Raw genomic sequence first — 57,671 nt, 5'->3', positions numbered from 1 at the left:
AACGGCGGAAACATTCTTATGGTGCAAGTAGAGAATGAGTACGCGGCTTTTGGAAGCGACAGTGCCTATATGAAAACGATGCGCGACAATGTTAGAAAAGCGTTTGATAAAGTGCAATTATTCCGTTGTGATTGGGGTTCCAATTTTAACAATTATAAATTAGATGATGTTGCGGTAAGTTTGAATTTTGGGGCTGGAGCCGATATCGATAAAGAATTTAAAGTTTTTCAGGAAGTCAATCCAACTGCGCCTTTGATGTGTAGCGAATATTGGACGGGTTGGTATGATCGTTGGGGAAAACCACATGAAACACGTTCTGTAGATAGTTTTATAGGCAGCCTAAAAGACATGATGGACAGAAAAATTTCGTTCAGTCTTTATATGGCACATGGGGGAACTTCTTTTGGACAATGGGGTGGTGCAAACGACGCTCCTTTCTCACCAATGACAACTTCCTACGATTACAATGCGCCGATAGGTGAACAAGGTAATACTACTGAGAAATTTTTTGCCATTCGTAACTTGTTGAAGAATTATTTGCAGGAGGATGAAAAATTAGGAGAAATTCCTGCTGCCATTCCTGTTATTGAAATTCCGACTTTTGAATTAAAAGAGAGCGCTTCTTTATTTGCTAATTTGCCACTTGCAAAAAAATCTGAAAATATCCAGTCGATGGAAAACTTTGATCAGGGTTGGGGACGCATTCTTTACAGAACAAAACTGGTAGCTTCGACAACAAAGCAAAAGATGGTTATAGCCGATCTTCACGATTGGGCGACAGTATTTATAAATGGTAAAGCCATAGGAAGATTAGATCGCAGAAAAGGGGAAAACACGATCGAAATTCCGGCTTTACCAAAAAACTCACAACTGGATATTTTGGTTGAAGCTTTGGGGCGTGTCAATTACGGCAATACAATCCTTGACAGAAAAGGAATAACGGAAAAAGTGGAAGTGACAAATGGATCAACAACCAAAGATTTAAAAAACTGGGAGGTTTATAATTTTCCTGTTGATTATGCATTTCAAAAAAATGTTAAATACCAAACTGGAGCTATCAATGGTCCTGGGTGGCATAAAGGCACATTCAACTTGACAAAAGTTGGAGATGCGTTTTTAGACGTGAGCACTTGGGGAATAGGAATGGTATGGGTTAATGGTCATAATTTGGGGCGTTTTTGGAAAATTGGACCACAACAGACTTTATATGTACCGGGAGCTTGGCTACTACAAGGAAAAAATGAAATAATTATTTTGGACGTGGATAAACCAATAAGCACAAAAGTGACAGGATTGGCAAAACCTATTTTGGACAAAATAAATATTGATGGTTCTTTATTGAATAGAAAAGTCGGACAAAAGTTGGATTTATCTCTAGAAACTCCAGTACAGAGTGGCACATTTACTAATGACAACGGCTGGAAAAATGTTGATTTTCAAAAAGTAAGCACTGGTAGGTATTTTTGCCTAGAAGTACTGAATTCTCAAAAAGCTGATGATGCGCTTACCACGCTTTCAGAATTGGAATTGATAGGGGCAGACGGGAAAAAGATACCTGTAGCAAAATGGAAAATCGTCTATGCCGACAGCGAAGAAGTAACTTCTGGAAATTATACAGCTGAAAAGGTTTTTGATAAACAGGAATCCACTTTTTGGCAAACGCAGTCTGTTGGGGCAAAACCTGTACATCCACACCAAATTATAATTGATTTGGGAGAAGTTGAAGCAATAAAAGGACTTAGATACTTACACCGTTTTGACAACAAACCTGAAGGTATGATCAAGGATTATAAAGTATTCCTAAAATCAGTTCCATTTAAGCTATAATCTTTCTTTGATGCATATTGGATTAACCGGATTTGTTGAAAATATAGAATCACATAATTAACCATACAAACCAAATAATTTTAAAAGATGAAAAGAAAGTTTTTGCAGGGAATGTTCTGTATAATGCTTGTGTCTGTTTGTTGCAACAATATAATTGCCCAAAAAAAAGAAAAAAGTAATAAAAGAAACGTGGCTACTCAAGCAGCCAATGGGTTGGCAGATCGTAAATTTTGGCTTAGCCAAATGGATAAAATGGTAAGACCAATGGTGCGTAGCTTGGCGCATGACAGCCTGCGTATCAATATGCCGACAACGGTTTCAATTTACAGTGAAGACCCGGAAGGTCGTCGTAAAGCGCAGTATCTAGAAGTATTGGGAAGAGTACTAAGTGGCATTGCTCCATGGTTGCAATGCGAGGGTGGTGATGCTGCCGAAAAGGAGTTGCGCAAGCAATACAGAGAATGGTCTTTGCAGGGATTGCATAATGCCGTAGATCCCTCTGCCAAAGATTATATGCGTTTTGATCAAGTAAATCAGCAATTGGTGGATGCTTCTTATATCGCTTTGGCGTTTCACCGAGCTCCTTGGCTCTGGAAAAATTTGGATGTACAAAGCAAAGAAAGATTGATTACTTCTTTTCGTGCCACACGCCGCGTTAAACCGCCATTTAGTAATTGGCTGCTTTTTTCAGGTATGATTGAAGCTTTTTTCTATGAAACTGGAAACGAATGGGATTCGATGCGAGTGGATTACACCATGAGACAGTTGGATCAATGGTACCGTGGTGACGGTATATATGGCGATGGTCCTAATTTTGCGTATGATTATTACAACAGTTATGTAATCCATCCTTATTTGGCGACCATTAGCGAAATAATGAATAAAAAAAATGATGACTACAAGGCAATGGGTGAAAAAATTGCCAAACGCAACGAACGTTATGCTGTTATTCAGGAAAAATTGATAAATACAGATGGTAGTTATCCAGCCACAGGAAGATCGATTATATATCGTGGTGGCGCTTTTCATCATTTGGCAGATATGGCTTGGCGCACGAAATTACCTTCGGAGTTATCTCCTGCCAGTGTACGCTGTGCTTTAACTGCAGTGATTAAAAAAACATTGGAAAGTCCTACTACTTATACTAAAGACGGTTGGTTAACAATTGGTTTGTATGGTTTTCAGCCCCATCTTGCCGATTATTATAATAATTCAGGAAGCCCTTATATCTGCACGAACATTTTTCTGCCTTTGGGCTTGCCGGAAACGGATCCTTTCTGGGCAAATCCAGTAGAAAAATGGAGCGCACAGAAAATATGGAGTGGAGAAGATTATCATGGTGATCACAAAATAGAATAACAACAGAATGTTTAGTTAACAATAAGGATTTTATATTTTAGTTTAAAAAGCTGTCCAAAGTAATTTTGAACTGCCCCCAAAAAGCTAGACACTATTTGGGGGCAGTTTTTTTGTTTAAATAATTCAAGCTGCTCAATTTTTACTGAAGATTTACAAGCAGTATTTCTGATAAAAAAAAACGAATAGCATTTTTTTTTGCCCTGTAAAAATGATTTTTATTAAAAAAAACAAAGCGATAAATTTCATTTTTATTGATTTTTAGAGACATCAGAACAGTTTGCTCCCCTTCAAAGAACTATTACCCCCACTTGTACTTTATCGTTATAGTTAATTTTGGTACAACAAGAAACTAACCAAACCAACTTAAAGCATTAATGTTTATGAAAATGAATTACGGGTTCTTTACGGGTAATTTCATTTTATTAAAAACATGTTTTAATTATAAAGGATAAACAAATGAAAAAAATTAGAGCAGTTATTTTTTGCATACTCTTTGCACATACAACTTTTGGACAGCAGAAACCAAACGTCGTGTTTATTTATGTAGATGATTTAGGTTATGGTGATTTAAGTTGTTATGGAGCTTCTAAAATAAAAACACCCAATTTGGATATGCTTGCAAAAAGCGGGATACAATTTTCCAATGCACATTCAACTTCGGCGACCTGTACACCGTCACGTTATGCATTGCTGACAGGACGATATCCTTGGAGACAGAATGGAACAGAAATTTTACCGGGAGATGCCAAACTAATCATTCCCACTGACAAAACTACTTTGCCAAAAGTTTTCCAAAGAGCTGGGTATAAAACTGGAATTGTGGGGAAATGGCATTTAGGATTGGGTAATGAAGTGGAAAAAAACTGGAACGAGGAGATAAAACCGGGACCAAATGAAGTCGGATTTGATTATTCGTTTATTTTTCCGGCAACTGCGGATCGTGTTCCCTCGGTTTTTTTAGAAAATCACAACGTAATAGGATTGGATAGTTCAGATCCAGTGGCTGTGAATTATTCAACAAAAATTGGGAATGAACCCACCGGAAAAGAAAATCCTGAATTGTTGAAACTGAAATCTTCGCCAAACCATGGTCACGACAATACGATAGTAAACGGTATAGGTCGGATAGGTTATATGAGTGGAGGTAAAGTGGCACGTTGGACGGATGAAGAAATGCCGCTTACGTTTCTCACCAAAGCAAAAGAATTCATAAACCAAAATAAAAAAAGTCCATTCTTTTTATTTTATGCACTTACAGAACCACATGTTCCAAGAATGCCTTCGACAATGTTTAAGGGAAAAAGTGGATTGGGTCTAAGAGGAGATGCAATCCTGCAATTGGATTGGGCGGTTGGCGAAATTTTGGCACAATTGAAAACGGCAGGTATCGAAAAAAATACCATCATAATTTTCAGTAGTGACAACGGACCTGTACTCGATGATGGATATATGGATGAAGCCGTTACGAAGTTGAATGGACACACACCCAGTGGGCCATTGCGCGGGGGTAAATACAGTGCGTTTGAAGCAGGAACAAGAGTGCCTTTTATTCTTAGTTGGCCAGGTAAAGTGAGTCCATCAGTTTCTGATGCATTGATTAGCCAAATTGATTTGGTTGCTTCTTTTTCAAAATTATTGAATCAAAATATCCCAGCTGGTGATGCGATTGATAGTGAAAATAGGATAGATGTTTTACTTGGAAAAACCAAGCAAGGACGAAATATTTTGGTTGAACAAGGAGGTGCTTTAGCTGTTGTAAGAAATGAATGGAAATACATCAGCCCTTCAAAAGGTCCTGCTATTCTTGAATTGAAGGGAATAGAAACAGGAAGCTCAACAACAGCACAGTTGTATAACCTGAAAGAAGATATTGGGGAAAAAAGCAACTTGGCAGAAAAATATCCTGAAAAAGTAAAAGAAATGACACTGTTGCTTGAAAAGATAAAGCAAGGAAATAATAAATAGAAAGTATGAACTATTTATATGTTGCAATTCTATTTTGTCACAGTTTATAAATGCAGTTGAATCCATTTAAAAAAATTGATCGTAAATTTTAGTTAGTAGTTAGGTTGATGATTGAGGATTGGAATAATTAGGCAGGTTATTGGTTTTCCTGTCTAATTCCCATCCTTATTTTTAATCTTGATTGTGGCTAAATCGTTAAAGAATTTTATTAATAATTAAAAATAACAATAATGAAAGTTTGTAAGATCTCAATCCTGTTTGCAATGGCATTTACGGGCTCTATGGTAAGTGCTCAAAATCCTGTCATAAGAAATATGTATACGGCAGATCCTTCTGCAAGAGTATTCAATGATACACTGTATGTTTACCCAAGCCATGATAGGGACAATGCCAAGTGGTGGGATATGGAAGATTGGCATGTGTTCAGTACCACCGACATGAAAAAATTTGAGGATCATGGAAAAGCTTTTTCATTGACCGACATTCCATGGGCCAAAAAATTTGCCTGGGCACCTGACTGTGCTTACAGAAATGGTAAATATTATTTTTATTACCCTACCGATCAGGATAACATAGGAGTGGCAGTGGGTAATCGTCCTTATGGACCTTTTAAAGATCCTTTAGGAAAGCCGTTATTATCAAGAAAATCAGAAGGAGTTGTTGCCAACAGAGATTTTATTGACCCGAATGTATTTATAGATGATGACGGACAGGCTTATTTATTTGCCGGCCAATTGGAAGTAAATGCGGTAAAGTTGAATAAGGACATGATTTCGTATAAAGGCAAAGTAAACATCATCAAAGGAACCGATCATTTTTTTGAAGCAATTTGGGTGCATAAATACAATGGCAAATATTATATGTCGTATGCAGGTAAAAAAGACGACAAAAGCGCTGACAGTATTTTATATGCCATGGCCGATAACGTGTTGGGACCATACACTTATAAAGGAGAAATTCTGCCACCGGTAAACAGTGGTACCAATCATCATTCGATTGTTCAATATAAAGGCAAATGGTACTTGTTTTATCATACTGCCGATTTGGCCCTGCAAAATATTCCGGCCGGATCAGAAGATAGAAAGTACATACAATGGAGAAGATCCGTTTGTGTAGATGAGCTTCATTACAATAGTGATGGAACCATTCAAATGGTGCAACCAACTGTAGGGAAGTAGTAAATTTTTAAGCTAAAATGACCAAAGAATAAAACCAATTTGGATAAAGCAAAATACCAGCCAGTGGTTGAAAAAGGATGGTAATCCATGGTGAAATCAGTGTTTCCTAATGGTAAATTAGGCTTGGTGCAACCAGTAGGTGCCGATCCGCAGAAAGTAACAGAAGACATGACTGCCGTTTACGGTGTTGGCGCTTTTTTATTGGCTGGTACGGAGATGGTCAAGTTGGTAGAAAATAAATAATTAGATATTATTTAAATATAGAGGATGTTCGAAAAGTAATTTTTGAGCATCCTCTACATTTTTTAGAACAGTGTAAATTACATTTTTTAAACTTCAATTTCATGGAGGTAATAAGGAAAAAGATTATGTATAGATGAACTTCATTACAATAGTATTGTAACTGTTCAAATGGTTAAACCAGTTGAAATGGGACAATAATAAATTTTAATGATGTAACTTTTTTTCTGCAGTTCCTAAACCAAATGGGACTGCAGTTTTTTTTTATCAAATAGTTAAAAAAGCAACTACTTTCATTATTAAAAGGAATAAGTAATAGTATTGGTTATGAAGAGTTTTTTATAAAATGGACATTGTCCTAAAAAACGATGTAAGTAATAAATTGCTAAAAATATAAAAATGATTACCGTTTTTTTTAATTGGTTAAAGTGATTTTTTATTAATAATATGATTATTATTTTTGGTTTTGTTTATTTTTTTAACAAATTGACCAAATTACTCCCCTTTAAAGAGCTGTTACTCCCTCTTTGTACTACATCGATATCGTTAATTTTGATAAATATATGATGATATTTATGCGAATTTAAGGTGAGATTAAAAAATATAGTTTCAAATCTTGGTTCGAATTATTTGCTAAACCCTATTTACTAACCAAATACCACATTACCAAATGAAACTCAAAATTACTTTTATGCTGCTGATCTTGATCAGCTTCATTCCGAAAGCTTTTGCCACAGATTTTTACACTGCATCGGCTACAGCAACACTGGCTGGCAACACCGGTGCGGTTAACGTCAATTGGACGACCAATCCAGATGGATTGACTGGATTGACCACAGTGGCTATCGCCGCAACCGACAATCTTATTATTCTGAATGGCGGTACGGCTACCATTACTGCCAGTATGATCATTGGAGCTTTGACCATCAATCAAGGAGGGGCAATTATTCACAATAATAACGCCACTGCAACTTCCTTTACGATAAACGGCCTTCTTACTTGGAATGGAAACATAAGAACGTTACAAGCGGTATCCGGAAGCAATTTTTTTAACGCAAACGGAGATGTTATGGGATATACTGCTGTGCATGACAGTGCGAGTACTAGAGGTGTATATATGGGGGGCGATGGATTAAGAACCATTAGTCTAACTCAGGTTGCAGGTGTAACCAATACGGGTTCTGCAGGTATTCAGCTTTCCAAAAGCCATATATTGGTTGGAAATTGTACATGGTACAGCCCGCTTATTTTTGGTGGCGGACCAACCCCTGCCACCGTATTGGATCTTAACGGATATAATTTGCAGGTTTCCAGTATTCAGGCAGGGAATTCTACTCGTTTATTAAAATGCAATCCTAATTCCAACCTTTCTCTTTCTGGAGGACAACAAGCCACTACGCTTTTCTTGGATCCTTCGGCGTCAACACTTAATAAACTTACGATCGATCCTTCCATGACTCCTACGAGTTCAGGGGCTGCCATAAATATAACCGGAAATCTTGCAGTAAACACCTTGTATTTTGGTATTGCTTCTGGCGGTACACTTACAAGATATGTAACAGTAAACGGTGATGTAGCATTAGCCAACAACGGTACCATGCGTTTTCAAACCAAAGGCACAACAGCCGGCAGTTCATACGATCAATTAAAAGCGACTGGAAATATTACAATTGGAGCTTCCGCAATTTTACAGGTCGACCTTATTAATTCATATGTCCCTCCGGTAGGATCAATATTCAATTTTGCACAATCAACAGGTACTGGTACAGCTATTACAGGAAACTTTACGACCATTAAAGACCCAAAAGACTTTGTAAGTCTTGTAAGCTATCTTTCAGGAAATACACTGCAATACAAAATAGACAGCAAAATCTGTTCTTTTACCCTGACACCAGATCTGCCATTAATACCATCTAACCCAGCAATAGATGCAGAAATAGAATTAGCATTCAAGCAATATTCGGATAGTTACTTAGCTTCCGCTCCAACCAGTACTGCTCTTAATACTGCTATAGCGAGCTATAACGCACTTGGCATAACGGTAAACGGAAACACCATCACTGCTTCGACATCAGTTACGAGCTATAATCAGGTATCATTTTTAAAAACCTTTGCCCAACAAGTGAAATTCCATCCTGAAGATACCGATACTTTTAACAAAGCCCTTAATACAGTATGGCTGGTCTCAGACCGTATATGCAAAGGAACGATGGGTTTAGACGGTACTGGATATGCCTTTGTAGATTTTGGACAAGCGGCCGTACTGATACCTGGTATTAAGGATAATACGTTAGTTAAAAGTTTATTTGAAAATGTACTTTATCAACAGCAGACTTTTAGCTATATATGGGAACCAAATCGTATTAGTAAGGCTGATGTAGGAGTTGATATGGACGTCATTGGAAACTGTGGTGGTGCTATGTTGGGCTACGCAAAGTGGATTGACAATTCTGACGAACGTTATCGTTATATGACTGGTTTTAAACGTATGATGGAAAAATACACCAACTATACAGCTGCCACTTATGACGGTTTAAAACCGGATGGCTCCAGCTTTCATCATTGGGCAGGTTATCCAAGTTATGCGGGTTATGATTTAAATATTCCTGCAAATATTACTTATTATTTAAGACAAACTTCTTTTCAGATTAGCACGGCGGGTTATCTACGCTTAAGAGATGCGCTAATGGCACAACTTATGTTTGGAAATGACAAAACCGTTAGATCCATATCGATGGGAGGAAGAAAACCATATGAATATAAGACAGTACTTAACCAATATTCTTATCGCAACATGGCAATGGCAGGAGGAAGCATATTGGGTACAGGAAGCTCAGACCCAGTAATGGCAACCCTTCATAATCGTTTATGGGGTGGTTATGGGCCATTGGGAAACAGCACCGTGGCGCCGTTCAATTCTGGTTATTTTCAGTTCAATCACAGTATGACAGGTATTTATCGCAAAGACAATTGGGTAGCCACATGCAAAGGATTTAGTAATAATATGTTTGGAACCGAAACATATACAGCTTTCAACCGCTATGGGCGTTATCAAAGTTATGGAGCCGTGGATATTATTTATGAAGGTGACAACCCTACGGAAAATGGTTATGACGAAACTACCAGAGATTGGAATTTCGTGCCGGGTACCACAGTAATCCGACTTCCTTGGGACAAACTTCAAGCCGAAAATGAAACCCAGGATGAGCTGCAGCAAAAGAGATTCGTAGGTTCTTTATCTTTTGTAAATAAAAATAATAGTTATCTAAAAGCAATTCAAGGGACTTACGGTATGTTTGCCATGGATTTTCAGCAGAAAACAGGCCAAGGATGGGGAGCCAATTATACTGGTGAGAATCATAATGCAACTTTTGTTTTCAAGAAATCTGTATTTACATTCGATAATATGCTGATTTGTTTGGGATCAAACATTGGAAACAATGATGGCACTAATACCACATTGACAACTTTATATCAACGTAAAGCGAGCACGGGAAAAGATCAGGTAACTGTTGACAGTAATCCACTATCGACGGGTACTTACGACAATACCTACGCAGACACCAACAATCACTGGATTGTTGACAACTTCAGTACAGGGTTTTATGTGATTTCAGGAAGTGGTACCATCAAGCTTACAAAAGCCGATCAGCAAACGCCACAACATGACAAGCTGTTGACCCAACAAACTATTTCGGCAAATCCAGTAGGAAATTATGCCATTGGTTATATCGATCATGGAACGGCTCCGTCAAACAAAGGCTACGAATATGTTTGTATCCCGAAAGCCACTGCCACAGATATGACTACTTTGGACAGTCAGATAACTGCAGGAAACAAACCGTATACGGTTCACCGCAAAGATGACATTGCCCACATTGTGGAATACAAACCAACAGCTGCAGCAAATTCTATTTTTGGATATGCTTTTTTTAGTGCGCTTTCAGGAATAAACAATTCGGGACAATTGACGAGTGCTGATTTCCCTTGTTTGGTGATGTCGCAATATGATTCGACACAAAAAAGCCTTAAAATAGCGGTAAACAATCCCGATTTAGGATTTAGCTATAGAGATAACATCCCATCTGTTGACAAACAAATAAACATCAAGATTAAAGGAACCAACTGGGAAATTTCTCAGCCAAACAGCAGAGCTGCTATAACAGGCACTGCAAATGGCGAAACCACGATACAATTCACGGTGGTGGATGGATTGCCTGTTGAAATTACCCTAGCCCGTGTTCTTGCACCTCAAACTATTACTTTCAATGTAATACCGACAAAAAGAAGTAATGATCCGGCATTTAATTTAACAGCAACGGCCTCATCTGGATTAGCCGTTAATTACATCAGTTCCAATACTGCCGTGGCTGCAATAAGTGGTACTACCGTAACAATTGTGGGCGAAGGCACCAGTACCATTACCGCTTCTCAGGAGGGTAATGATATTTATGGTGCGGCCACAGCTGTAGAACAAGTATTAACCGTAAATAAAATAATCGCTCCTGTGGCAGATTCTTATGTAAGAGACGGCAGTTACGCAGCTAACAATTATGGAACAGCAACAGGAATGCTAATAAAAAAAGACTTGACTTCATATTCGAGAGAAGTGTACCTGAAATTTGATCTTAACGGCGTAAATAGTTTTGACAATGCCACACTGCGTTTAAATATTAACATAGCCAATACGACTCCAAACGCTACCACTTGGCAGGTCTATTATGTGCCTACAGACACTTGGACAGAAACGGGTATTAACTGGAATAACAAACCGGCATCAACCACTTTACTGGCAACGATTAACGGTCAAAGCTCTGGATGGGCTGAATGGAATATCAGCAGCCAGGCACTGGCAGAACTTGCAGCAGATAAAACCTTGTCGCTTCGCATTGTTTCGACAGTAGTAAATTCTACTTCGGAGGTTACGTTTAATTCGAAGGAGGTTTCAGATACAACCCTTCGCCCACAACTAGCGTTAACATCGAATTCTTCGCAGACTGGAAGAATAAGCAGTAAAGTTGTTTTAATAGATAAAAGTATTGAGCCAGAGAACAAAAATACTACCGTACAAATGTATCCAAATCCTGTAAAAGATATTTTGCATATTGATTTTGCTGGATACACTGGTGATACAGAAGGATATGTGTTTGATATGCAAGGACGCATGATACTCAATAAAAAAATGAATGAAAGCGATACTACAATAGATGTATCAAAATTATCAGCAGGAACATATGTTGTTAAGATAAATGCTGGCAGTGAGGAAATTATAACTAAGAAGATAGTGAAAATGTAAAGATGTAAATAATGTAATATGTTTTTTCTACAGCTCCTCGACAAAGGGAGCTGTAGTTTTTTTAGATAGTCACAAAACATATGTTTTCATTACAAAATGGATATACTTATTTCTTTAAAGAGCTTTTCTTAATAAAAACAGCGTTAAAATTCCTGTTTTTATTGACTTTTAGAAATAAACTGAATAGAATACTACCCTTTAAAGAACTGTTTGTCCCCTTTATTCTTTATCGTTATGTTTATTTTTGAGATAATAAGAAAAAGAGAGAAATGAGGAGAATTAAAAAGTGAATCATCAGCAGAAAATATAGAATAAAAATGAAAAACCAAATTAGATCAATTTCAAGGCAAATCTCCGTTTACTTTAATAAAATTCAGCATCAAAATTCAGCTTTAAAATCTTGTTTTGTAATAGTATTGATGTTGTTACTTCAAAAAAGTACAGCACAGGAATTGATAACCAATATACCAGGGCGGCAAAAGTTAGTCTCAACGGTAAAATGGGAAATAATACCCGATTGCTATGATCGAGGATTAAATAATGGAATACCCAAAGCCAATGTCAAAGAGGCTCAAATCGGCATCCGATTTAACGTATTTGGATGAAAACTTGAAACCCAAAATTGATGTGGGAGAGTTTGAACTTTTTGTTGGGGGGAGTTGCATGGAGGGTGTAAAAGGAAAATTCAGTTTTAAATAGTTTATTTAGAAGTTTTTAAAAAAAATATAGAATAAAAAAAACAGATCAATCAAATTCTTATGAAGTTATTTCATCAAATGAAAATAGCAACTATTGGGTCTCTTTTTATGGCAAAATTTTAGCACAAACCACACTTTATGATTAATAAGAAAATTTATAAATATGTAGCTTTCCTAATCGCATATTTGGTCTTGACTATTTATTCGCAGGCATTTGCGCAGGTAGCAGATCAAAGTTTCTGTAACCCACTTAATTTGAACTATCGGTTCAGTTATGACAATTCTGCTTCTTTTCGGGAAGCCGCCGATCCAGTTATCCATCGGTATAAAAACAAATATTTTCTTTATGCGTCTAAATCAGGTGGATATTGGCATTCAGACGATATGGTCAAATGGACTTTCATGCCTTCAACTACCTTGCCAGTAGAAGATTATGCGCCTACAGTTGAAACCATTCGTGATACGGTATTTTTTATTGCTTCAAGTGAGAGACCAAAAATATATTACAATACCAATCCGCTAGAAGATAAATGGAAAATATATAATTCAGCATTTCCTATTTCAATGATTGATCCTGCTTTGTTTAAAGATGATGATGGCCGTGTGTACTTTTACTACGGCTGCTCCAATAAAGAGCCTATCAAAGGCATTGAACTAGATTCACACCATTTACTAGATACAATTGGTAAGCCAAATACGCTTATCGAACATCATGCAAAAGAATACGGTTGGGAAGAGTTTGGCGAAAAAAACCAAGAAGGCCAAGAAGGTTGGAATGAAGGGAGCTGGATGACAAAATATAAAAACAAGTATTATCTCCAGTATGCTTCGCCAGGTACGCAGTTTAAAGTATATGCTGATGGCGTATATATTTCGGATAAACCACTCGGTCCGTTTACCTATATGCCGAACAGCCCGTTTTCATACAAGCCTGGAGGGTTTGTTAATGGAGCTGGCCATGGGTGTACATTTCAAGATAAACAGGGCAACTATTGGCATGTAGCTACCATGAGCATCTCGGTAAAACACATGTTTGAACGTCGTATCGGACTGTTTCCCGCTTTTTTTGATGCTGAAGGGCAGTTACATTGCAATACTGCCTTCGGTGACTATCCTTTATCGATCCCCAATCGTAAAATGAATTATGACAAGGAAAGTATTCTTCCAAAGTGGATGTTGTTATCCTTTAATAAACCTTCTTCCGCTTCGTCGTCGCTAGAAGGTCATCGGCCAGAACAAGCTTTTGATGAAGACATACGCAGCAGTTGGAGTGCTGCAACTGGCAATAAGGGTGAATGGCTGCAATTCGATATGCAAAAAAAATGTTCTCTGTATGCTATCCAGGTAAATTTTGCCGATGAAGGTTCCAAGCTGAAAGCAAAAGATAGTTTTAAGCCTTACCAATATATCATCTCTGCATCAGATGATGGAAAACATTGGCGCACCATTGTTGATAAATCTGCTAACACAGCAGATATATCACATGACTACATCGTATTGCCTAAAGTTGCACAAGCTCGATACGTGAAAATTAGTAACCTTCAGGTACCCGATGGTTATTTCTCTATATCAGGATTTAGGATTTTCGGAAAAGGAAATAGTGCATTGCCTGCATCGGTAAAAACAGCTAATATTCAAAGAGATGCTGTAGATAGTCGACATGCAAAGTTAACTTGGAGCCCCGTAAAAGAAGCAACCGGTTATGTGGTTTATTTTGGCACTGAAAAAAATAAGCTCTATCATTCAGCAATGGTATATGATAATCATTCATTGGAATTAACTGGATTAAACAAAGATGTCCCTTATTTCTTTAGAATAGATGCGTTTAATGAAAGCGGGATAACCGAAGGAAAGCAGTTCTAGAATATTGCTAATAACATTAAGTAATTCAGTATTTATTAAAAAAAAAACAAAATTTAAAAATGAAAAAGCATTTAGCAGTATTAATTATTTTACTATGCTTAAACAACGTTAAATTGTTAGGACAAAATGACAATAGTAAAGTCATTACCAACAGAATTATAAAAGTGGATTACAATAAATCGGTAGGAGCGCTCAATACAATGTTCAAAGAATGTATTGGGGCAGGAAGAGCGAATGAGGGACTGCGGGCAGACTGGCAGCAGCAGTTGACTTTGGTCAAAAAAGAATGTGATTTTAAATACATTCGGATGCATGGATTATTGACTGATGACATGGGGGTGTATCGTGAAGATAAAAATGGAAATCCAGAATACAGTTATCAATATATTGATGCTCTTTTTGATTTTCTTTTGAGTATCAAAATGAAACCTTTTGTAGAATTGGGATTTATGCCTTCGGCCTTGGCCAGCGGAAGCAAGACCGTTTTTTGGTGGAAAGGAAATATAACGCCTCCGAAAGATTATAAAAAATGGGAAGACCTAATCCGTAGTCTGACACAACATTTTACAGAGCGTTATGGAGCTGATGAGGTAAAGACTTGGTATTTTGAAGTTTGGAATGAACCCAATTTAACGAGACTTTTTTGGACAGGAACTCAAGAGGAATATTTTAAATTATACGAATATAGCGCTCAAGCAATCAAAAGTGTAAACCCTGCTTATAAAGTGGGAGGTCCCGCAACTGCTGGAGCGGATTGGGTACCAGAAACGATTGAATTTTGCAGTAAAAAGAATGTTCCTATAGATTTTATATCAGCACATACCTATGGAGTAAAGAAAGGATTTTTAGATGAATTTGGAACTTCTGGAACAATCTTAGATCAGGAAAAATCGAGTGTAAGCGGAACTATAATTAATTCACGCAAACAAATTTCAAATTCGTCCAAACCTAATCTGGAATTGCATTACACGGAATGGAGTGCATCCTATACCCCATCAGATCCAATTCATGATAGTTATCATTCGGCAGCCTATATTCTTCAAAAATTGAAGGAAGTGGGCAATGCCGCAAATTCCATGTCTTATTGGGTTTTTACTGATATTTTTGAGGAAGCTGGTCCGCGATTTACTCCTTTTCACGGTGGATTTGGATTGTTGAACACTCAAGGAATTAAGAAGCCATCTTTTTTCTCCTATTATTTTTTGAACAAGTTGGGAGCAACAGAACTCGAGAATACAGACAAAGCATCTTGGGTAACCAAAAATAAAAAAGGAGATATGCAGCTGCTATTTTGGGATTTTACGAATACACATCCTGGGGATTCAATTAATAATCAGCAATATTACAATCAGGATTTACCATCCAAGCCAAAAGGAACGGTAAAGATTGAAGTAGCCGGACTCCAAAAAGGGAAATATAATTTGGAGATATACAAAGTGGGGTATAAAGTAAATGATGTTTATACAGACTATTTGGGGATGAATAAACCGCATGCTCTTAGTTCACAGCAAGTAAATACGTTGAAACAAAAGAACAACGGTGCACCGATTGCTACAGAAAAAATTACTATTGATGCTAAAGGAAACTATAGCAAGGATATTAGCATACATGAAAATGATGTGTTATTCTTGAATTTTGTTAGACAATAATTAAAAAATAATCTTACAGTAAAACCAACACATGAAAAAACATATATTTTTAGTAGCCAGAGCGACAATTTTCTTTACCCTGATATTTATGATGTCAAAGGTTTCGGCACAAAACATTCATAGTGATAACGGAAACGGCACCTACACTAACCCTGTTATTGCAGCAGATTATCCAGACCCAGACATAGTTTTTGTAGATAATACATATTATATGGTAACAACCACCATGTTCGTATTTCCTGGAGTAACCATTTTAAAATCACATGATCTGGTCAATTGGGAGTATTGCAGCAACGCGGTACCGCGTTTTGATTTTAGCAAATGTTATGATCTTGATGACTGCAATCGTTATTCGCGTGGATCATGGGCCACCAGTATCAAGTACCATAACGGTAAATTTTACCTGCTTTTTATTACTCTCACCGAAGGAGGCTTTATGTGTACCGCAGACAAAGCCGAAGGCCCTTGGAAGATAACCAAGCTGCCTAAGGGCTTTTATGATCCAGGTTTATTTTTTGACGAGGATGGCCACAACTATGTAGCACATGGTTTTGGAAAGATATATATAACCGAAGTTGACGAAAACCTTGCCCCAAAAGGCAAAGACAATCTGGTGTTTGAAGGCGACATACGCAAAGGACTCGAAGGAAGCCATGTTTACAAGATCAATGGATACTATTATCTCTACTGTACTTATGGTGGCAAAGATGGCATACAAGTAGCGCTGCGATCAAAGAATATTTACGGACCTTATGAGCAAAAGGTAGTGATAAGCGATTCGACCCCCGGTTTAAATTTTGGTATACACCAGGGTGCTTTGGCTCAAACCAATACCGGCGAATGGTGGACAATGCTTTTTACGGATAGTGGGCCATTCGGCAGGTTTCCTTCGCTGCAGCCCGTAACTTGGGTTGATGGCTGGCCAATGGTTGGTGTTAACGGCAAAGGTGTGGAAACCTACAAAAAACCCAATGTGGGTAAAACGTATCCGATCAAAACTTTACCTACATCCGATGAGTTCAACAGCAAAGCTCTTGGCATGCAGTGGGGCTGGAACCATAATCCCGATCCTGCAAACTGGTCGCTTACCCAAAGGTCGGGTTATTTAAGGCTCATCACAGGGAAGGTAACCACGGATCTTACTATGGCACGCAATACGCTTACACAAAGACCCTTTGCTAAGTACACACAAAGCATTCCAACCATAGGTGTTACCAAACTAGACGTTAGCCACATGAAGGATGGTGATAACGCTGGGATTGCGGTATTTCAAAACCCTTATGGATACATCGCCGTAAGGCAAACCAAAGGCGCTAAATATATTGTGATGGTAAATAATGGCAAAACTGTTGATTCTGTAGCTATCAATAAGTCAAAGGTATACCTGCGGATGGTTGCGTCCAACGCTACCAAAAAGGCAGTTTTTGAGTATGGTTTTAATAACAAAACGTTCATAGCTTTAGGTAATGAACTGATAATGGATTTTAATAATAAGGTATTTACAGGTAATAAATTCTGTCTGTTCAACTACGCGACAAAGGAGACTGGAGGATATGTAGATTTTGATTGGTTTAGGATGCAATAAGAAAATTGTTGGTGAAGTATACGGTTAACCTTCAAATTTGGATAACAACAAAAATAATAAAGAGGTTCAATTACTTCGCCCAAAATTAGTGTAGTGGTTAAAGAAAGCCAATGATGGGTTTGAGTTGAACGATTAATGTAACTCGTTGGGTGTAATTCTGTATAAATAAAAAATGAACCACATAGACATATAGATTTAATGACGAAACACTAAAGAATGAATAGAAATAGCACTATTTTTCACATAGATGAAGTATGAGAGAAGTAAAACGTCTATCTAACTCTTTTAAACACTAATAAAATTCTATGTTTCTATGTGTTAAAAATAATTACACCCAACGGGTTAATGTATAAATTTTATATGACTGTCCGTGACTAATACCAACGCCGTTAAAACTGGCCACAGATTAAAAAGATTTGCACAGATTTCTTCAATTATGAGAATATAATCTGTGTGAATCTGCAGAATCTGCGTGACAAAAAATAGATTTGGTACACTATACGGGCAGTCATAAAATTTTAAATTCCCCCCTTTAAATTTATATTTCTATGAAAATACCCAAAACAAATTTGATTTTAATATTGCTGTGCATTTTCAATTTAGCCACAATAAAGCCCTGTTTTTCTCAATCAGTTGGGCAAAACAATAGAAAATTAGTATGGTCTGATGAATTTAATAAAAACGGCCTGCCTGACAAAACGAAATGGTCTTACGATGTAGGAAGCTTGTATAATGGTTGGGGCAATAATGAATTGGAATATTATACCGAAAGGCAAAAAGAAAACGCTAGGGTAGAAAACGGGAACCTGATTATTGAAGCCCGCAAAGAAAAAATGCATTCATTTGAATATACTTCTGCGCGTTTGGTTTCAAGAGGAAAAGGGGACTGGATATATGGCCGCATCGAAGTAAGGGCCAAACTTCCTGCAGGGCGCGGGATATGGCCGGCTATTTGGATGATGCCAACCCAATCAAAATATGGAGGCTGGCCCAAAAGTGTGAGATTGACATAATGGAGAATGTGGGTTTTACTCCTGATTATGTTTATGCTACAGTGCATACCGAAGCTCATAATCACAAAGCACACACTTCTAAATCACAAGGTTTTTTTGGCAAAGATTTTTCGACGCAATTTCATGTATATGCTATTGAATGGACACCTGACAGAATTGTTTTTTTTGTTGATGGAAAACAATACCATCAATATATAAATGAAAAAGCAGGAGCTGCCCAATGGCCTTTTGATATTCCATTTCATTTATTGTTGAACGTTGCCGTTGGTGGATCATGGGGCGGAAAACAGGGGATAGACGACAGTGTTTTTCCTCAGAAAATGCTGGTAGATTACGTTCGGGTTTATCAATAAAATAGAATGATTTAGATTTTTTTTTGTGAATAAAGTGTTTTGTAAATCTATGGCTAAATAACGATTCGACTGATTGTAAAGCAGATAAAACGAAAAAAAATAAAAACTTATCCTGAGGCTATAGCATTATTATTTGGAGCAGAAAGACTAGGGTTTTAACTATGATTACTCCTAGCTGCTGTAAATCAAACTATCAATTCTAATTGGGTTTGGGAATATAAAAATTTGAAAAATATAAAAAATTAAGAAATGAAAAGAGTAACAGTTTTGTGCTTTGTTTTTATAAGCGGTTCTATTATGATGCTAGGTGCTTGTACAGCATTGAAGCATAAAGAAGTAAAATCAACAACTGCAACGGTTTCAAAGACTGAGCATAAAATCAATAAGATGCCGGATAAAAGTAAAGTTTGGGTTTTTCTTCTTGCAGGTCAGTCCAATATGGCAGGAAGAGGCGTTGTTGAGCCACAGGATACAATAACAACCTCACATGTGCTGACTATTAATAAAAAAAACGAAATCATCCTTGCAAAAAATCCATTACACTTTTACTCGCCAGAAATTGATGGTACTGGTTGCGGTCTTACTTTTGGTAAAGAGCTAATTAAGCATATTCCTAAAAACGTATATGTTTTGCTGCTGCCAACGGCGGTAGGAGGAAGTTCAATAAAACAATGGGTTAATGACTCCGTTTTTAGAAAAGTCAAATTGCTGACTAATTTCAAAGCAAAAGTGGATCTTGGGAAAAAGTACGGTGTGGTCAAAGGCATTTTATGGCATCAGGGAGAATCGGATGCAAATCCTGAAGGTATCCTGCATCGTAAAGAGTATATGTCTCGTCTTTTTACTGAATTTAGAAATGCCGTAGGCAATAATGAACTCCCTATTCTGATGGGAGAATTAGGCAGTTATTCTAAAGACAAAGATTTGTGGAACCAAATGAATGAACAAATCAGACAATATGCCGCCTCTGATAAATATAGCTCGGTCTTCAGTACGGCTGACTTAGTTCAAAAAGGAGATTATCTTCATTTTGACTCTGCAAGCCAGCGGGAAATGGGGAAAAGATTCGCAGAAGATTTTATCAAAAAATTTAAGAATGCCGCTGTTGCACCAACAAAACATAGATAATAGAAATCCCAGTCAAATGTCTTAAGAAAATGCTTTTTTAGAGGTACAGCATACCTCTCTTTTTTTAAATAGTAACCACGGATTATACGGATTAAACTGATTAGCGCGGATTATATTTTTTTATCTGTGTAAAATCCGTTCCATCCGTATAATCTGTGGCTTTTCTTCTAGTGTGAATCACCCTTTTTTGCCACTAAATTTTCTTGTTCAATGCTTCTTTTAAATCTGATTCAGCTTCGTCACGAAGTCTAATGCGGATTCTGGGTAAAAAAAACGATTAACATTTTTTTGCCTCTTAAGTTGGTTTTTTAATGAAAAAAAGTGTGACAATTTCTGTTTTGTTAGCTTTTTGAACAAACAGAACTTATTACTCCCCTTCAAAGAACTATTACCCCCACTTCCTGTTTTATCGTTTTAGTTAATTTTGAAACAATAAGGAAATTGATCAAATCAATTTTTAAACTATGTATTTATTAAACTTAACTAACTAAATATGAAATTGAAAACTACTTTTCTATTGCTGGTCTTTCTCAGCTTCATCCCCAAAGTTGTTGCCACAGATTTTTACACTGCATCGGCAACCGCAACATTGGCAGGTAACACTGGTGCCGTTAACGCCAACTGGACCACCAATCCAGACGGACTTACCGGTTTGACTACAGTGGCTATTGCCGCAACTGATAACCTTATTATTTTATCTGGAGGTTTAGTCACCATTAACGTACCAGGTTCAACTATGTCTGTTAATAATTTAACCCTTAATTCAGGAGCAAAGATTATCCATGCTAATTCTGGTACTGCTAATACATTTAACATCAATGGTACTTTTGCATGGAATGGAATCGTAAAAGCGCTTCAATCATCACCCGCTTCTAATTTTTTCAAAGCAAATGGAAATATTACAGGAAACACAGCGGTTTATGACAATACAAGCACGAGAGGTGTTTACATTGGTGTAACAGGAAAAACCATTGCCCTAACTCAGTCCCTTTCACAGATTTGTGTAGCAGACGGGCTTACCTCAACCTCTATGCTTGATGCAAACAATGCTCTTGGCTTGCTCATGAACGGAAACACCACATTAGGAGGAGATTGTACACTTTATACTCCACTGGTATTCAATAATCCAGCTATACTAGACCTTAATGGTAAAAACCTAAAAACAACTGCTATTAAACTAGGAAATTTAGCAACTAAAGTAATAAAAGGCCATGCCTCCTCTAATCTTACAATTGCTGGAACTACAACTGGAACTAATCAGGCTACCATAATTACTTTTAGTGCCGTAGCAGGAGAAGCTGTACTTAATCAACTTAATATAGATAGTTCATTAGACATTACTGCAACAGGAAATATTTCTATTACTGGAAATCCTACGGTAAATTCATTGAAATTTGGTTCTGTCACCACTGGTGATAACAGAACACGAATACTAAATGTAACGGGCAGTTTTACAGTCAATAACAACATAAATGTACGTGCAAAAGGAATTACAGCAGGTACTCTTTATGATCAATTGTCAGTGACGGGAAACATTACAATTGGTGCTTCAACAACATTACAGGTGGATATCATTAATTCGTATAATCCGCTGCCGGGAGCGATTTTTAATTTTGCGCAATCTACAGCAGGAACCATCACAGGTACCTTTGGAACAGTACAGCCTACGACAGGTTATACAGGTACCGTTAGCTATCCTTCTGCAAATACTGTACAGTGTCAGTTATCTCCAGCACAAACACTGCCAGACCCAGTATATCAGTTGGATTGGACTGAAGATTTTTCAGGAAGTCAGCTTAATTTGACCGACTGGTCACATAGACTTCAAGGGGTTTGGCGCTCTGCAACCAACGATCCAACCACTGTAACTGTGGCAAATAGCAACATGATTCTTCAGCCATATACTGATGTAGTAAATGGAGTAACAACACATCATGCCGGAGAGATTGCAACAAAGAGGCAATTTTTGTATGGCCGTTTTGAAGCAAGAATTGCGATGGTCAATGCGCCGGCATCATGGTCGGCATTTTGGCTCCAAAGTAATACAAATGGGAATCCTATTGGCAACCCTAAACAGGCTGGTATGGAAATGGATATAGTAGAATCTTTACCAAATGATGGAAAAGTACATACAAACCTTCATTGGGATGGATATGCCACAGATCATAAGTCAACTGGTATCGTAACCGGAGACTTAGGAGCTAACAGTGGTAATTATCATATTTATACGATGGACTGGACTCCAGATTACTATAAATTTTATGTGGATGGAAATTTGACTTGGACCTATACAGCTAATATTTCTCAAACACCAGAATTTATGATCCTAAGTACTGAAATAGAGGATGGTTCATGGGCGGGTAATATTCCTCTGGGTGGTTATGGAGCCCAAGGTCAAGGTAGTACAAAAATGCAGGTAGATTATGTAAAATATTATTCTTTGCCAAATAACCCGCCAACAGTTGCTATTACTTCGCCTGCTAACAACACCAATTTTAATGCTAATTCAAATATCACATTTACGACCAATGCAGCTGATCCGGACGGTCAGGAGATAACTAAAGTTGAATTTTTTCGAGATGCTATAAAACTGGGAGAATCTTCAATAGCGCCTTACAGTTTTACATGGGCTAATGCAATTGGGGGGAACCATATTATAACGGCAAAAGCTACAGATAGCCGAGGAGTTTCTACCACTTCCTCTCCTGTGGTTGTTAATGTTGAGGGAACATCTATTACTTCTCCTGCAAATAATTCAAGCTTTATTACTCCTACGAACATTACTATCACCGCTGGTGCTGTAAATGCAAACGGAACAACTAAAGTAGAATTTTTTCAAGGCAGCACTAAATTAGGAGAGGATCTTACAGCACCTTATAGCTATGATTGGACTAATATGCCTATAGGTAACTACGCCTTAACAGTAAAATCTACAGATAATAATAGTCTTGTTACTACTTCAGATATTGTGAATGTTACTGTAAACAGAGGGATTACTTCTTGGACTACCAGCAGAACTGATGCTACAATATCAGGTACTACTGCCACCAATTGGGATGATGGAACAGGCAATGTAACTTCATTTACTATTAATCCAAGCGATAGCTTTACTGTTTTAAACGGAGGTATAGCCAACATTAATACTACTGCTACTACTATTGGCGGAGCTTTAACCATTAATTCAGGAGGAACAGTCAATACTAATAGCACTACAACCATTAGCGGAGCTTTAGCGGTTACAGGAGCACTCAACGTCTATGCCACTACCAGTGCTAACGGTGCTATAACCATTGATCCAACAGGATCGATTAATCATATTGCTACAACAGCATGCAATTTTAATGGCAACGGAGATATTATATGGAACGGAACTATAAAAGCAATGAAACCAACAACAGGAAGTAGTTTTTTTAATTTAAATGGGAATATTACCGGAACCTCCGCTTATCTTGATACCGCTAATAATACAGGTGTTTATTTAGCAGGTAATGCCGGAAAAACCATCAATTTGGTTATGAAAGCTCCAACATCGCCTTTTGCCTATGGACAATTTAGTGGTTTTCAAATCGCTAAGGATCGAGTGTTAGCAGGGAATTGTAAAATTTACTGCCCAATTAATTACAACCAGAATTGTACATTGGATCTTGCTACTTATAATTTACAAGTGCCTAGCATTCAAGGAGGAGTTGCAACAACTAGAGTTGTAAAAGGTTCTGCGGCTGCCAGCCTTACACTTTCTGGAGCAGGAAACAGTGTCATATTTTTGGACCCTACATTAACAGCACTGAATGCTCTTAATATCGATGATTCTTTCAATCCGGGGACTACGTCAACCATTACCATAACTGGTAACCTTGCCGTGAACACATTGAATTTTGGAACTCCTACTAGTACAAATACAAGGTCGTTAGTAGTAAATGGTAATTTTGCATTAGCCAACAATGGTACTATTCACGTGCAAGCGAAAGGAACAACAGCAGGTATTCAGTACAATCAGCTAAAAGTACAGTCTGGAGCCGCCTTGACGCCACCTACCGGACCAGGAAATTTTTCATTAGGTAGCAATACAACACTACAGGTTGACGCTATTAATTCATATGTTCCTGTGCCTGGTGACGCATATAATTTGATACCTTATGCTGGTACTTTTGGAGCAAATAACTTTGCAACAATTATAAATCCATCTGGATACAATGGTGCTGTGACTTCTTATACCAATCCATTAACATATACAATAAATAATGCTAGCTTATCAGTAGGCGATTTTGAAGGGGATAAAGTTGCCAATAAAGATATTATCTTCTTTCCTAATCCAGTAAAAGACATTTTGAACATTAAAATAAATGAATTTCAACCTGGAACCACGCTTAGATTGTATAATGTAAATGGTTTGTTAGTGAAAAGTAAAAAGATAGACAAAAATACCCAAACTATTTCTTTGGCAGAATTGGCCACAGGATTGTATTTTGCACACGTCGAAAATGGCGGTCAAGTCATTGTTAAAAAAATAGTGAAACAATAAAATAAATACTGCCAAATAACAATTAGTTTGCCATAATTGTTGGATAAGATTTGAAAGGGGGTTTGTGCCCCTTTCTTTTCTTTTTAATTAGTTTGTTAAGAAACTATAAAATTTTAAAAAAGTTTGTAAGAATTAAGAATTATCATATTGAAGATGAAAAAAAAATATAACGGCATTAAAGGTTTATATTCGATAATAGCTGTGATCTTCCTTTTAGGAAATATTCAGACAGCTTATCCTCGGGCAAAGACTACGGAAATATATAAAACCATTACAGACAGAATTGTTGAGGATTTAACAAAACAGCCCTCTAGTGACAAGACAATATCCAAAACTCTGGCTAATATACAGCCTAATGGAAGTTGGCCAGATATCGATTATACCAGTAAAACAATTACCATTTGGGCTCCTCTCGAACATTTAGAAAAACTAAAAATACTGGTTAGAAGTTACATTACAAAAAATAGCAGTTTTTATTCGGATGAAAAGGTTTTTGCTAATATCAGCAATGCATTTCAATATTGGTACGATCAAGATCCAAAAAGTTCCAATTGGTGGTTTAATGAAATTGCATCACCTCGAGCGTTAGGGGAACTGCTGATAATGATGAACTATGGCGACAAAAAACTCGATAAAGAATTACAGCAAAAACTGATTGAAAGGATGAAACGGGGTATTGTTGAAAAACAGACCGGAGCCAACAAAACAGATGTTGCACTTCATTATTTTTACCGAGCTCTAATAACAGAAGATGATGCATTGCTGTCTTCATCCACAAAAGAACTGTTTAGTCCAGTTTGTTTGGTAAGTAATGGAGAAGGCATACAGTATGATAACTCCTATATGCAGCACGGGCCGCAATTGTATATTATGGGCTATGGTACAGTATTTATTAATGGTGTGCTAAAAGTTGCCAACTATGTGAAAAATACACCTTATGCCTTAAATTCAGAAAAACTGGAACTCTTTTCCAAATTTTTTAAGGATACCTATCTTAAAACATTGCGTGGAAAATATGCAGATTTTAACATTTTTGGTCGCGGCATAAGCAGACCCAATGTGTTAAGCATAAAAGGGATGAGTGCTAGTTTATTAAAAGCAAAAGAGATTGACCCTAAAAATGCCACAGATTGGGATGACGCCATTGCACGAATTGATGGCAACGAAAAACCGTCTTATAAGGTTGCGCCATTACACACCCAATATTTCAAGGCAGATTATACGTTACATATGAGAGCTGGTTATTCCTTTAATGTCCGTATGGTGAGTAACCGTACCAAGCGAAGCGAATTCGGCAATAAGGAAAATCTATTTGGCAGATATTTATCTGATGGTGCCACAAATATTCAAATTGATGGCCCTGAATATTTTAATATTATGCCAATTTGGGAATGGGATAAAATACCTGGAGTTACCAGCAGGGATTATGCTACAGATAGGCCAATGGATATAGGATGGGGAGAACAAGGAAGCAATAACTTCGCTGGAGGGGTGAGTGACGGAATATATGGCGCAAGTGCCTACGCTCTTGATTACGATAATCTTCAGGCCAAGAAAGCTTGGTTCTTTTTTGATGATGAAATTATGTGTTTGGGAACCGGCATTAAAAGTAACGAACAGGAGAACATTACCACAACCATTAATCAGTGCTGGTTAAAGGGCGATACAGAAAGTTCATTAGATAATAATCCAATAGTAAAAGATAAAACAATAACACATAATGGAAAATCAAGTACTTGGTTTTTACATAACAATGTTGGTTATTATTTTCCGAAAGGCGGTGATATAATGCTGACTACAAACGTACAAAAAGGAAATTGGCAACATATTAATGATGTTGCTTCCAAAGATGAAATTGTTGGGAATGTATTCAAACTGTGGCTTAGTCATGGAGTAAAACCACAAAATGCAGATTATGCTTATATAGTTCTTCCAGGTGTAAAAAGCACAAAAGAAATGAAAAAGTTTGATGCAAAGAAATTGGAAATCATTGCCAATAATTCAAATATACAAGCAGTTTACCATGAGCCACTGAAAATGATACAGGCCGTCTTTTATCAAGCAGGATCCATAAAAGCAGGATCTTTTGAAATCACAGTAGATAAAGCCTGCATATTGATGATAAAAAATAGTAATGGAGAACCTGTAGTTTCAATCGCAGATCCTTTGTATAAAGAAAAAACAGCAACAGTGACCCTTACGAATACAGACACTAAAAAAACAACCATTTTTACGGTTGATTTTCCTCAAAATGAGTTAGCTGGAGCGACAGTTGAGGCCAAAGAAACAAAAGAATAAAATCTGTGGCAATCAGTTTAATCCGTATAATCAGTGGCCATTTTTTTGTCTGTATCTGACTTAATGAAGAAGCATAAAATAAAAACTCAAATCATAAAATACCTAATGCAGTAAAATAAAATGAAGAAAAATATCTTAATAGTATTACTATCGCTCAACAGCAGTTTCTTTTTTCTGGCTTCTGCACAGCAGTATTCCCAATTGTGGGGAAAAAAAGGAGAAAGTTGGAATAAAGAACTAATGCCCGATTTTACTCAGGCTGGATATAAAAAAGGAAAAAAAGAAATTCCTCATTTCGATTCCGAGATAAGCGTAAAAGATTTTGGTGCAGTAGGGGATGGAGTTACCGACAATACAATCGCATTTAGAAAAGCCATAGCAAAATGTAGAAAAAACCAAGCCGTTTTTATACCTGCCGGGATTTATTTATTGAAAGACACACTTCATATTTCAAAAAACAAGATGTGTATTCGTGGTGAAAATAAACAGCAAACTGTGTTATATTTTGAAAAAGGTTTAGAGGAACTGTATCCAGATTATAACAAACAGTATCCCAATCAAACAAATTGGTCATGGAAGGGGGGAATGATTTTGTTTTCGGGCGACATCTCAGATATAGGAATAGAAAATATTACAATCAAATTTCCAGATAATCCATGGGCAGGTCATGATTTTCACGAAAGAGGTTACAATGGAATAGCTTTTGAAAATAAAGCTCATGACGGATGGGTTAAGGATGTTACCATTACTGGTGCAGATGTTGGAATTTATATTGGGAATGCGCATCACATCACAGTTGAAAATTGGGTTCTTGATTTTGGGGAAAATCGTTTAGGAGGAAAGCTAAACGGTCATCATGGCGTGAATATTTGCGGACCTTATAATTTGTTACAAAACTTTGAGATAAAAGGCAAATTCATTCACGATTTGTCCATTGAAACCGCATCCAGCCACCACAATGTATTTCGTAACGGAAAAGGTACCGATTTGTGTATTGATCATCACAATCATGATCAACGTAATAATTTGTTTACCAATTTGAACGTAGGAAAAGGAACTCGTTTATATGTGTCTGGCGGAAAAACATCACCATGGGGATTAAGTTTTAATGAAACTTACTGGAATATCACTGCAGATGTCCCTATGCAATATTGCAATCAATTTGATGAAGAGAGGAAACATTCAACAAATAATATTTGTGTAGGCATAAAAACGAATCTTCCTTCGGTGTTGCCAGATCAGTTTGGGAACCGATTTGAAACAATTGATCCAGCTGTTCTTTATCCTCAAGATTTATATCTAGCGCAGATGAAGAAAAATGGCAAAAGTGCCAAATAAACATACAAACTAGTATATCTAAAATAACTGAACCAATTTAATTACATCATGAAACAATCATTACTACTAATTTTATTTTTATCAGGTTTTGGAAAAGGATTTTCTCAAAAAACAAATTCTTATCCTTATCAAAATGAAAAATTACCAGTAGAGGCAAGAGTAAAAGACTTGCTTGGCAGAATGTCATTAAATGAAAAAATTCTTCAAATGCTACACATTCATGATATAAAAGATGTGGATGTTTTTAAAGGGAATAGTTATGGATGTGTTGTAAACACAGGCTTGACTGCAGAGGAAGCAAGAGATGTTTATGGTAAATCCCAAAAATACTTAAAAGAAAATACCCGTTGGGGCATTCCGGTTTTGACCTGTACCGAAGCTTTGCACGGTGTTTACCAAGGCAATTGTACCATTTATCCTCAAGCAATTGCTCAAGGAAGTACTTTCAATCCTGATTTGGTGAACCGTATGGTACAATTTGTTGCAAAAGATTTGAAAGCAATGAATATCAAACAGGTGCTGTCGCCAGATTTGGACATAGCACGAGAATTACGTTGGGGCAGGGTAGAGGAAACCTTTGGAGAAGATCCTTTTTTGAATGGTTTAATGGGGGTAACCTATGTAAAGAATATGCAGGCGAACAATATTGTCTGCACACCAAAGCATTTTCTGGCACACGGAACACCAATGGGCGGACTCAATTTGGCTTCGGTAAGTGGAGGAGAAAGAGAGCTTAGGTCTATTTATATGCAGCCTTTTGAAAAAGTGATAAAAGAAGCCCAACCACTTTCAATAATGAATAGTTATAATTCGTATGATGGTCTTCCTGTAGCGGCTTCCAGTTATTATCTAACCGATTTGTTGCGTAAAGAATTAGGTTTCAAAGGATATGTATATTCTGATTGGAGTTCGATAGAATTCCTGAATACTTTTCATAAAATAGCTTCCAGCAAAGCCGAAGCGGCAAAAATGGCTGTGGAAGCGGGTATAGATCTTGAGGCTGAAAGTAATTGTTTTTCAGAATTGGAGCAATTGGTTCAGGAAAAAAAATTAGATGTAAAATATATTGATCAGGCGGTAAGCAGAATACTTTACGTAAAATTTGTCAGCGGATTGTTTGATAAACCAGTGAATGAAAACATCGATATAAAGGCAGTGATTCATTCCAAAGAAAGTGTTGATTTGGCCAAAGAAATTGCCGATGAAAGTATAGTGTTGTTGAAGAACAATAATTCAATTCTTCCGCTTTCATCAGCCAAATACAAATCAATCGCTTTAATTGGTCCAAATGCAGACCAGTTTCAACCGGGTGATTATTCATGGAGCCGAAGAACCACAAATGGAATTACGCCATTGCAAGGATTAAACAAAGCTGTTGGCAATAACATCACTATAAATTATGCTAAAGGTTGTGATGCTTGGAGCCAAAATAAAGAAGGTTTTCAAGAAGCTATTTCGGCCATCAAAAAAAGTGATATTGCCGTTCTTGTCGTAGGTACAGAAAGCGGCACTTTTACAGACAACAAAAACGTAACCGCCGGAGAAGGATATGATCTTTCCGATATTAAACTTCCAGGAGTTCAAGAGGATTTAATAAAAGAGATTAAAGCAATAGGCAAACCAATAATTGTTGTACTCGTTAGCGGAAAACCACTTGCTATGCCATGGGTAAAAGACAATGCCGATGCTGTTTTGGTGCAATGGTATGGCGGTGAACAACAAGGAAATTCCTTGGCCGATGTGTTGTTTGGAAAAGTAAATCCTTCTGGGAAATTAAATGTTTCTTTCCCACAATCCGTTGGACATTTGCCTTGCTATTATAATTACTTGCCGTCGGATAAAGGATATTATAAAAAACCGGGAAGCATTGATAAACCAGGACGTGATTATGTATATGGCAATCCTGATGCTTTATGGAGTTTTGGTCACGGACTTAGTTATACCACTTTTGATTATCTGGATGCCACAGTCAGTAAAGAGAATGTCAAAGAAAATGATGTCATCACTATTGATGTTAAAATTAAAAATACGGGAAATGTAGATGGAAAAGAGGTGGTGCAGCTCTATGTTAGAGATTTAGCAAGTTCAGTAGCCACACCAATTAAACAGTTAAAAGGTTTTAATAAGGTGTTAGTAAAAGCTGGAGAAACAAAAACAGTTCGTTTGACTTTGCCTATCAGTGAATTGTTTTTATACAATCAACAAATGAAGCGAGTAGTTGAGCCGGGTGAATTTGAACTGCAGATAGGAACATCATCTGAAGATATTAAAATTGTGAAAAAGATTACTGTTATATAAAAACAAGGTTGAATAAAATAAAAGATTATGAATGCCTTTTCTAAAACGACATTGTAATCAAAGGGTAGAGTTATTCAATTATTGGGTTGTATGCTATCTTGATAAAAAAATGTAAGAATAAAATAATTAATAAAATCGTAAAACATGCTAAGATTCTTTTTACTAATACTTCTTTTGTGTAGTACATTATCGTTTGCACAGGAAGTAAACATCATTCCTCAACCGGTACAAGTTACCAGAAACACCGGAACTTTTGTGATTAATCCAAAAACAAGCTTGGTTGTTGCCAGTGATGAGGATAAACCAGTCGCCGCTTTCTTAAACAACTATTTATCGGATTACTATGGTTTTAAATTGCCAATAGTTAAAAAGGCCAATAAAAACAGTATTGAGTTGAAAAGCGTTAATAACATTACCGGACTTAAAGCGGAAGGCTATAGTTTAAAATCAACTGCAAAAGGGGTTGAGATTAATGGAAATTCACCTATTGGGACTTTCTATGGAATGCAAACGTTGATTCAATTGTTGCCTGTTAAAAAAAGTAATAAGCTAAAAATTGCTTCGGTAGATGTGAATGATGAACCTCGTTTTGCTTACAGAGGAGCAATGTTAGATGTGGGGCGACACTTTTTCCCGATTTCATTTGTTAAAAAATTCATCGATTATTTGGCTTTGCATAAAATGAATTATTTTCATTGGCATTTGACCGAAGATCAGGGTTGGAGAATCGAAATTAAAAAGTATCCTAAACTGACCGAGATAGGTTCTAAGAGAAATGGATCGATTATAGGTAAATTTCCAGGTACTGCAAACGACAATACACCAGAAGGAGGCTTTTATACACAAGAGGAAATAAAAGATATCGTCAAGTATGCTTCGGATCGATTTATTACAGTAATTCCAGAAATTGAAATGCCTGGTCATGGTAGCGCCGCCATTGCAGCATATCCGCAGTTAAGTTGTTTTCCGGATGAAAAAACAAAAGTTGCTAATAATATGTTTTCAGACAAGAGCAAGCAAGAAATGGCAAATGGAAAAATCAAAATCGTACAGGAAACTTGGAGCATTCATACTGATGTATATGCGCCAACAGAATACACATTCAAATTCTTGGAAGACGTTCTCGACGAGGTGCTAACCTTATTTCCATCAAAATACATTCACATAGGTGGGGATGAATGTCCAAAAGATGCTTGGAAGAGAAGCGAGTTTTGTCAACAGATGATAAAAGAAAAAGGATTGAAGGATGAGCATGAACTTCAAAGTTATTTTATTCAAAGAATTGAAAAATACATTAACGGCAAAGGAAGGACATTAATAGGCTGGGATGAAATTCTGGAAGGTGGTCTTGCTCCAAACGCAATTGTAATGAGTTGGAGAGGAGAAGGTGGCGGTATAGCGGCTGCAAAAGAAAAGCATCAGGTTATTATGACCCCGGGAAGTCACGTTTATTTAGACCATTCACAAACCCAAAATGACAAGGAACTAACCATTGGGGGATTCACGAACTTAGAAAAAATTTACAGCTATGAGCCAATACCAAAGGAATTGAATGAGGATGAGGCTAAGTATGTGATGGGAGCCCAAGGGAATGTTTGGACAGAATATATGCAAACTCCTGTCAAAGTGGAATATCAGATATTTCCACGTTTGAGTGCTTTAAGCGAAGTTTTGTGGTCTCCAAAAGCTAATAAAGATTGGTCAGTATTTCAAACAAAAATTGAGACGCAGAAAAAAAGATATACTATGTGGGGAGCTAACTATTTTGTAGAATCTCAAATTGTTTTAAAAAAAACATTGAATAATTAAAATTGGTAATGTCTTTTTAGAAAGGCATTGCAATGAAAAGATAGGTTTCAATTAATAACAAAAAACAAATAAATTTATAAAATGATGAAAAAAAAGGGGGTATAAAAAAACATACAAAAAAGTGAAGGGCTATGATGTATGTATTATTGATAATGGAAACTATCAATTGGCTATGATTACTTTAAAGGGTTGGAAATCCATCAAAGCTATTGATGTCAAAGACATAAACCCTGTGAGTAAAAATAATACTGTTATTAACGTTGATGATTTCGTTATTCCAAATCAATCTCAAGACAGTTTTTATGCTACTTTGATGCTTTGGAAAAAATAAGGGAAAAAGTGGACGGATAAAGAATTGTTTCTGGTCAAAAAAATAAATCATTTGACTGCTAATAAAGTAGAGGTTTTGTTTACTGATGGAAAACAGAAAACGGTTCAATTTGATTAATGTATAATGCCAAAAGAAATATCGCCACTTATAAAAAATAGAATTAAAATGAAATTTAGAAAATATTTTGTTGTGTTTTTAATGCTTTTCTGTGCTTTGGCTTTTGCACAAAAAAGCAAAAAAGTAGTTTTTGTGATTGCCGATGGTATTCCGTTGGATATCATTCAATCCCATTCAATGCTAAATTTGAATAACTTTTCAAAAAATGGAGGCATTGTTTCTGCCTATGTGGGTGGCGAAAAAAATGGTTATTCAGAAACGCCAACTATTTCTGCTGTTGGATACAATAGTTTGTTGACAGGAACTTGGGTAAACAAACACAACGTTTGGGGTAACGACATTAAAGAGCCAAATTATAATTATTGGAATATTTTTCGATATTTGAAAACACAATATCCAGAGAAAAAAACAGCTATTTTTTCTACTTGGAAAGATAACAGAACCAAATTAATTGGAAGCGATGCAAAAGCGGCGGGAAATTTGAATCCCGATTTTGTTTTTGATGGTTACGAAAAGGATATCATAAAATTTCCTCATGACAAAAACGGCGATTTTTATAATAAAATAGACAATTATGTTGTTGAAAATGCCTGTAAAACCATTGCTGCTTCGGCTCCCGATTTGTCTTGGATTTATCTTGAATATACAGATGAAATGGGACATAGGCATGGTGACAGTCCTGAGTTTTTAAATGCTTTGGATCAGCTCGATTCACAAATCGGAAAATTATACAAAACAATCCAAAAGAGAGAGAAAGAAAACAACGAAGAATGGATGGTAATAATCACGACGGATCATGGTCGGGACACTTTTGGTTTTAAGCATGGAGGTCAAACCAATCGGGAACGCAACACCTGGATGGCCACAAACTATGCCGGAATAAACGATTATTATAAAAAACAGCAACCCGGAATAGTTGATATTACGCCTACTATTTTACGCTTTTTGAATATTTCACCAAGTCAAAATCAACAATTCGAACTTGATGGAGTTCCAATGATCGGGGAATTATCGGCCATAAATCTTTCACTAAAAATAAAAGAAAACAAATTAATAATACAATGGACACCATTGGCTAAAATCGGAAAAGCCAAAATATGGTTGTCAACAACAAATAATTTTAAAACAGGAGGCACAGACGAATATCAATTGATAAAAGAGATGGACATAAAGGATTGGAAAACTGAAATTGATATTTCAAGCATGACATCCAAATTTTATAAAGTGGTTATCGAAATGCCTAATAACACATTGAATAGATGGATAACTATTCCATGATGAAAAAATTAGATTGCTTTTAATTTATGCTGCAATTATTTTGTAAATGGTATTAATCCTAGATAAAGTCATTAGATGGTAATGCTTGTGTATGCGATAAAATTTAATATGAAAGAAATAAGTTTAAAATAAAAATACAAATTGAAAAATATAATTGAAAAAGTCAATTCTTATGATAAAAAATGCTGACGAACCTGAGCAATATCACTTAAATAAGTCTAAAACAAATAAAGAACAAGAACGAATCTATAAAGAAAAAGCTTTCTTTATAAATAAAAGGATATTTTGGTTTGGAATAATAGCCACACTCTTTTCTGTTATAGCTTCAATAATTGCATACAATATATCGAGTGTTTTCGAATATGTAATATGGGGAACAATTCAATTTTTATTTTTTGTTGTAATAATATCAAAACATCCTAAAACAATAAAGGCTTTAAAAATGCTTTCAGCTATTTCATTAGTATATCTTGCTAGTATGATACTAGTTAATGCTATAACTTTAGAAGATAAAAAACTTGTATTTCAATTAAAAGACTTAAAATTTGTATTAATATACATAACTGTTTATTTTGGAGCAGAACAATTTATTGAAGTGAAAAAAATGCAAATTAATAAAATTTAGTACTACCAGAATAAAGTTAACGTTGGTAACAGAAAGATAATAAGAAGATTTAATTGGCAATTTTTTGAGAATCCTTATTTAAATAACAAAAGCGAGTATTAATATCTACTTTTCTTAACAAACAGAATTAATTACCCCCTCTCAAAGAACAATTTTGCCCCCCTTTAGCTCGTGCGATTATACTTATTTTTGTGATTATATAAAATAAAAATAGAAAGACATCTGGCTAATATATGGTTTAAAATTTATTTTTTGTTTACACATCATTCTAATCTGCTAGTATTAATAACTGTTAACCTCAAGTATTCTTTTAACTAATAAACCCCAACAAATTTATGAACACATTGCAATTAGCTGATTATTTAGTATTTCTGGTGTACTTTTTTATTGTAGCTGGATACGGTTACTCCGTGTATAGAAAGAAACATTTGAAATCAGTATCAGCTTCACATGATTATTTTTTAGCTGAAGGCTCTTTGACATGGTGGGCTATTGGTACCTCATTAATTGCTTCCAATATTTCATCGGAACAATTTATTGCTATGTCAGGAAATGGTTTTAAAATGGGTCTTGCAATAGCAACTTATGAATGGATGGCTGCATTAACCTTAATCATTGTAGCTGTGTTTTTTATTCCTGTTTATTTAAAGAATAAAATTTACACTATGCCCCAATTTTTGAGCCAAAGATACAATGGAAATGTAGCGATGATAATGGCCGTTTTTTGGTTGTTGCTCTATGTGATAGTCAATTTGACGTCTATTCTTTATTTGGGAGCATTGGCTATTAATGGAATATCAGGAATTCAAATTGATTTATGTATGTATGGCTTGGCATTCTTTGCTATTGTCATTGCATTAGGAGGAATGAAAGTAATTGGATATACGGATGTTGTACAGGTGGTGTTCTTAATTTTTGGAGGTTTGGTAACGACGTATTTGGCTTTAGACAAAGTAGCTGAATTAAATGGCCAACATGGTATGGTTCAGGGATTCAACTACATGCTGAATCAATCGGGAGACCATTTTCATATGATATTTAAGAAAGAAAATGCAAATTTCCCTAGTTTGCCGGGATTAACAGTTTTATTTGGAGGAATGTGGATTGTAAACCTGAATTACTGGGGTTGCAATCAATACATTACTCAAAGAGCTTTAGGTGCTGATCTCAAAACAGCGAGAAGTGGAATTTTATTTGCCGCTTTTTTAAAACTATTAATGCCAGTAATAGTGGTTTTACCAGGTATAGCTGCTTATGTTATTTATACTAAAGGTGGACTACAGACAGAAATGCTAGGTGCTGATGGAATTATAAATCCTGACAGATCCTATCCTGTATTATTAAATTTACTTCCAGTGGGATTAAAAGGATTATCCTTTGCTGCTTTAACAGCTGCGATAGTTGCTTCCTTAGCAGGAAAAGTAAACAGCATATCTACGATATTCACCTTAGACATCTTCAAGAAGAAAATTGATGTCAATGCCAGTGAAAAGAAAATGGTGCAAGTAGGTAAGATAACAGTATTTGCCGCAATGCTTATTGCCGTTTTAATTGCTCCATTATTAGGCATTGACAAAAAAGGTGGATTTGAATTCATACAGGAATACACTGGATTTGTAAGTCCTGGAATTTTTGCGATGTTTATCCTTGGATTCTTTTGGAAGAAAACTAGTTCTAACGCTGCAATGTTCGCAACTATTGGAGGTTTTGTATTATCAGTAATTTTTAAATTCCTTCCTAATTTCATGAATTTGGAGTTTCTAAGCAGTTCTGGATTTGCTACCCTGGTGGAGCAAAAAGACAAATCAAAGGCCTATGAAATTCCATTTTTAGACCGCATGGGTTTTGTATTTGTTATCTGTGTACTATTAATGATTTTTATTAGTCTATACGATTCCAAAAAAGGCCTTAGAACCAAAGGCTTGGAAATTGACACTAATATGTTTAAAGTAAGTAATGGTTTTGCCGTAGGTGCCATGATTATTGGTGGAATATTGGTAGCCTTTTATTCTATTTTTTGGTAGCCTTTGCATTTGAGTTATTGCAACACAAATACTGTTTTGTAATAGCATGTTTTTGAAAATTTGGATGAGCAGGCAAAATTTAATTATACTTTTTCTATACTTTTTGTTTTCTCATCCAGTTTTTGAAAATGATAAAATTACTTATTGCTTTTAATTTAGTTTTTAGTCATGGTTAAAAAAATTCTGATCGTAGATGATCACCTTGTTGTAAGGTCAAAGATGACACTTTTATTGGAAAAAAAAATTGATGGTGTTTTCGTCGTTGGGGTCAATAATTTTGAGGAGGCTCTTAGTGCATGTGCTACTATTATTTTCGATTTAGTGATTTTGGATATTGATTTACCTGATGAAAGAAAATGCAATATAATAGATGATTTGCGGAAGATGCAAAAAGAGGTGAAAATATTAATTTTTTCTGCGCATGAGAAAGATATTTTTGTTTTTCGATATATTCAGGCTGGGGCAGATGGATATTTGAATAAATTTAGTAAAAGCAGTACTATCATTAAAACTGTAAATACAATTTTAGAATTGGGAAAGTACACATCAAGTAATATTCTGGATGAATTTATTGCATTTTCGAAAAATGCGAGAGAAAGTAGGAGTATTTTGGAAGATTTTACCCAGCGTGAAATGGAAATTGCGAAACTTCTTGTAGAAGGCTGCGGAAACCTTGAAGTTAGAGATAAAAATGAGTACGGTAAGCAACCATAAATTAAATATTTTAAAAAAAAGCAGAAACAAACAATAGTAGAGTTGTCAGAAATATTAAAAAAAAATAGTGAATTAATTAAGTTGAATAACTAGATTAATAATTGAGGTATAAACCTATTTTCGCTTGCTTGTGAAGCAAAATAAACAGCTATTTTGAAGTAAATCTAACATTAACTCAATGATTTTTAATTTTTTTATATTTTATGTCACCCAAAAGTGTCAAAAAGTAATCAATATTTAAGAAGTATATTACTTTATATTATTTAGAGCCTTGATTTCATAATAAAAAGACACTAAAATGATTGGTAATTCCTGTAAATAAAATCTGTTTTCCCATCCAATTTTTAAAAAAGATAAAATCACTTATTGTTTTTAATTTAGTTTTTAGTCATGGATAAAAAAATTCTCATCGTAGATGATCACTTTATTGTAAGGTCAGGAATCACATTTTTATTGGAAAAAGAATTTAATGATGTTTCCGTCACTGAAGCTGATAGTTTTGAGGGAGCGCTTAGCGTATGTTCTAGGATTATTTTTGATTTAGTGATTTTGGATATTAATTTGCATGATGGTAGAAAAATCGATATGATAAATGATTTACGTGAATTGCAAAAAGAGGTGAAAATATTAATTTTCTCTGCCTATGAGGAGGATATTTATGCATTTCGTTATATCCAAGCAGGGGCAAATGGATATTTAAATAAATTTAGTGATAGTAGTACAACCATTGAAGCGATAAGAACAGTTTTAAAATTGGGTAAGTACATTACAAGTAATACTCTTGATAAATTTATTGCATTTTCTCAAGATAGGAGAGAGAGTACAAATATTATAGAAGTGCTTACACCGCGTGAATTAGAAATTGCAGAATTTCTTGTAAAAGGCTATGGAAACATTGAAGTGGCTAATGAATTGAATTTAAAAATGACAACGGTAAGCACTCATAAATTAAATATTTTTAAAAAGCTAAAAGTAAGTAATGTTATAGAACTTTTCGAAATGTTTAAAAAAGTTGAAACTTAATTAAGTTAAATAATCAAAATTTCAATTTTGGCAATTGTAAACCCAATTGTTATTTTATTTTGATAGTATTGAGTTAATTCTGAATTATTAATTGATATACAAAAATCAATTGTTTTTGAAGTAAAAAAAAGAAATGTAATTTATTTGTTATTTAAATTTAACGCTAAAATGGATACAATTTTTTTTAAATGAAAGCGTTTTTTAAAAATATAAGGAATAACAACCCCTCAAAATCTTAACCTATTATGACCACAAACATTAGAAGATCATTCCTTCTCAGCCTACTATTTGCAAATTTGCTCATTCTTGTGAGTTGTGAAAATGAAACCCAAATGGTAGCCTACAAGCCTAATTATTCAGTAAGCCTTGATGCATCCAATTTACCAACTGGGAATCGACCGATGACTATGTTTGAAGATGCCGAAAGCCCTTCAAGAATGTATGACAAAAATGACCGTTGGTTTCGAATGAACCAACTGCTCCAGGTTATTCAAAAAGGTAAAGACTCGGTTCAAATATCGCTTTATTCTCCAGTTGGACTCACAGATGTAAAAATCTATGCCAAATTGGGTAATTATGACAAGAGATTTGTACTGTTTCAGTTTTCAAAAATACCTGCATTTCACCGTTCGTTTCATAAACTTCCTTTGGTTGAAGGAAAAAATGATTACCTTCTTGAAACGGGAGGAACTGTCACAATCGATAAAATTGATGGTTTCTCTTCTGGAGCGATCGAATTTTCTGTAGAATCAACCGATCCTTTATTTGCAATGTTCAAAAAAATAAAGTCCAAAGAATTAGTTCGGTTTAGCGATTCTTATCATTTAAGTAATCCGGCAGATGACCCTAACAAGTTTTTACCGATGAACCCGGTTTTAGCCAAAGAAGCAATAGCAATGATCATAAACTATTCCTATGCATTAAGCCATCCGATGTATTATGATACCTTTATTCATTTCGATAGGTACAAACAAGAACAAGCTGCCCTAGCTGGAACTCCAGTAAATGGAGCAACAGACTGGCATGGAAATACTGCAGACTCCAATGGCGTTTATGATTATTTTACCAAAGCCCAAATTGAGCAACAGTATTTGAACTATATTGACAGCAGAGATCTTAATATGGCAATGGTTGGAGGTGGCAGCGCCTGGGGCGGAGGTGCCTTGGCTTCTCAATGGGAATCCGATTATATTACAGGACATTGGCTAGGTGAAATGTCTGTTTGGTCACACGAATATTCGCATCATTCAGGATATAGTCATGATAGCAATCTTGCCAATAGCGGAGAAGGAGGTGGACAACAAGGAATGTTAACTGATTTTTATAAATACCTGATATATTTAAAAGATCTCCCTTTTACCGATCCAGAGATTTTAAAAGGATGGACAAAAACAGGTTATCTAAAAGGAACTTACAAAAAACCAGTCTTTACAATTAATCCTAAAAATCCTTTCTTATTAAAATATAAAGGAGAAGGAAAATGGAACTAATAAAATATACCAACATGAAAAAAATAGCTTCTTTTATATTGTTGATTTGTGTTTTCACAAATTGTACCAAGGACTCTTACGAGACAGCCGAGCCAACAAATTATAACTACTACTATCCTTCGGATGAAGCATCAATTACAGCCAAACAAATTGGGGACGGAACTGGAGTACTGGATCCTAAAGGAATAGCTGTAGCAAACGACAAATTGTATATCTGTAATGGTGATGTGCTGGAGATTTTTAATGCTAAAACTTTGGCCTATATAAAAACAATTAAGGATTATACCAAAGGAAGCACTACAATTCCATTGACCAGGCTTTCATCAGTATGTATTGATAATGGTCGTATATACTTAGGGAGTATTAATTCCAGAATTTTTGTATTTGATGAAGCGACAAATGCTGGAATAAATACCATAGGAAGTGGAAATTGGTGGGATACTTTTGTACATGTTTTTGGTCTTACTGTAAAAGACGGATTGTTATTTGTAAAAGAAAAAGAAACGACAATCAAAGTTTTAGAAACATCGAAAATCACCGAGACGAGCAATTGGAATTTGGCTCCTCTTGCTAAATTAAATACATTGAAAGGTTGGGAAGAAATCTATTCAATGGATGTAGCTTCCGGAAATTTGGTTGTGGCAGGAAGAGATGCAAAAGGGTACTTATATTATAATATTGCAGACATTCGAAAGAATGCGACAAATTCACTCACCACTCCTATAACCCCTACTGTGACGCCTTTTACAGACATAAAGCCTACTGCTGTTGCATTTAGTACTGATTGGGCTGTGACTTCAGAAAATGCAGATAATTTAAATTATCTCCGTATTTACCCTAAAGAAGAATTTATCAGCAAGACCTACAATGCAAGAATAAATGCATCTGATATTATGGGGGCAAATGCCTTTGGAAGTATTGTAAGTATTGTACAACTTGATGACCGTCTTTTTTTAGCGGATAACACAAACCAAAAAATACGCATCATTAAACTTAATAAATCAACTATTGCAGAACAAAAATAGAACGGATACTATAAAGTAAACAGCTGTTTCGGAGTAAATCCATTATTTAACTTAATGATTTTTAATTTTTTATGATAATTTATGTCACCCAAAAGCATCAAAAAGTAATCAATAGTAAAGAAGTATACTACTTTAAAACACTTAGAACTTTATTTTTAGAATAAAAAAACATTAATTAATTGTTAGTTCTTGCAAATTAAATATCTTTTGCAAGTTAAGTTTACTTTTTTATGTTTTTTAATTTCTATTTCTTTGTCACTTTTTTAAAGACTTTTGTTTTGTAGTAGGTTTATAAACGAGGTTAATTTAGAAAGAAGTTGAGCTTAATTTTTAAATACAAGTTGAAATATGCCACAGATATTTTTAAAGAAATTACAGTCTTCAAACTTTTTGAAACTTTTAGTAATTGTATTTCTCTCCTGTGGATTGTTAATCTTTATTAATTTTTTCACGATTAAAACGTTATCGGCATCCAGAGGGTATGTCAATGGAGAATCTCATTATTCAAAAGCGCAAAAGGATGCGGTTCGACATCTTATAATTTACATGTATACCCAGGACAGGAAAGAATGGGAGTTATTCAACAAAGAATTAAAAGTTCCTGAAGGCGATGGTATTGCCCGTGTTGCTCTTTTGAACCATGATGCTGATATTGTTGCCAAAAATGGTTTTAAAGCAGGCCGAATTAAAGAAGAAGATTTTGATGATTTAATCTGGCTGTTTAAAAATTTCAAAAATATTCCGTTTATGGCAAGAGCCATTAAAGAGTGGGAGCAGGCAGACAATCTTATTAAAGAGTTACATCAGTTTGGAAATGATGTCTATCGAAAAGTTGAAGCTTCGAAAATTGATGCTGCTGGCAGAAAAAAAATGCTTCTTGATATTAGTATTCTAAGTGATAAATTAACCATAACAGAACGCAATTTTTCCAATACACTTGGAGATGGAACTCATACTATTAAAGTTTTATTAGTCTGTCTGAATATCGTTTTTATCCTGATTATTATAACAGCTGTCAGTTTTTACTATTCCATAATGGTTAAGAGACTCATTTCTTCGCAAAAGGAAGTGGAGGCCAAAAACGAAAATCTGCTTTTGCTTAATAAGGATCTCGATAAATTTGTTTATAGCGTTTCACATGATTTGAGATCTCCTATTACTTCCCTTAAAGGCTTAATTGGAATAGCAAAATCGGAAGACGATTCAGAACAAATTAATTATTGTTTGGACTTAATGAATCAAAGCCTTGATAAGCAAGATCAATTTATAAGCGACATTATAGATTACTCAAAAAATAAACGATCACAAATACTTCTGGGTCCAGTCAATCTGAGAAAATTATTAGATGATGCAGTCAATCAGCATAATTACATGACGAATGCGGACAAAATTATTATTACCAAAGATTTGTCGATTGATGAAATTCAGAGTGATGGTTTAAGGCTGAAAATTATCTTAAATAATTTACTTTCAAATGCTATAAAATATGTTGATGAAAGCAAAGATGAAATGAGAATAGCTGTCAGAGCTTACAATTCTGGATTATTCCATGTAATCGAAATCGAAGATAATGGGATAGGAATTCCAGAAGAATATAAAGCCAATATTTTTGATATGTTTTTTGTGATTGACAGTAATAAAGGTTCTGGTTTGGGACTTTATATCGTAAAGGAAACTTTAGACAAACTCAATGGAAGCATTTCAGTATTTTCTCAAAGTAATATAGGAACAAAATTCACAGTAAAAATACCCAATTTATATGGAAACTAAATATACTTTTCTGTTAATAGAGGACAATCGAATTGATCAGTTTATTGGAAAAAAAATGCTCGAAAACCTGAATTGTGCCTCCGAAATAAATATATCAAATAATGGTAAGGAGGGACTTGAATGGCTGTGTAGAAACCGAAAAGAAATCAATGAGCCACTCATTATTTTATTAGACATTCAGATGCCAATAATGAATGGAACCCAATTTTTGGTTGAATATGATAAATTAGAAGATGAGCTAAAAAGAAAAACGCAAATTTTCATTCTTTCTTCTTCATTGGATGACGATGAGATCGAACGCCTTAAAAATAATGTTCATGTGACAGAATTTTTAAGTAAGCCGCTTATTTGTAGTGATTTGGAAGGTGTTGTGTTAGGAGGTATAGAACTGAAAATCAAATAATTTTGGTTTATATTGGATTTATTGTTTCCTGTTTTGGTAGGGCTCTTTTTTTATGCCTTCTTTCCTGCAATAAATAGATTGACTTTAAAAGAACGAGATAATACATTAATGATTACTGCAAGAGGAAACATTATTTAGGAACTATATTGAATCGTCCTAAAATAGGTTGACAGATTAATATTAATTTCCCGATTGCATTATGTAGTCGGGATTTTTATTTTTATATACCTGTTCAGGTGTCTGTATAATTATTTCAGGACGGGTCAATTAAGTCTGTTAAGTGATAATCAAGAGAACTAATGATAGAAAATAGAATATATTAATTACCGCTATACCAGTAAAAACTTAAATTATAGCAGTAAATTTCATCAATTTTCTATTATTTATGTTATTTTTACTGTTATATCAGTAAATAATAGGGGTTTTAAATGAAAAAATTATGTCGCATCCTAAATTTGTTTATTTTTACTGCTTAAACGGTAAAATATGGATGATTTCAATTTAGGCCTTTTTATAAAAGAGCATCGTAAGCAAGCAGGATTAACACAATTAGAATTGGCTAATCTGGCAGGAGTAGGAAAGACAACAGTTTTTGATATTGAGAAAAATAAAGAAACGGTTAGTTGGAATAAACTTTTGGGCATATTGAAAGTTTTGAATATTGAAATACAATTTAAAAGTCCAATGCATAAATAGTTATGAGAAAAGCAATAATATTTGTTCATAGTAAAAGGGCAGGGGTGCTGAGTGAAATCAGCACTGGTGGCTATCAATTTACCTATGATGACAATTACGAAGGAGAACCAGTATCATTGGCTATGCCACTAAATAGCAAAAACTATTCATTTGATAAGTTTCCCTCTTTTTTTGAGGGATTATTGCCGGAGGGCATAATGCTTGAAGGACTTTTGAAAATTGGTAAAATAGATAAAAACGATTATTTCTCCCAGCTTATAGCCACTGGAAATGATTTGGTGGGAGCGGTAACGGTAAAAGAATTGAAAGATGAATAGATGCCCAATAACTTATGAATTATGTGGCACTGAAAAATACAGTGAAAAAGGACTTCGTATGATTGCTCCCAAACTTACTGCATTAAAAGATTTGCCATTTACAGCAGCCGAGCAAAGACAAGAGGCCGCCAATCGTGCAAAAAAAATATCTATTCAAGGAGTTCAGCCAAAATTAAGCGCTGCCATTTCAGTTGTAAATCAGCAATTCGACATTGTGGATCAGTTTGGTAATTATATTATCAAACCCCAAAATGATATTTTTCCTGAATTACCCGAAAATGAAGACATAACAATGAAAATGGCTAAAGTGTATGGACTGGAAGTCCCTTTTCATGGATTGGTTTATTCAAAAGATGGAAGTCTTTCTTATTTTATCAAGCGATTTGATAGATACAGTAAAGGGAAAAAATATGCCACAGAAGATTTTGCACAATTAACTGGGAATTCAAGGGATACGAAGTATGATTACACGATGGAAAAATTGATTAGAGTAATGGACGAGTATTGCACTTTTCCTGCTATAGAGAAAGCCGATTTCTTTAAACGAGTTTTATTCTGCTTCATAACAGGTAATGAAGACATGCATCTAAAGAACTTTTCGGTAATTACAAAAGCCGGTAAAACTACTTTGGCTCCAGTTTATGATTTTTTGAATTCCTCCATTTCTATTAAAAATCCGCAAGAGGAGTTGGCGCTATCGCTTAAAGGTAAAAAGAGTAATTTCAAGTCAACGGAATTTATAGATTATTTTGCAAAAGAACGGTTGGAACTTAATGATAAAACCATCAATGCCATTTTATCTGATATGAATAAAAGCCTATCTAAATGGACTGAATTTGTAGAAATCTCTTTTTTATCAGATTCTATGAAAGAAAAGTATCTGAAGTTGATGGACAATAGGATCAGAAGATTTTAATAATTATTCCTGTTTTTAACTCTCATCAGCAGGTGCAACGGTAGACAGCCTTAATTTTTTGTGGCAAAAATGGTATCAACTCCAATAGTAAAATGCCACAATACTGCCATATAAATTTGGAGCACTTTTGAAAATTTTGACAGTCAAAGCAAAAATAAAAAGCCTGCAAATTTTTGAATTTGCAGGCTTTTAAAGATTTTCGAGACATTTTGTGCGTTTTTGTCAACTTTTAAAAGTTGGCTTTAAACTATCCCAGTGGAATCGCCAGGAATCGAACCCGGGTCCAAACAAGCAATTAAAGAACTTTCTTCAGAATAAAATTTTTAAGTTCGTAGAAAAATATTTTCTAATGAATTATCAATTTTTTATTTAGTTGGAATAATGTCAATTATAACGGTACGGTTATAAAAACGTTCCTCAGGAAGTTTATTTTTAAAAGGAGAAGTACTTTCTTCTTCTCCAAAACCATGTACTTCAAAATTTACATCTTTTCTGCCTGAATCAGACAAGGCATTTTCCAATATACTTTTAACTTCATTGGCTCTGTCCAAAGATAAATTCAAATTATAAGATTCTTCACCAATGATATCGGTGTGGCCATGAATGATAACTACACCATCCTTAGGTATTTTTGGAGTAACAACCTCTCTCAAATATTTCTCATATATAGCAATTGTTTTTGATTTATTAAATTCAAAAATTATACTGTATCTAAGTCCTTCTTCAGTTTTTGACGGTGTCCAAAGCACCATGTGAGTAGTAGTTACTTTTTCTTCAATCTTACCATTTTTGGTTGTACCAATCATTTTTACTTTATAATCACCTTCAGAACGAGTACCCATAATGTTTTTACCAGGAATGCTTACTTTTTCTTGAGTATACGGTCCAAAAACTTTTACTAGCCCATCTTGATCAGTAGTTTCCAAAGACCATGAAGAATAGGTTTGGCTCGCACCATTTGCATTAATAGTAATATAACTGTCTATTGGCGCCTCCTGAACAGTAACAAGCTCTAATGGTTTTAGTGGAGCGTCAGGACCGACTTGAAATTCCATCAATAATTCAGGCGAATTACTTTCGATAGAAACCCTGCGATCCCCTTCTCGAAGTAATTCTAATTCTTTTGTCCCGCCAAGTTGTTCAGATGGAATATTAGGCTTTAACTGCCCTTTACTAGTTATTCTTGATGCGTTTATTCCGAATACAGTAACTAAATACGTTTTGATAGATTCCGACATAGCAACACCATCTTCGGATCCTTTTTCGGAAGAACCGACAAGTGTAATAGTAGTTGAAGGATTTTTTATCATTCGACTCCCAAGAATATTGATTACATTGTAATAAACTGTCATTTGTCTCTCAGAACGACCTGATGGATTTACAGTTGCTGTAACTCCTATTTGATCTTCATTGAAATCTTTTACATTCTCTTTTTGCAATAATTTGTAACGACTTGGTATTTTATTTGATCCAAGATCATAAAAAACATAATTTCTTAAAGGAAATACCTCTCTTACATTACGTTCTCCCGCAATATTTTTAGGTGCATTTACAGAAAACTGAACTGGATATTCTGTCACTTCTTGAGTTTCCACTTTACTTCCCTGTCCAAATTTAAGTGCCATACCTACTCTAAGAGTGCTTAAACCCCAAGTCTCGGTTGAACGGGGATGTTGTCCAAAATAAGGCTGAAAATTCACAAATGGTGATAAAAGAAATTGCGTTTTATGTTTTTGTGAGGATAACGGAATGTCAAAACCGGCTCCTACCTGCATAGAAATAAGTGTTTGGTCAATATTATCAAAATCACCGCTTACCTCAGACGTTGCCTCTTGGTTAGGAAAAGCAGGATTCGTTCCCAATGAATATTTAAATGATTTATCCAAATTGAATGCCAAACGAGGACCTCCGTAGATATAAAAATTAGACTTAAAAGGCGCAATACGAATACTTGGCTCTACAGTAATATAACTTAACTTTGTAGATAAATCTGCGGGACAATTGCAAGGACTAGTTTTCTGATCAAAAGAACCTTTTCTGCTGTCATAACCTGCCTGAAACATAAATCCGAACCTTGTATTCGGTTTATAGAATTCAATAAGTGGAGCCAAATAAAGTCCGGCACCTTCTCCATTATGAAAAGTAACTGGAGGCGTCAAACTCGAATTAAGCTGATGTGTTGAACCACGGTAAAAACTATAATTGGTTGCAGCTGCAACACCAAAATACCAAGAAGGTTTTGTGTAATTAACTTCTTGTGCCTGAAGCACAGTTTGGCCGCTTAAGCAGAACAAAGTCAATAGAAAAAGGCTGTTTAAGAGCACTTTTTCTGAAATCCACGTTATGTATAATTCTATTTTAAAATTAATGTTAGTTTTCATTTATGTTTATTTAGTTATTTTTTTTATTGAAAAAAGAATCCCGTCTTAAAACGGGATTTATATTTAGCAATCTTTTATTTATGGTACATTAATGGTTGTATTGACCATGGTGACAGAGGCAATCAAAGATATTGCCCTTCCGTTGAGTACTGTTTGACTTGCATTCCCTGCAGTAGAAAAAGTTACACCCGAGTTAGCAATAATAGTTCCAACCATCGTTCCGCCCCCAGCACTGTTGATCGTAGCCGAACTTCCCACATACCAAAAAACGTTTTTAGCTAATGCGCCGTTTGTCAATATTACACTTTTGGCACCTGTTGGTCCTGCAATTCCAACCGTAAGTCCTGAAGCAGTTTGAAAAATCCAAGTAGCATTTGGGTCACCTTTTGCATCAAGTGTCAGATTACCATTGCTGATTTTGAAAGTACCACTTGCTGATTTATAAACTCCGGGAGCTAATGTCAATCCTCCTAATTCTCCAGCATTCGGATCTGAACCACCTGGTTTTGATGCTGGCGAAATACTTAAATATGCCGCATTTGCATCAAGTAATCCTTGTTGAGCTTTTGCAAATGATGTAGCATTTCCAGGTGCAGGAGGAGCAGAAAATATACCACCTGTCACATTTCCAACATTAAGGGGCGTCTCTGTATAGATTACAAGGCCATCATGAAATCCTGTGATCAGGGTTGAAGCTGCAGTCGTCGCGATACTTCCATTGTTTATTACTGTATTTAACCCTTGGTTTGTTATCCCCGCGTTTCCACCAAAAGCACCAAACATAGCTGCAGTACCAAGATCTATTGTTATTATTGCAGGAGCTGTTAGTATCGTTGTAAATTTCCAAACATAGTCACTCGCCAATGGAGTTCCAGCTGTGTTTTTTGCGACACTTGTAATTGTTGCTGTGTAAACCGTTCCTATTATAAGTGAGTTTGTTGGATTAAACGAGGCTGTTTTACCAGAATAAGAAACTGTCCCTGGAACTGTTGTTGTTCCCTGTTTTAAGGTAAATGTGGTTGCATTGATTGTAGCACCATCCATTAGGGTACTAAAATCAGCGGTAACAGTTTGATTCAATGCGACATTAATAGCATTATTAATCGGATCTGTTACAGTTATTGTTGGTACAATATCTGTCGTAAAATTCCATATATAATCTGCTGCCATTGCAGTATCCAGTGAGTTTTTTGCACCAGTTGTTATAGTTACAGTATAGATTTTATTAGCCAATAAAGGACTTGTCGGAACAAAAGATACTGTTGAACCTGTATAAGAAATGGTTCCTGCTACAAGATTGACTCCTTGATTTACTTTAAAAGTTGCACTGTTTAGTGTAGTTGGATTCATAGGCATGTTGAATGTTGCCGAAATTGTTTTATTAAACGGTACGGCTATAGCATTATTTATAGGGTCTGCAGTAATGATTACAGGTCTCAACAGTGCACCAGTTGAAAATACCCATACATACTCGCTCTGCAAAAAATTACCCATTAAGTCTTTGGCTTTTGTGGTAATCCTAGCTGTATAAGTGGTATTCTCCGCAAGCAAAGCTGTCGGTTTAAATGATGCCGTTCTTCCAGTGTAAGTAACTGTTCCCGTAATAGGGGCGGTTCCTGTCACAATAAACGAAGTTGAAGTAATAGAACTTGGATCCATTTCCTCGTTGAATGTGGCAGTAATGATTTGTCCCAAGGGAACATTTAATGTATTACTCAAAGGAGTTGTAGACTCCACTATGGGACACACACCAACAACTTCTTCAAAATCATCATTCTCGCATCCGGTGATAAATGCAATACACAGTATCGCAAAGGTTAATAGTAAAATTTTAGCTTTCATTTTATTTTTTTTTAAGAATTAGATTATTTTATGTGGCAAAGGTGGTGTTGAATGACACTTAAACATTATACAATTCTGATTGAAAGTTGTATCATTACACTATTAGGTTTTTTAAAGAGATGCGAAGCAGATACTAAAGAGACATTTTTAGAAATTCACATTATGATGTACAATGATTATCGTGACAGAGAAGACAATTTGTTAACGGCTTAATTTTGAGGTAAAGCTGATCAAATAGCATTAAAAAGGGCATAAAAAAAATGCTAAAACCGAAAGTTTCAACATTTTTTTTAAGAGTTATTCTTACTTAACAATTTACAAATCATTTTAATACATGATTTGAAGAAATTGGCATTGATTGATAAACTTTGCAGAATGAGTAGATGTTATTTCACATCCTGCATTTCAAACGGATTGAGATGTTTATTATTTATCTCAATGGAATTTTGTCTTTTGAATTTTGAATCTTCACTTTTTTTGCTCAAACTTTCAACAATGGGGATATATATATTAAAGGTAACTCCCATATTTAAATTCCCATCAGCAACAATAATTCCATTATGATTTTCGACGATTTTTTTGACTATAGCTAAACCAATTCCTGTTCCTAAATAATCCTCGCTGTGATGCAGTCTTTGAAATATAACGAAAATATTTTGGTTATACTGGGCTTCAAAACCAATTCCATTGTCTTTGAAGGTAAGGTTCCAATAATCATATATTTTCGAGCTGTCTGGCAACTCAAGAAGCCTGAACTCTTCATTTTTAAGAATAGTAGATTGTATTGCAATTTGCGGTGCGATATCAGGATTAGAAAATTTTAGCGAATTGCTAATCAAATTATAGATAAGTTGTCGAAATTGGAAACTTATTATATTGACAGGAGTCAATCCATTTATTTTAAAAACAGCTTTTTTTTTCTGAATTATATCTGTAAGTTCTGATTTTACATCTTCAATAATATTGGTTAAGTCACTTATCTCATAGTGATGATCCGTAGTACTGACTCTTGAAAAGTCCATAAGATCTTCAATCAGCTGCCTCATTCTAGTTGCTGCGACATTTATGCGTTCCAAATAATTTTTCCCATCTTCAGTCATATTTTTCATTTCTTTTTCCATCATAATTGAAATGAAAATCTGAATTTTTCGAAGAGGTTCCTGAAGATCATGGCTTGAGATAAAATTGAATGCAAGCAATTCCTTATTTGCATTAATTAATTGAATAGCCCTTTTTTCTTTTTCGGCATTTTGAAATTCCAATTCCTGATTAGCAATCAGTAATGCCTGAGTCTGTATTTTTAGTTTCTGAAGAAGATTTTCTTTCTCAATTAGTTCCTCAGCTTCTTTCAGAGCACGAGTTATCTTTTGTAGTAATGATGAAAAGTTGTTTTTAGAAACATAATCTGTTACGCCTTCTTTTATAAGCATTACAGCATTTTCCTCTCCAATTGTACCAGAAATTATTATAAAAGGTATAGCAAGATTTCTATCTTTTACTATTTTAAAAGCAGAAACAGCGTCAAATGAAGGCAATGAATAGTCTGATAATATAATATCCGGAGAAAAGGTGTCCAGCGATTCTTCAAAAATTTTTCTTGATTCAACTATTTTTGAGACAAATGATAATCCGGATTTTGTCAAATGCCGAACTATGAGGTCCGCATCCGAAGTATTGTCTTCTAATAGCAATACTTTTAAATCTTTTTTTATGCTATATGAAATCATAGTTCTTAGATTAAATAACCATTTGCTTTATAGGGCAGGCTGGCTGAGTATCATCCAGTACATTCCCATTTCTTTTATGGCATTAAAAAAATTATTGCTATCTACAGGTTTCACTATATAGCTGTTGGCACCCAGACTGTAGCATGTTGCTATATCAGGATCTTCTTGTGAAGAGGTTAGTATAACCACAGGAATTGATTTTAGTTCAGCATCACTTTTGACTTTTTCAAGAACCTGTATACCAGACATTTTTGGCATTTTTAAATCCAATAGAAAAAGTTTTGGATATGATTTTGGATTTCTGCTTGAATAAATTCCCCTGCAGTATATAAAATCGAGCGCTTCAGCTCCATCTTTTACGTGTAAAAGCTTGTTTGTAAAACCGCTTTTGTTTAATGCGCGGATTGTCAGCATAGCATCTTCCATACTGTCTTCTGCAAATAAAATTTCAATATCGTCGTAGTTCATCTTTTTATTTTTAATGTTTAATATCCGGCAGGCTAAAGTGAAATTTTGCACCTGCATCTAATTTTGATTCTGCCCACACTGTTCCAGAGTGTCGGTTTACTATTTTTTGTACAATTGCCAGGCCGATTCCTGTTCCTGAAAATTCGTCCTGGGAATGCAGGCGTTGAAATACGCCAAACAATTTATCATAGTAAGCCATGTCGAAACCTGCTCCCCAATCTTTTATGCTATATATTATTTTGTCATTTTTGGCGACGGAACTTATCTTAATTCGGGTTTCTGGTTTATACTTTGAGTATTTAATTGCATTGGAAATTAAATTGATCCAGACTTGTTTAATGAGTGAAGAATCTCCATTTGAAGGGGCAAGTTCATCGAGTTCAAATATGGGTGTATTTTCGTCTTTTTCAATTGCTATATCATTTATTACTGATCGCACTAGTGCTGTCATATTTATATTGGTTGATGATACTTGCTTACGTCCCAATTTGCTAAAGGCCAGTAAGTCATCAATCAATACTCCCATTTTATTTGAATTTTTTATAATGGAGTGAAGTATATTTTTCCCATCGTTGTCGATTGCATCAATATGGTCTTCAATAAGAATTTGTGTATAGCCATTGATGGCACGTATCGGCGCTCGAAGATCATGTGAAACGGAATAAGAAAATGATTCTAATTCTTCTTGTGCTTTCTTGAGCTCATCGTTTGCCAGCGTTAGCTCTTTGGATCGTTTTTCCTGATAAGCAAGTTCCCGATTAGTAACAATCAATTCGGCGGCACGTTTCTCTTTCTCAACTTTTCTTTTTTCTTTGAGGATATTTTCGGCTGCCAGTTTTTTATTTGCAATAATCAATTCAGCTGCACGTTTTTCTTTTTCTTTACTCTGTATTGCAAGTTCTTTATTGGCAATAATTAATTCCTTCGCTCTTTGTTCCTTTTGTTCATTCTGAAATTTCAATTCTTTATTGGCAATCACCAATTCGGAAGCCCGTTTTTCCTTTTCTTGTGCCTGAACTGCCAGCTGCAAAAATTGGGTCTTTGCAAGAGTAATATCTGTGGCTATTTTTAAGATTTTATAAGGGTGGCCTAAAATGTCCAAAATTGGATTGTAACTACCTAAAAGCCATATTAATTCCCCTTTCTTACTAACCCGCATGAATTCATCTTTTTGATAAATTCCTTTTTTTAAACTGTTCCAGAATAATTGATACGCTTTAGATTCTGAATAAGCAGGATTAACTAAAAGACGATGATGTTTTCCTAACAAATCGGCTTCATTATAGCCCATGATTTCCAGAAAATTTTTATTGACGCTCAGGATATTACCGTCAAGATCAAACTCTATTGATGCGTTTGACGTATCAATAGCATTTACATGGTTGTTTAGCTGTTGTTCTTTTGCTTTTAGCTGTTCCTGAAGATTTTGAATTTCTTCGATTAGTTTTTTATTATTTTGAAAAGAGATTTTATCATTAACTGCAATATGTTCTGCTGTTTTTTGATCATTTTCTTTTCCATAAAAAGAGATTTGATCGGAAGAAAGGATTATTTCCTTATTGTCATTTTTTTCTTTGATGTTCATATAAAACGAAGTTATATTTAGAAAAATAATGGCAGTAATTTGCTGGAAAAGCACCTATATTTTAGTAATTATTAGAACGATTACCTAAATTGATTGAATAATTAGGATTTTGAACGAATATAGTGAAATTAAATGATTAAACAGTTACTTACTATTTGTTTTTGTGCAAAGATGTCGTGTGGGTTGTAGTTTGTGTTTTTAATAATAAAAATAAAACCCTAGTTTTTGCTAGGGTTTATAGAGGTTTTAAACCTTGAAGAGTGACCTCAACAGGACAAATTTCTATACATTTTATGCAGGATTCAAAAAGATTGGCCTATTATATGTAGGGGCTGTTTTTGAATGGCACGAACAATTTTGTTTGGATGTCCTGTTGGGGATTGATATAATTTCATATCTAATTTTTAATATGAGAGAGCAGGATTCGAACTTTTAGCTTGAAACTACTGTCAATGCCGCTTTTATTTATGTCTTAAACCTCCGTGCATCGATTCTGCACCAAATTCAAATTTTTACTATTTCAATACTAAATCATGCGCAAAATTTAAAATACTAACGAATTAACAGGTAGTAGTAGTATTCTTTTTTTGTATTACAAATACATTAAAAATAATGAATATTTCTGATTAAGAAATTAAAAGCTGTGGTGTATAGTCGCAAAAAAGGTTTCAACTCCACATCTTTTTGGAGTACTCTATACAATTTCAAATCAATCATATCTAAGTTCTCTAAAGAATAATTATCTGTTTTTTTTATTATTATATTTTCAAAAAGATTAATTGTCTTTAAAAATATATTTAAAAAGAATAATTATCTGATTTTTAGTCTAATTAAAAATAATTCATCTTTTATTTTCAAATTTGCAAGGTAAAAAAACTAAATATTGTTATCGAATGAAAGCAGACATACAAGAAGATTTTAGATTAAGCGAAAAGGCAGCTATTGAAAACACGCAGAATACAATCAAAAATGATTTTGCATTTACATTAGAGAGTATTTATTTCAATGAAAACTATATTCCATCCAATAGTACACGTACAACAACCAACTTTGCTAATTTGGCAAGAGGAGTGAGTCGTCAGGAAAACTTACGCAATACGATTACTATGATCAACAATCGTTTTAATACGTTGGCGAACTGGGATAATCCTAATAACGATCGCTACTCGGTTGAATTAGAAATTGTTTCTGTTTGTATAGATATTGATGGCAGTGGTAAAGCATTCCCAGCAATTGAGATATTAAAAACGCTTATTATCGATCATAAAACAGGTGAACGCATTGAAGGCATTGTTGGAAATAATTTTTCTTCTTACGTACGCGATTATGATTTTAGTATATTGCTTTCGGAGCATAACAAGGATAAAAACAACTTTAGCATTCCTGATAATTTTGGGGAATTACACGGCAATTTATTTAAGTATTTTGTAAATTCAGAAACGTACAAAAAAAACTTTATCAAACCACCCGTTATCTGTTTGAGTGTATCAGATAGTAAAACGTATCAGCGTACAGGGAACCATCACCCGATATTAGGTTTTGAATACGAAACCAACGATTCTTCTTTAACAGAGCAATACTTCAAAAAAATGGGTTTGCAGGTTCGTTGCTTCATGCCACATAACAGCGTTGCACCTTTGACGTTTTATTTCTTTGGAGACTTACTAACTGATTATACAAACCTTGAATTAATCAGTACCATTAGTACAATGGAAACGTTCCAAAAGATTTATAGACCTGAGATTTATAATGCCAATTCTGTCGCACCAGTTTGCTATAAGCCTAGTTTGAAAAATCAAGACCATTCTTTAACAAAAATTGTATACAACCGAGAAGAGCGGTCTCAGTTAGCAATTGAGCAAGGTAAATTTGCAGAAGAGCACTTCATTACCCCTCACAAAATTATATTAGAACAGTGGTCTGCCAATTTCGCTCTTTAATTAATACAACAACACATTAAAATTATTTTACTATGAAAAAATTATTATTACCCACCTCAATTGTTGGAAGTTTACCAAAACCTGCTTGGCTTGCACCACCTGAAAAGCTTTGGTCACCTTGGAAATTAGAAGGAGATCAATTATTTGAAGGGAAACAAGATGCTTTGCGCATTTCTTTGCACGAACAACAATTGGCAGGGGTTGATATAATTAGTGATGGTGAGCAAACACGTCAACATTTTGTAACGACTTTTATCGAGCATTTAAGCGGTGTAGATTTTGAGAATCGTAAAATTGTAAAAATTCGTGACCGTTATGATGCGAGTGTTCCTGTTGTTGTAGATGAAGTTGCACGTCGAAAATCAGTTTTTGTTGATGATGCTAAATTTTTACGTAAACAGACTAATAAGCCTATAAAATGGGCATTGCCTGGTCCGATGACAATGGTAGATACCTTATACGATGACCATTACAAAAGCCGCGAAAAATTAGCTTGGGAATTTGCAAAAGCGCTCAATGAAGAAGCAAGAGAACTTCAAGATGCTGGGGTAGATATTATCCAGTTTGATGAACCTGCATTTAATGTATTTTTTAACGAAGTAAACGATTGGGGAATGGCAGTATTGGAAAAAGCCATTGAAGGTTTAAAGTGCGAAACTGCTATACATATTTGTTATGGCTATGGAATAAAAGCTAATAATGATTGGAAAAAGACATTGGGTTCAGAGTGGCGTCAATACGAAGAAATTTTTCCGAAAATTCAAAAATCTAAGATTGATATTGTGTCATTAGAATGTCATAACTCAAATGTTCCTTATAATTTAATGGAACTTGTTCGTGGTAAAAAAGTAATGGTCGGTGCAATTGATGTGGCAACTAATACTATTGAAACACCCGAAGAAGTAGCTGCTACCTTACGTAAAGCTCTTGAGTTTGTAAATATCGAAAATTTGTACCCTTCTACAAACTGTGGTATGGCTCCGTTATCTCGAGATGTAGCCAGAGGTAAGTTAAGTGCTTTAAGCGCAGGAGCAGAAATTATACGCAAAGAATTGGCTATTTAGTTCAATGTATTAATTAGAAAATGGGGTGTTTTTTAGACTCCCTCTGTCCGTAGAGTTTACGAAGTGACTCTACGGACTAACAAATAAATCTAGAAACTCCGCCTTGGTTGCTCCTTCAAACCAGGTCATAAACAAAAATTATACTCCTTTTCGTCGAGCCATACTCTGAGCGATGATGCTGGCGGCAATCAATTGCAAGGCATGGTAGAGCATGAGTGGCAACAATAGGATGCCGGCGATGGTACTGTGCTGAAAAAGCACTTTTGACATGACGGTGCCATGTACCAATGACTTTTTAGATCCGCAAAATAAGACAGTAATGCGATCTTCATCTGAAAAACCAAGCAAGCGACTGAGTAGTCCCACACAAAGGAATACGGCAAAAAACAAAACCATCATCCCTGTGGCCAATCCGGCAAGTTCAAGTGCAGTGAAGCCTTCGAAAAGATGTTCAGAGAATGACTTACAAAACGACGTATAAATGATGGTAAGGATGACTGCCTGATCGAAATATTTGAGCTGTTTCTTATATTTTTCAGCAATAGCGCCAAAACGGGAGTTGAGGCTGATGCCAATGATGACAGGCAACAAGACTTGAAGAACCAACTTTATGACGATGTCAGTGATATCAAAATTGCCTGTTGCAGAAGCTATGAACAATCCAACCCAGAGCGGCGTAACGACTACTCCAATCAAACTGGAAATGCTCGCATTGAAAATGGCTGCGGGAATATTGCCCTTGGCGATAGAAACCATGACCACAGAAGAGGAAACGGTGGATGGTAAAGCAGCCAGGAAAAATACACCCAACCAAAGCAACTCGTAGCCGGCGTTGATGAACAAGGGACGAAATGCCAAAACGATAAGCGGAAAAAACAAAAAGGTTGTCAATTGCACCACAATATGCATTTTCCAGTTAGCAAGCCCGGATTTTAGTTTCTCAACGCTCAGTCTCAAGCCATAAAACAAGAAAATAAACGATACGCCTACATTGGCAATGTCCTCCAGCGAAACTGGTTCTTTAATCATGCCTGGCTGCGGCAAAAAATAAGCCAGCAGAATCATGGTGGCTATCATTAATAGGAAACCGTCGAAACCTACTTTATTTAATACTTCTAATAACTTCTTCAATGTGTTCTTAATTTTTTAGATTTTTATACTGCAAAAATAAGTTTTACAAGTCATTAAATCTTCGACTTAATTAAAATAAGGTTTTTGTATTGTTTTTTGTTACATTTGAAGATTATTATTCTTTCTTGTAAATTAATTCAACCTTTTTTAAGTAAAATATTCTATGGAGCAGATAGACGATATTGATCTTCAGTTACTAAATATACTTCACGATAATTCTAAATACACGGTAAAAGAACTAGCAAAGATGGTAAATCTTTCGGCATCGCCAGTTTTTGAGCGAATTAAAAGATTGGAAAATAGTGGTTATATTAAGAAATATATAGCACTCCTTGATGCAGAAAAATTAAACAGGGGATTCATTGTTTTCTGTAATATCAAACTT

General features: G+C 35.3%; 41 protein-coding genes (2 of these 41 only partly in view). 35 read left to right on the top strand and 6 right to left on the bottom strand.

From position 1 onward, the window contains the following. From ACUN3A_RS01130 to ACUN3A_RS00980, 31 genes are all read left to right on the top strand, one after another. Window positions 1-1,827: the 3' portion of a beta-galactosidase gene (locus tag ACUN3A_RS01130; protein WP_445549511.1), read on the top strand. It extends 510 nt beyond the left edge of the window; 1,827 of the gene's 2,337 nt are visible here — the last part of the coding sequence; its start codon lies off the left edge, out of view; its stop codon occupies window positions 1,825-1,827. 87 nt (window positions 1,828-1,914) lie between these two features. After that, complete coding sequence (locus tag ACUN3A_RS01125; RefSeq protein ID WP_445549510.1) at window positions 1,915-3,186, top strand: DUF2264 domain-containing protein; 1,272 nt, start codon at window positions 1,915-1,917, stop codon at window positions 3,184-3,186. 456 nt (window positions 3,187-3,642) lie between these two features. After that, a complete protein-coding gene (locus ACUN3A_RS01120) occupies window positions 3,643-5,151 on the top strand; it encodes a sulfatase family protein (RefSeq protein ID WP_445549509.1) in 1,509 nt (502 codons plus the stop codon). A gap of 230 nt (window positions 5,152-5,381) precedes the next feature. Then, the gene (locus ACUN3A_RS01115) at window positions 5,382-6,329 is read left to right on the top strand and encodes a family 43 glycosylhydrolase (RefSeq protein WP_445549508.1); all 948 of its coding nucleotides are present in this window, start codon (window positions 5,382-5,384) and stop codon (window positions 6,327-6,329) included. 87 nt (window positions 6,330-6,416) lie between these two features. Continuing rightward, a complete protein-coding gene (locus ACUN3A_RS01110; RefSeq protein WP_445549507.1) occupies window positions 6,417-6,572 on the top strand; it encodes a hypothetical protein in 156 nt (51 codons plus the stop codon). 688 nt (window positions 6,573-7,260) lie between these two features. Next, window positions 7,261-11,865, top strand: coding sequence for a CBM96 family carbohydrate-binding protein (locus ACUN3A_RS01105; protein WP_445549506.1), 4,605 nt, complete (start codon window positions 7,261-7,263; stop codon window positions 11,863-11,865). Between the two features lie 540 nt (window positions 11,866-12,405). Then, entirely contained in the window at window positions 12,406-12,564 is a 159-nt protein-coding gene (locus ACUN3A_RS01100; protein ID WP_445549505.1) for a hypothetical protein, read from the top strand. Window positions 12,565-12,701: 137 nt separating this feature from the next. After that, a complete protein-coding gene (locus ACUN3A_RS01095) occupies window positions 12,702-14,426 on the top strand; it encodes a family 43 glycosylhydrolase (RefSeq protein ID WP_445549504.1) in 1,725 nt (574 codons plus the stop codon). Window positions 14,427-14,485: 59 nt separating this feature from the next. Then, complete coding sequence (locus ACUN3A_RS01090; protein ID WP_445549503.1) at window positions 14,486-16,075, top strand: GH39 family glycosyl hydrolase; 1,590 nt, start codon at window positions 14,486-14,488, stop codon at window positions 16,073-16,075. A gap of 31 nt (window positions 16,076-16,106) precedes the next feature. Continuing rightward, on the top strand, window positions 16,107-17,660 hold the full coding sequence (locus ACUN3A_RS01085) for a glycoside hydrolase family 43 protein (RefSeq protein ID WP_445549502.1): 1,554 nt from the start codon (window positions 16,107-16,109) through the stop codon (window positions 17,658-17,660). A 548-nt stretch (window positions 17,661-18,208) separates the two neighbouring features. Then, on the top strand, window positions 18,209-18,673 hold the full coding sequence (locus ACUN3A_RS01080) for a glycoside hydrolase family 16 protein (RefSeq protein WP_445549501.1): 465 nt from the start codon (window positions 18,209-18,211) through the stop codon (window positions 18,671-18,673). Then, window positions 18,673-19,026 carry a glycoside hydrolase family 16 protein gene (locus tag ACUN3A_RS01075; protein WP_445549500.1) on the top strand — a complete coding sequence of 118 codons (354 nt, stop codon included), beginning with the start codon at window positions 18,673-18,675 and terminating at the stop codon, window positions 19,024-19,026. Before ACUN3A_RS01080 ends, ACUN3A_RS01075 begins: the two co-directional genes overlap by 1 nt. A 249-nt stretch (window positions 19,027-19,275) precedes the next feature. Then, window positions 19,276-20,154: a sialate O-acetylesterase gene (locus ACUN3A_RS01070; RefSeq protein ID WP_445549499.1), complete on the top strand. Its 879-nt coding sequence runs from the start codon at window positions 19,276-19,278 to the stop codon at window positions 20,152-20,154. Between the two features lie 493 nt (window positions 20,155-20,647). Then, window positions 20,648-24,676, top strand: coding sequence for an Ig-like domain-containing protein (locus ACUN3A_RS01065; protein ID WP_445549498.1), 4,029 nt, complete (start codon window positions 20,648-20,650; stop codon window positions 24,674-24,676). 153 nt (window positions 24,677-24,829) lie between these two features. Further along, window positions 24,830-26,974 carry a chondroitinase-AC gene (gene cslA / locus ACUN3A_RS01060; protein WP_445549497.1) on the top strand — a complete coding sequence of 715 codons (2,145 nt, stop codon included), beginning with the start codon at window positions 24,830-24,832 and terminating at the stop codon, window positions 26,972-26,974. A gap of 120 nt (window positions 26,975-27,094) precedes the next feature. Continuing rightward, on the top strand, window positions 27,095-28,312 hold the full coding sequence (locus tag ACUN3A_RS01055; RefSeq protein WP_445549496.1) for a glycosyl hydrolase family 28-related protein: 1,218 nt from the start codon (window positions 27,095-27,097) through the stop codon (window positions 28,310-28,312). A 48-nt stretch (window positions 28,313-28,360) separates the two neighbouring features. Continuing rightward, window positions 28,361-30,610, top strand: coding sequence for a glycoside hydrolase family 3 N-terminal domain-containing protein (locus ACUN3A_RS01050; protein ID WP_445549495.1), 2,250 nt, complete (start codon window positions 28,361-28,363; stop codon window positions 30,608-30,610). A gap of 144 nt (window positions 30,611-30,754) precedes the next feature. Next, a complete protein-coding gene (locus ACUN3A_RS01045) occupies window positions 30,755-32,419 on the top strand; it encodes a beta-N-acetylhexosaminidase (protein WP_445549494.1) in 1,665 nt (554 codons plus the stop codon). Between the two features lie 121 nt (window positions 32,420-32,540). Further along, window positions 32,541-32,750: a hypothetical protein gene (locus ACUN3A_RS01040; RefSeq protein ID WP_445549493.1), complete on the top strand. Its 210-nt coding sequence runs from the start codon at window positions 32,541-32,543 to the stop codon at window positions 32,748-32,750. Window positions 32,751-32,915: 165 nt separating this feature from the next. Continuing rightward, window positions 32,916-34,145: an alkaline phosphatase family protein gene (locus ACUN3A_RS01035; RefSeq protein WP_445549492.1), complete on the top strand. Its 1,230-nt coding sequence runs from the start codon at window positions 32,916-32,918 to the stop codon at window positions 34,143-34,145. Between the two features lie 172 nt (window positions 34,146-34,317). After that, complete coding sequence (locus ACUN3A_RS01030) at window positions 34,318-34,770, top strand: hypothetical protein (RefSeq protein ID WP_445549491.1); 453 nt, start codon at window positions 34,318-34,320, stop codon at window positions 34,768-34,770. Window positions 34,771-35,105: 335 nt separating this feature from the next. Continuing rightward, window positions 35,106-36,794 (top strand): sodium/sugar symporter, encoded by a 1,689-nt coding sequence (locus ACUN3A_RS01025; protein ID WP_445549490.1) that lies wholly within the window; start codon window positions 35,106-35,108, stop codon window positions 36,792-36,794. 168 nt (window positions 36,795-36,962) lie between these two features. Beyond that, window positions 36,963-37,508, top strand: coding sequence for a response regulator (locus ACUN3A_RS01020; RefSeq protein WP_445549489.1), 546 nt, complete (start codon window positions 36,963-36,965; stop codon window positions 37,506-37,508). A gap of 390 nt (window positions 37,509-37,898) precedes the next feature. Continuing rightward, the gene (locus tag ACUN3A_RS01015; RefSeq protein WP_445549488.1) at window positions 37,899-38,531 is read left to right on the top strand and encodes a response regulator; all 633 of its coding nucleotides are present in this window, start codon (window positions 37,899-37,901) and stop codon (window positions 38,529-38,531) included. Between the two features lie 245 nt (window positions 38,532-38,776). Continuing rightward, window positions 38,777-40,021, top strand: coding sequence for a hypothetical protein (locus ACUN3A_RS01010; protein WP_445549487.1), 1,245 nt, complete (start codon window positions 38,777-38,779; stop codon window positions 40,019-40,021). Window positions 40,022-40,035: 14 nt separating this feature from the next. Then, window positions 40,036-41,046, top strand: a complete 1,011-nt coding sequence (locus ACUN3A_RS01005) for a hypothetical protein (protein ID WP_445549486.1) — start codon at window positions 40,036-40,038, stop codon at window positions 41,044-41,046. A 348-nt stretch (window positions 41,047-41,394) separates the two neighbouring features. Next, window positions 41,395-42,816 (top strand): sensor histidine kinase, encoded by a 1,422-nt coding sequence (locus tag ACUN3A_RS01000; protein ID WP_445549485.1) that lies wholly within the window; start codon window positions 41,395-41,397, stop codon window positions 42,814-42,816. Next, window positions 42,806-43,219, top strand: a complete 414-nt coding sequence (locus ACUN3A_RS00995) for a response regulator (RefSeq protein WP_445549484.1) — start codon at window positions 42,806-42,808, stop codon at window positions 43,217-43,219. Before ACUN3A_RS01000 ends, ACUN3A_RS00995 begins: the two co-directional genes overlap by 11 nt. A 486-nt stretch (window positions 43,220-43,705) precedes the next feature. Further along, a complete protein-coding gene (locus ACUN3A_RS00990) occupies window positions 43,706-43,915 on the top strand; it encodes a helix-turn-helix domain-containing protein (protein ID WP_445549483.1) in 210 nt (69 codons plus the stop codon). A 2-nt stretch (window positions 43,916-43,917) separates the two neighbouring features. Further along, window positions 43,918-44,232 carry a HipA N-terminal domain-containing protein gene (locus ACUN3A_RS00985; protein WP_445549482.1) on the top strand — a complete coding sequence of 105 codons (315 nt, stop codon included), beginning with the start codon at window positions 43,918-43,920 and terminating at the stop codon, window positions 44,230-44,232. Beyond that, on the top strand, window positions 44,225-45,148 hold the full coding sequence (locus tag ACUN3A_RS00980) for a HipA domain-containing protein (protein WP_445549481.1): 924 nt from the start codon (window positions 44,225-44,227) through the stop codon (window positions 45,146-45,148). Before ACUN3A_RS00985 ends, ACUN3A_RS00980 begins: the two co-directional genes overlap by 8 nt. A gap of 365 nt (window positions 45,149-45,513) precedes the next feature. Here ACUN3A_RS00980 and ACUN3A_RS00975 read toward each other — a convergent pair whose 3' ends face one another. Continuing rightward, the gene (locus ACUN3A_RS00975) at window positions 45,514-47,529 is read right to left on the bottom strand and encodes an OmpA family protein (RefSeq protein ID WP_445549480.1); all 2,016 of its coding nucleotides are present in this window, start codon (window positions 47,527-47,529) and stop codon (window positions 45,514-45,516) included. A gap of 78 nt (window positions 47,530-47,607) precedes the next feature. After that, a complete protein-coding gene (locus tag ACUN3A_RS00970; RefSeq protein WP_445549479.1) occupies window positions 47,608-49,371 on the bottom strand; it encodes an Ig-like domain-containing protein in 1,764 nt (587 codons plus the stop codon). A gap of 51 nt (window positions 49,372-49,422) precedes the next feature. On the opposite strand from ACUN3A_RS00970, the gene ACUN3A_RS00965 reads away from it, so the two are divergent. After that, on the top strand, window positions 49,423-49,584 hold the full coding sequence (locus ACUN3A_RS00965) for a hypothetical protein (RefSeq protein ID WP_445549478.1): 162 nt from the start codon (window positions 49,423-49,425) through the stop codon (window positions 49,582-49,584). A 173-nt stretch (window positions 49,585-49,757) separates the two neighbouring features. On the opposite strand, the gene ACUN3A_RS00960 is transcribed toward ACUN3A_RS00965, so the two are convergent. The 3 genes from ACUN3A_RS00960 to ACUN3A_RS00950 are packed head-to-tail and all read right to left on the bottom strand — an operon-like array spanning window position 49,758 to window position 53,151. Beyond that, entirely contained in the window at window positions 49,758-51,098 is a 1,341-nt protein-coding gene (locus ACUN3A_RS00960) for an ATP-binding protein (RefSeq protein ID WP_445549477.1), read from the bottom strand. Window positions 51,099-51,125: 27 nt separating this feature from the next. Next, window positions 51,126-51,566, bottom strand: coding sequence for a response regulator (locus ACUN3A_RS00955; RefSeq protein WP_445549476.1), 441 nt, complete (start codon window positions 51,564-51,566; stop codon window positions 51,126-51,128). Window positions 51,567-51,576: 10 nt separating this feature from the next. Next, a complete protein-coding gene (locus tag ACUN3A_RS00950; protein WP_445549475.1) occupies window positions 51,577-53,151 on the bottom strand; it encodes a PAS domain-containing sensor histidine kinase in 1,575 nt (524 codons plus the stop codon). 893 nt (window positions 53,152-54,044) lie between these two features. Between ACUN3A_RS00950 and ACUN3A_RS00945 the strand changes: the two genes are divergently transcribed. Both ACUN3A_RS00945 and ACUN3A_RS00940 read left to right on the top strand, forming a co-directional pair. Further along, a complete protein-coding gene (locus ACUN3A_RS00945) occupies window positions 54,045-55,091 on the top strand; it encodes a DUF1852 domain-containing protein (protein WP_445549474.1) in 1,047 nt (348 codons plus the stop codon). Between the two features lie 32 nt (window positions 55,092-55,123). Next, the gene (locus ACUN3A_RS00940; protein WP_445549473.1) at window positions 55,124-56,155 is read left to right on the top strand and encodes a methionine synthase; all 1,032 of its coding nucleotides are present in this window, start codon (window positions 55,124-55,126) and stop codon (window positions 56,153-56,155) included. Between the two features lie 138 nt (window positions 56,156-56,293). On the opposite strand, the gene ACUN3A_RS00935 is transcribed toward ACUN3A_RS00940, so the two are convergent. Next, entirely contained in the window at window positions 56,294-57,286 is a 993-nt protein-coding gene (locus ACUN3A_RS00935; protein ID WP_445549472.1) for a bile acid:sodium symporter family protein, read from the bottom strand. Window positions 57,287-57,449: 163 nt separating this feature from the next. Between ACUN3A_RS00935 and ACUN3A_RS00930 the strand changes: the two genes are divergently transcribed. Then, window positions 57,450-57,671 carry the beginning of an Lrp/AsnC family transcriptional regulator gene (locus ACUN3A_RS00930; RefSeq protein ID WP_445549471.1) on the top strand. 231 nt of this gene lie beyond the right edge of the window, so the window shows 222 of its 453 coding nt (coding positions 1-222); it begins with the start codon at window positions 57,450-57,452; its stop codon lies off the right edge, out of view.

The organism is Flavobacterium sp. WC2509, assembly GCF_052683105.1.
Note: the sequence above shows the minus strand (reverse complement) of the source record. Positions and strands in the feature narration are given on the sequence as shown.

What these genes read in the sequence shown, in the direction of transcription:
- ACUN3A_RS01110 (WP_445549507.1), top strand. Translation starts at nt 6,417, where the DNA reads ATGGTGAAATCAGTGTTTCCTAATGGTAAATTAGGCTTGGTGCAACCA.
- ACUN3A_RS01080 (WP_445549501.1), top strand. Translation starts at nt 18,209, where the DNA reads ATGAAAATACCCAAAACAAATTTGATTTTAATATTGCTGTGCATTTTC.
- ACUN3A_RS01050 (WP_445549495.1), top strand. Translation starts at nt 28,361, where the DNA reads ATGAAACAATCATTACTACTAATTTTATTTTTATCAGGTTTTGGAAAA.
- ACUN3A_RS00995 (WP_445549484.1), top strand. Translation starts at nt 42,806, where the DNA reads ATGGAAACTAAATATACTTTTCTGTTAATAGAGGACAATCGAATTGAT.
- ACUN3A_RS01100 (WP_445549505.1), top strand. Translation starts at nt 12,406, where the DNA reads ATGGAATACCCAAAGCCAATGTCAAAGAGGCTCAAATCGGCATCCGAT.
- ACUN3A_RS00940 (WP_445549473.1), top strand. Translation starts at nt 55,124, where the DNA reads ATGAAAAAATTATTATTACCCACCTCAATTGTTGGAAGTTTACCAAAA.
- ACUN3A_RS00985 (WP_445549482.1), top strand. Translation starts at nt 43,918, where the DNA reads ATGAGAAAAGCAATAATATTTGTTCATAGTAAAAGGGCAGGGGTGCTG.
- ACUN3A_RS01020 (WP_445549489.1), top strand. Translation starts at nt 36,963, where the DNA reads ATGGTTAAAAAAATTCTGATCGTAGATGATCACCTTGTTGTAAGGTCA.
- ACUN3A_RS01120 (WP_445549509.1), top strand. Translation starts at nt 3,643, where the DNA reads ATGAAAAAAATTAGAGCAGTTATTTTTTGCATACTCTTTGCACATACA.
- ACUN3A_RS01115 (WP_445549508.1), top strand. Translation starts at nt 5,382, where the DNA reads ATGAAAGTTTGTAAGATCTCAATCCTGTTTGCAATGGCATTTACGGGC.
- ACUN3A_RS01065 (WP_445549498.1), top strand. Translation starts at nt 20,648, where the DNA reads ATGAAATTGAAAACTACTTTTCTATTGCTGGTCTTTCTCAGCTTCATC.
- ACUN3A_RS00970 (WP_445549479.1), bottom strand. Translation starts at nt 49,371, where the DNA reads ATGAAAGCTAAAATTTTACTATTAACCTTTGCGATACTGTGTATTGCA.
- ACUN3A_RS01090 (WP_445549503.1), top strand. Translation starts at nt 14,486, where the DNA reads ATGAAAAAGCATTTAGCAGTATTAATTATTTTACTATGCTTAAACAAC.
- ACUN3A_RS01085 (WP_445549502.1), top strand. Translation starts at nt 16,107, where the DNA reads ATGAAAAAACATATATTTTTAGTAGCCAGAGCGACAATTTTCTTTACC.
- cslA (WP_445549497.1), top strand. Translation starts at nt 24,830, where the DNA reads ATGAAAAAAAAATATAACGGCATTAAAGGTTTATATTCGATAATAGCT.
- ACUN3A_RS01010 (WP_445549487.1), top strand. Translation starts at nt 38,777, where the DNA reads ATGACCACAAACATTAGAAGATCATTCCTTCTCAGCCTACTATTTGCA.
- ACUN3A_RS01005 (WP_445549486.1), top strand. Translation starts at nt 40,036, where the DNA reads ATGAAAAAAATAGCTTCTTTTATATTGTTGATTTGTGTTTTCACAAAT.
- ACUN3A_RS00945 (WP_445549474.1), top strand. Translation starts at nt 54,045, where the DNA reads ATGAAAGCAGACATACAAGAAGATTTTAGATTAAGCGAAAAGGCAGCT.
- ACUN3A_RS01000 (WP_445549485.1), top strand. Translation starts at nt 41,395, where the DNA reads ATGCCACAGATATTTTTAAAGAAATTACAGTCTTCAAACTTTTTGAAA.
- ACUN3A_RS01075 (WP_445549500.1), top strand. Translation starts at nt 18,673, where the DNA reads ATGGAGAATGTGGGTTTTACTCCTGATTATGTTTATGCTACAGTGCAT.
- ACUN3A_RS01105 (WP_445549506.1), top strand. Translation starts at nt 7,261, where the DNA reads ATGCTGCTGATCTTGATCAGCTTCATTCCGAAAGCTTTTGCCACAGAT.
- ACUN3A_RS00990 (WP_445549483.1), top strand. Translation starts at nt 43,706, where the DNA reads ATGGATGATTTCAATTTAGGCCTTTTTATAAAAGAGCATCGTAAGCAA.
- ACUN3A_RS00965 (WP_445549478.1), top strand. Translation starts at nt 49,423, where the DNA reads ATGACACTTAAACATTATACAATTCTGATTGAAAGTTGTATCATTACA.
- ACUN3A_RS01015 (WP_445549488.1), top strand. Translation starts at nt 37,899, where the DNA reads ATGGATAAAAAAATTCTCATCGTAGATGATCACTTTATTGTAAGGTCA.
- ACUN3A_RS00955 (WP_445549476.1), bottom strand. Translation starts at nt 51,566, where the DNA reads ATGAACTACGACGATATTGAAATTTTATTTGCAGAAGACAGTATGGAA.
- ACUN3A_RS01025 (WP_445549490.1), top strand. Translation starts at nt 35,106, where the DNA reads ATGAACACATTGCAATTAGCTGATTATTTAGTATTTCTGGTGTACTTT.
- ACUN3A_RS01055 (WP_445549496.1), top strand. Translation starts at nt 27,095, where the DNA reads ATGAAGAAAAATATCTTAATAGTATTACTATCGCTCAACAGCAGTTTC.
- ACUN3A_RS01125 (WP_445549510.1), top strand. Translation starts at nt 1,915, where the DNA reads ATGAAAAGAAAGTTTTTGCAGGGAATGTTCTGTATAATGCTTGTGTCT.
- ACUN3A_RS00950 (WP_445549475.1), bottom strand. Translation starts at nt 53,151, where the DNA reads ATGAACATCAAAGAAAAAAATGACAATAAGGAAATAATCCTTTCTTCC.
- ACUN3A_RS01095 (WP_445549504.1), top strand. Translation starts at nt 12,702, where the DNA reads ATGATTAATAAGAAAATTTATAAATATGTAGCTTTCCTAATCGCATAT.
- ACUN3A_RS01035 (WP_445549492.1), top strand. Translation starts at nt 32,916, where the DNA reads ATGAAATTTAGAAAATATTTTGTTGTGTTTTTAATGCTTTTCTGTGCT.
- ACUN3A_RS01030 (WP_445549491.1), top strand. Translation starts at nt 34,318, where the DNA reads ATGATAAAAAATGCTGACGAACCTGAGCAATATCACTTAAATAAGTCT.
- ACUN3A_RS01070 (WP_445549499.1), top strand. Translation starts at nt 19,276, where the DNA reads ATGAAAAGAGTAACAGTTTTGTGCTTTGTTTTTATAAGCGGTTCTATT.
- ACUN3A_RS01045 (WP_445549494.1), top strand. Translation starts at nt 30,755, where the DNA reads ATGCTAAGATTCTTTTTACTAATACTTCTTTTGTGTAGTACATTATCG.
- ACUN3A_RS00960 (WP_445549477.1), bottom strand. Translation starts at nt 51,098, where the DNA reads ATGATTTCATATAGCATAAAAAAAGATTTAAAAGTATTGCTATTAGAA.
- ACUN3A_RS00980 (WP_445549481.1), top strand. Translation starts at nt 44,225, where the DNA reads ATGAATAGATGCCCAATAACTTATGAATTATGTGGCACTGAAAAATAC.
- ACUN3A_RS00975 (WP_445549480.1), bottom strand. Translation starts at nt 47,529, where the DNA reads ATGAAAACTAACATTAATTTTAAAATAGAATTATACATAACGTGGATT.